Origin of the sequence: Burkholderia sp. Bp9090, from assembly GCF_003857985.1 — a bacterium.
Classification (GTDB): domain Bacteria; phylum Pseudomonadota; class Gammaproteobacteria; order Burkholderiales; family Burkholderiaceae; genus Burkholderia.
In genome coordinates this window covers 1-57,244 of sequence record NZ_QTPV01000040.1, presented here as the reverse complement: position 1 = coordinate 57,244, position 57,244 = coordinate 1, and the positions used below count along the sequence as shown (strand labels likewise).

The window sequence follows — 57,244 nt, the reverse complement described above, 5'->3', positions numbered from 1 at the left end:
ACGACATCGCTGCTTTGCAGCAAGGACGCTTCGGGTAACTCTTCGAGCGTGACACTGTGATCCGCGAGGACATGGATATGGCGCCAGATGATGCGAGCGCGCAGCAAGTCATCCACGATCGCCTTCGCCATCTGCGTGTCGGGTACGAGGAAATAGAGGCGCCTCATGTCGGCCCCCTTTTTTCAGTCAGGAATAGCTTCTATTTTATGTCAGCATCGGCGGCGCGCTACGTGCGCGTATGTGTGTCACAGGCACATGGACGGGGCGGTCTTCGTGCGCCACGTCGAGCTTGAACCTTGCTGTCTGACGCGCGATTGGCGCGGCAGTGCAGTCGTTCAACTTGCGGGTGCGCTTGAAGAAGGGGCGAACGCGGACATCAGAGGAAATCCACGCGAAACCCTTGTTTGTCCGGGCCGCCGCACCGCCGCTCGCCGCTCGCCGCTCGCCGCTCGCCGCCGGCGCCCGGCAGCGAGCGCCGAATATTCGCCGCCGCCGGCAATCAGGCTTGCCTGACGCCGGAGTGGACCGCGGCGTCTTCCGCGTCCTGCATCCCCGGCGCGACTTCCTCCAGCGCCTGCCCCCCGGTTTCGACGCGCAGCAGCCCGATCGCGACACACAGCACGCCGAGCGTCGCGCTGACCATCGCGATCACGCCCGATACGCCGAACGCCTGGTAAAGCGCCAGGGCCAGCGCAGGCGTGCCGATCGACGACATCCGTCCGCACATCCCCGCGACACCGGTGCCGCGCAGCCGCACTTCGGTCGGGAACAGTTCGGGAATGTAGCCGAACAGCCCGAGCGTCGTGATCGTGTAGATCGCGCTGACGAGACAGAAGCCGACCACGACGATCGCGGTGGTATCGCGCAGCGACACATACAGCCAGCCGAGCGCGATGCTGAGAATCGACGCGATCACGATGCCCTTGGCCCGCCCGATCCGATCCGCGATCAGATAGCCGATCAACCCGCCGACCGGCGAGCCGATCGACATCAGGAACACGAACCCGAGCGACTTGACGACGGACAACCCTTCCGTGACGAAGAACGTCGGCAGCCACGCAATGAAGCCGTAGAGCCCGACGTTCACACCGATGGCGGTCAACGCCGCGACGATCGTCCGGCCCCGCATCCCCTTCGAAAACAGCACGCCGAGCGGCACCTTGCCGACATGCAGGTCGACGGTGCGCCGCACGGGCGGCAGCGTGCCGACCTGCCGGCCGACCTCCTGCTCGATCGCGGCAAGCGTCGCCTCGGCCTCGTCGAGCCGCCCGACCGATTCGAGCCAGCGCGGCGACTCCGGCATCCGTTTGCGCATGAACCAGACGACCAGCGCGCCGGCGCCCGCCAGCGCGAACATGTACCGCCAGCCGAGATAAGGAATGATCCAGTACCCCGCGGCGAGCGCCGCGAAGAGCCCGCTGTTGGTGATGATCGCGAGCAGCGACACCCACTTGCCGCGCGTCTCGGGCGGCACGAACTCGGCGAGCGTCCCGGCCGCGACGACCAGTTCCGCGCCCAGCCCGATTCCCATGATGAAACGCAGCACGATCAGCCACGCGATATCGGGCGCGAAACACGCGGCGATCGAAGCCAGCCCGAACACGGCCAGATTGAGCTGATACGAATAGCGCCGCCCGAGCCGATCGCCGACGTAACCCGCGACGAACGCCCCGATCATCATTCCGACGAACGTCGACGACACGAACATCGCGCCATGCCGCAGGTCGGTGAATCCCTCCTTGACCATCGCCGCGACCGAGCCGTTGGCGAGATAGATATCGAACGCGTCGAGGAACGCGCCGCCGGCGATCAGGCCGAGTATCTTCCAGTGAAACCTTGAAATCGGCAGCCGGTCGAGCCGGCCGGCGGCATTGACGGTGTTCGCCATGATGTCTCCAGTCATGTGGCGCTCTCGCGTCCGTGACCGGACGCGGAGACGCTTCGAAACATGGGTGAGGGGCGCGCTTCGATCAGCGCGGCAAGGCCCGGTCAGACGGCACCGGATGCGTGCAACGTGTGAATCTGTTCATCGGCATAGCCGAGCTCGCGCAGCACGGCATCGGTATGCTGGCCGAGCGCCGGCACCGGGTCCATGCGCGGATCGTCGCCCGGCGCGACGCCGGGCGGCAGCAGGGCAGGAATCTCGCCGGCGGGCGTGTCGACCCGCGTCCAGCGATGCCGCGCGGCGAGTTGCGCATGCGTCCAGACGCCGTGCATGTCGTTCATCCGCGCGTTCGCGATGCCGGCCTGCTCGAGCCGGTCGATCACGTCGGCGGACGTCAGCGTCGAGAACGCATCGACGATGATGGCCGCGAGTGCGTCGCGATTCGCGACGCGGCGGCTGTTCGACCCGAAGCGCTCGTCAGCTGCCAGCTCGGGCATGCCGATCACGGTCTCGCAAAAGCGCTTCCATTCGCGCTCGTTCTGCAGGCCCAGCATCACGGTGTTGCCGTCGCCGGCCCTGAACGGGCCGTACGGAAAGATCGTCGCGTGCGACGCGCCGGCCTGCCGCGGCGGCGACTGGCCGTCGATCGCGTAGTAGAGCGGATAGCTCATCCACTCGACCATGCTTTCGAGCATCGACACGTCGATGTGCCGGCCGCGCCCGGTGCGCCCGCGCTCGATCAGCGCGGCGAGGATGTTCGTATACGCATACATGCCGGCGGCGATATCGGCGATCGAGCAGCCGGCCTTGGCCGGCTCGCCGTTCGATCCGGTAATGCTCAGGAATCCGGATTCACTTTGAATCAGCAGGTCGTACGCCTTCTTGTCGCGGAACGGGCCGTCGAGCCCGTAGCCGGAAATGTCGCAGACGATCAGCCGCGGATAGCGCTCGCGCAGCGTGTCGTAATCGAGCCCCAGCCGCTGGGTCGCGCCGGGCGCGAGGTTCTGCACGAACACGTCGGCATCCGCGAGCAGCTTGTGTACGACGTCGAGCGCCGCGGGCTGCTTGACGTCGAGCGTGAGGCTTTCCTTCGAGCGGTTGGTCCACACGAAGTGCGACGCGAGCCCCGCCACGCGTTCGTCGTAGCCGCGCGCGAAATCGCCGACGCCCGGCCGTTCGACCTTGATCACGCGCGCGCCGAGATCGGCGAGCTGGCGCGTGCAGAACGGCGCGGCGATCGCATGCTCGAACGTGACGACCTTGATGCCTTCCAGTGGGCGCATGCTCGTCACTCCCGTCAGAACGAACGCGGCAGGCCGAGGATGTGCTCGGCGACGTACGACAGGATCAGGTTCGTCGAGATCGGCGCGACCTGGTACAGGCGCGTTTCGCGGAACTTGCGTTCGACGTCGTATTCGCACGCGAAGCCGAAGCCGCCATGGAACTGCAGGCACGCGTTCGCGGCTTCCCACGACGCATCGGCCGCGAGCAGCTTCGCCATGTTCGCCTGCGCGCCGCACGGCTCGTGCGCGTCGAACCGGCGCGCGGCCTCGAAGCGCATCAGGCTCGCGGCCTCGACGTTGACGAACGAGCGGGCGATCGGAAACTGCACGCCCTGGTTCTGGCCGATCGGGCGGCCGAACACGACACGATCCTTCACGTACTGCGACACCTTGTCGACGAACCAGTAGCCGTCGCCGATGCATTCGGCCGCGATCAGCGTGCGCTCGGCGTTCAGCCCGTCGAGGATGTACTTGAAGCCGCGACCTTCCTCGCCGATCAGGTTCTCCGCGGGAATCTCGAGGTTGTCGAAGAACAGCTCGTTCGTTTCGTGGTTCACCATGTTCGGGATCGGGCGCACCGTCATCCCGTTGCCGAGCGCGTGATGCAGGTCGACGATGAAGATCGACATCCCTTCGGACTTCTTCTGCACGTCCGACAGCGGCGTGGTGCGCGCGAGCAGGATCATCAGGTCGGAGTGCTGCACGCGCGAGATCCACACCTTCTGGCCGTTGATCACGTAGCGATCGCCCTTGCGTACCGCCGTCGTCTTGATTTTGGTCGTGTCGGTGCCGGTGGTCGGTTCGGTCACGCCCATCGACTGCAGGCGCAACTCGCCGCTCGCGATCTTCGGCAGATAGCGTTGTTTCTGCTCGGCGGAGCCATGGCGCAGCAGCGTGCCCATGTTGTACATCTGGCCGTGACACGCGCCGGAGTTGCCGCCCGCGCGATTGATTTCCTCCATGATCACCGACGCCTCGGTCAGGCCGAGGCCCGAGCCGCCATATTCCTGCGGAATCAGCGCGGCGAGCCAGCCGGCTTTCGTCAGCGCGTCGACGAACGCTTCGGGATAGCCGCGTTCCTCGTCGATCTTGCGGAAATACTCGGCGGAAAATTCGCCGCACAGGTCGCGAACGGCTTCGCGAATGTCTTGGTACGCGTCGGTAGGATTCATGTTTCGTATCGGGGAATGCTCGAAATAGTCAGGCGAGGGTCGCGGTTGCGGACATGGTCAGCCAGCCGTCGTGATCTTTTGCCCAGAGCTCGATGGTCTTGCCGTCGTCGGCGAGGCGGCCGCACACGCTGAAGGTGTTGCCGAGGAAGGTCGGCCGTACCGCGCGATACGCGTATTCGACGATCGTCGCGCCGGGCAGCGAGCGCGTCACGAGGTCGAGCAGCAGCGTCGAGATCAGCGGGCCGTGCACGACGAGGTCCGGATAGCCTTCGACGTCGCGCACGTAGGTGCGGTCGTAGTGAATGCGATGGCCGTTGAAGGTCAGCGCGGAATAGCGGAACAGCATGACTTCGTCCGGCGTGATGTCGCGCTGCCATTGCGCGGCGTCGGGCGCGGCCTTCGGCGGGGGCGTGGCGGCGCCGGGCGCGGCCGCGCCGCGATAGACGATGTCGTGTTCCTCGCGGATCGCGACTTCACCCGCGGATTCGATCACGTGCTCGACGGTCACGAAGCCGAGCGTGCCGGTGCGGCCTTCCTTGCGTTCGACGGACAGCACGCGCGACGTGCGCGTCGCGATCGCGCCGATCGTCAGCGGGCGTTCGAACGTCAGCCGGCCGCCGGCCCACATGCGCCGCGGCAGCCCGAGATCCGGCAGGAAGCCGCCCTTGCGCGGATGGCCGTCCGGGCCGAGTTCGGCCTGCTGCGCGATCGACCAGAAATACAGCCAGTGCCAGGCGGGCAGCAACGCGTCGCCCACGGCGGGAACGACCGGATGGTCGAGCGTGGCCGCGAAGGCGACCGCCCGTTCGGCGCTGATCAGGTCGGTCGCGACCTGTTGGACATCGTCGCTGGCATGCGACCGGGGAGCGTTCACTGTCACCTCCATCGCCGGGCGGGCCGGCTGTTCTGACTTGGCATGAAGTGACTTTAGGTGAAGCGCAGGCGCGGCGGAAATACCGTTTGGATGTGCCGGTCATAGGGGTATCCTATGGCTTTCGCATCGAACGAACCGCCATGGACATCCGCCAGCTCCGTTACTTCGTCAGCATCGTGGAATACGGGAGCCTCGGGAAGGCGGCCGAAAAGCTGTTCGTCGCGCAGCCGTCGCTGAGCCAGCAGATCGCGAAGCTCGAGGGCGACATCGGCGTCACGCTGCTGGTGCGCAGCCCGCAGGGCGTGAAGCCGACCGCGGCCGGGCAGGCGCTGTACCGCCATGCGCGGCTCGTGCTCCGGCAGATGGAGCAGCTGCGCCAGGAAGTGCGGGAAGGCGCGGGCAGCGAGTCGGGCACGGTCGCGGTGGGTTTCCCGACCACGATGACGTCGATCCTCGCGGTGCCGCTGTTCGAGCGCGTGAGGGCGCGTTATCCGGGCATCCGGCTGCAGTACATCGAGAGCATGAGCGGCTTCATCAACGAGCTGCTGGCGAACGGGCGGCTCGACCTCGCGATCCTGTTCCGCGAATCCAACACGACCGGCATCACCGCGATGCCGCTGTTCGACGAGGTGCTGTATCTGCTCGGCGAGCCGGGCGGCGCGGTGGCGTCGCGCGCGCGAACCTGCCCGCTCACGTCGCTCGCCGGCGTGCCGCTCGTCGCGCCGGGCGTGCAGAACGGGCTGCGCCTGCTGCTCGAACGCACGTTCGCGCGCGAGGAGGTGCCGCTCAACATCATCGCGGATATCGACTCGCTGCCGACCATGATCTCGCTCGCGCAGTCGGGCCTCGCGTGCACGATCCTGCCGGCGTCCGCGCTGGCGTCGCGCGAGCCGTCCAGCCGGCCGAAGATGCGCCGGATCGTCGAGCCGGAGATCCGCCGGCCCGCGAGCCTGTGCTGGTCGAACACGTCTCCCGTCAATTCCGCCGCGCTCGCCGTGCGGCAGACGATCGTCGAGCTGATCGGCGAACTGGCCGCAAGCGGCGCGTGGACGGGCATCACGCTGCGCGAGGGCGAATCCGCGCCGTCGTGACGAGCGTGACGAGCGTGACGGGCGTGACGAGCGTGACGAGCGTGACGAGCGGATTGCGCGGGACGAGCGGGATGAGCGGGATGCGCGGGATGCGCGGGATGCGCGGGTGCGCGTGACGCGCGGGGCTCAGCCCGCGAGCCGGTGCGCGGACGGCCCATCGCCGCGCTCGCCCCCCGCGCGCGACCGCCTCGACCGCCGCTCGCGAAGTCCCTGCGCGTGCCGCGTGAACGATACGCATTCTCCAATGCCGCGCCCGGCCATTCGTTCGTGATGCTGATTGCGGACGATTCGATGAACGTGCATGAAATGACACATTCGCCATTGCGCCCGGGCATGCCCGAGTCGATCGATCCGCCCGCGCACCGGCGGCCGGCCGGTTGCGTGCAAACATCGGCCGTCCTCAGGTTGTACGAATCTCCATATTGAAACTACACTGGTTATCGGCCGGCGCCGTGACACGCGGCTCTCCATTCAACACGCATCACAGTACTAATTAAACGCGTGCCAACAATCGCCATCGAGGATGGTTGTCTTGTTCCTCAACATCCAGCGGGGGGGAAGTGGCGATGAACATCGGGGCTGCGCATCATCCGTCAACGGTTCGCTAGCCGGGCGGCGCGCGCATGAGCACGACCGGAGGCATTGGCGCGACGTCACTCGGGCTGCACGGCTCGAGCCCGGCGATGGCCGACCTGCGCCGCTATCTGGCGAAGGTCGCGCGCACCGATACGACGGTGCTCGTGACCGGCGAAACCGGCACCGGCAAGGAGCGCGTCGCCAGCGCCGTCCATCGGCTCAGCACCCGGACCGACAAGCCGTTCATCGCCGTCAACTGCGCCGCGGTGCCCGACAGCCTGTTCGAATCCGAGATGTTCGGCCACGAGCGCGGCGCGTTCACCAGCGCCCAGCACGCGTTTCCCGGCCGCTTCGTCGAGGCCGACGGCGGCACGCTGTTCCTCGACGAAGTCAGCGAGATGCCGCTCGCCGTCCAGGCGAAGCTGCTGCGCCTGCTCGAGGACCGCACGGTGATGCCGGTCGGCTCGCAGCGCCGGCGCCCGGTCGACGTCCGGATCGTGGCGGCGAGCAACGAACGCCTGGAGGACCTGGTCGAGGAACGCCGTTTCCGTGCCGACCTGTTCTATCGCCTGAACGTCGCGCGCATCGAGATACCGCCGCTGCGCGAACGGCCGGAGGACATCGCGCCGATCGTCGATCACTTCGTCGCCGAACACAACCTGCAGCGGGCGATGCGGGTGGGGCGGCCCGATCCCGCCCTGCTCGAGTGCATGCGGCATTACCGGTGGCCGGGCAACGTGCGCGAGTTGCGCAACCTGGTCGAGGCACTGTTCATCGATGCGCCCGAAGGGCGCCCGTTCGGGCTGGGCGACCTGCCGCCGGCATTCCGGCGCCTGTTCCTGCAGGATTTTTCGGCCGGCGAGCATGAGCGCGAGCGGCTGGTCTCGGTACTGCGCCAGACCAACTGGAACAAGATGGAAGCCGCGCGCCAGATGAACTGGTCGCGCATGACGCTGTACCGCAAGCTGGCCAAGTACAACCTGGACGCCGGCAACACTGCATCGGTGTGACAGCCGGGCTGTCACATGGTACAGCCCGGCAGCGTTCCCGAATCCCGCTCCGGCCGGGAAATTCCACGGAAAATCATGCGCTTGCGCCGGCCCGCCCGCATTGGCCCGCTCCTTGCGAAGCAGAACGGACAGACCGCCCGTCGCCATGCAAGGAGGCCGTCGTGCACGTCATCGAGCCAAGCCAGGACGCCCCGCCGGAGCCGGCCCAGCCGGCCGGCCAGCCACGGCCGCTGCTCGCCAGTTATGCGAACTATTTCGAGGTCGGGCACAACGCGTTCGAGTTCCTGATCGATGCCGGGCAGGTCGAGCCGCAATCCGGCAACGTCCAGTTGATGAGCCGCGTCGCGATCAGCCCGGTGCACGCGAAGCTGCTCGCCCAACTGCTGGCGCGCGCGATCGCCCAGTTCGAAGCGACGCACCACGAAATCCCCGACATCGGCGACCCGGAACCGGATCTGGCGATGCTTTCCCCGCAGGAATTCGAACGGCGCGCGATCGATGCGCGCAGCAAGCCGATGCTCGGCGGCCGTCACGACGAGCCCGATCAAAACCAGAGCTGAGGACACGACATGGCAGCGCAACTCCATCCCAACCGCATGGTCCTGACCGACCGTTTCCCGATGCTGGGCTTCACGATTCGCGTCGGCCACGCGCCGTGCGTCGCGGAACTGGTGATCGCCACCGATCCCGCGCTGTTCACGCGCAAGGACGGGCGCACGTCGTCGACGTTCTATACCAGCCGCGAGGACGGCCTGCTGGCGATCCCGCGTGGCGAAGCGGTGTTCATGGTGCCGCCTGCCGTGCTGGCGCGCTTCGCGGGCGCGAGCCGGCTGTGGTTCGGCCTCGCCACCGCGGCGTCGCCCGCTGCCGATGCGTGGACGGTCGACGTCCTGCCGAATGCCGACAGTCCGTACGTGTCGCTGTCGGGGCTCAGCGACCGGGGATTGCGCCGGGTTCGCGTGTTCCCGACGCGCGGCACCGCCGCCGTCAGGAGTCCGCTGCTGAACTGGGCGGGCGACGCCACGCGGCCGGGCGCGACCGCCGTGCCGGCGCCGAGCGCACCGGGCGCCGCTCCCACCGCGGCGCAGCCGGCCGTCGAGCCCGTTGCGCCGCACCACGACGTTCACTACGACGACGGCTTCGGCCCGCTTCCGCCGCTCAATGCCGCAACGCCGGGCGCCGCGACGCCCGCCGCGCCGGCCCCGGCGTCGACCCCGGCCGCGCGCCCGGCACCCGCCGTCGCATCGGCACCCGCCATCGCACCGGCACCCGCCATCGCACCGGCATCCGCCGTCGCATCAGCACCCGCCGTCGCATCAGCACCCGCCATCGCACCGGCACCCGTGTCGCAGGGGATGAGCGACGATGCCGGGTTCCGCCTCGCGGGCGAACGCCGCGGCTTCACCTGGCCGCGGCCGCGCAAGCTCTCGACCGTCGAGCGGGCCGCGCTGCGCGCGATTCTGAGCGCGAATCCGGCCACCGCGTCGCTGATGCTGCTGCTGCCGGTCGCGATGCGCAACGGCCTGTCGGTCTCGATCGGCGCGGGTGCGGGCGCCGGCCTGGAATCCGGGGGCGCGGGCGCGGTCGGCCTCATCTTCGACGCCAATGGCGACGACATCGGCGTCTTCGTGTCGGGCGAACTCGACTTCGGCTACATCGTGTCGGCGAGCCTCACCGGCCAGATCAGCCTGCTGCGCGGCCATATCGACGATTTCGCGGGCACCGGCACGACGGTCGGCGTGATGGTCGGCGAAGCCCCGGCCGGCGGCATCTCGGCGCTGTTCAACGCCCGCGGCGAATTCGTCGGCGTCACGCTGTCGGCCGGCGTCAGCGTCGGCAGCCCGGTGAGCGTCTTCGTCGGCGTCTCGCGCGCCGCGGCGGGCACGATCGCCACCTCGTCGTCGTCGCTCGCGTGGTCGCGCGGCCTGAGCGCCGACCCGGAGGCCTACGGCATCGATACGCCGCCGTACAGCGACGACGATGCGGCCGCCGAGCCGTCCGCGACGGCCAGCGCGCTGGCGCTGGGCGCGCGCGAGAACAGTCTCGTCACGCGTACCGCGGCCAGCCCGAATTTCGACGAGGGGCGCGGCAGCAAGACGATCGACCGCATCATCATCCACATCGCCGACGTCCCCACCGTCCAGCAGGTGGTGAATACCTTCATCAATGCGTCGTCGAAGGTGAGTTCGCATTACCTGGTCGGGCAGGAGGGCGAAGTCGTCCAGTTCGTCTCCGAGGCCGACACGGCGTGGCACTGCAAGGGCTCGAACCAGCGCAGCATCGGCATCGAACACATCGCGGTGAAGCGCGGCGGCGCCGACTACCCGCGTCGCAACGGCACCGTCCAGCATTTCGATGCGCTGGCGCCGACCCAGCTCCAGTACGAAACCTCGGCGGCGCTGGTCGCGTCGCTGTGCGACAAGTATCAGCTGCCGATCAATCGCACGACGATCATGGGCCATCGCGAGGCCGACACCTCGACCGGCCATACCGCGTGCCCCGACGGCAACTGGGACTGGGACTACTTCATGCGGCTGGTCACCAGCCGTACCTGCCAGCCGCAGGCGGCCGGCCAGGCGCTGGGGCTCGCCGCGAGCGGCCTCGGCGACGACATTCCGCTCGATCCCGGCGTCGGCGGCCTGTCGATCGGCACCGACGCGCTGGAGATCGGCGACATCATTCTCAGCACCACCGGCAATCCCGGCTCCGGCGTCATTCGTGCCGGCTCGGGGGCGGAGGTCAGCCACGCGATGCTCTACGTCGGCCAGGGCGGGCAGGTGATCGAGGCGATTCCCGGCGGGGTCCAGTTGCGCCCGCTCGCGGACGCGCTGGCCGACGCGCGCCTCGCGGTCGCGTTCCGGGTGCCGGGCCTGACCGATACGCAGCGGCAGCAGGTTGCCGATGCCGCCGCGCGCTACCTCGATCGCGGTTTCAACTACGTCGGGCTGGTCCGCTGCGGCAGCTACCTGATCGACCGCCACGCGTGCGACCTGCTGTCGGGCGACGCGGCGGAGCGCTGCCGCCGCTTCGTCGGCCGCATCGAGCTCGGCGAAGGCGCCGACACCGACAACTTCTTCTGCTCGCAGCTGGTCGCCCAGTCGTTCCAGGACGCGGGCAGGCCGATCGTCAGCGTGCCGCCGCACTGGGTGCCGCCGGGCGATCTCGCCAGCCTGTCGACCGGCACGATGGCCCCCGGAACGCTCGCGTATGTCGGCCATCTGAAGGCGCCGATCCCGAGCCGCGGCTTCTTCGGCACGAGCCAGGCGCTGTCGGTCGCCGCGGGCGCCGCGCGCGCGCTGGGCGCCGACGACTGGTCGGTGAACTGGGACGAGGTGCAACTGACCCCGCAGCCCACCGACATGGGCTGCTGGGCGACGGCCGCGTCGATGGTGATCGGCTGGCGCGACAACCAGAGCGTCGACCCGACGCTGCTCGCGCGCTGCATCAGCCTCGAGCGCCAGATGCGCGATGGCCTGGCGCCGGCCGAGGTGGCGGGGTTCGCCGGGGTGTCGACGCTCACGGTCGAACCCAATGCGTGCTTCGCGCCCGAAGGCTTTCGGCGGCTGCTGGAAGCGAACGGGCCGATCTGGGTCGCCGAAGTCGTGCGCGCGCCGGTCAACTTCTTCCATGCGGTGGTGGTGACGGGCATGTATCGCAGCGGCGACGCGTATTTCGTGCGGATCACCGATCCGCTGGACCGCGTGGTCGGCACGCCGGGCCATCCCGGCGCACGGACCGTGCCGCCGACCCACTCGACCGGCAGCCGCTACATCATGACCTACGAGGATTTCGTGTCGGAATACGAGGCGGCGGCCGGCATCGGCGTGATCCAGCTGATGCATTCGGGCGGCACGTTCGGCCACACGATCAATCGCGGCAGCGCGGCGGGCGCGGGCTACGCGCTCGGCGTCGAGCCGCCGGCAGCGGGCGGCGAGTTCGGCTTCGGCGTGAGCCTGACCCGGCGCACCGAGAGCCGCGACGGGCGCAGCTACGATCTCGCGCAGCTCGCCGGGCTGGTCCAGCCCGCCAACGCGCTGGCGGGCGGCGCCGGGCAGCCGCGCATGGCCGGCCAACGCATCACCCTCGACGACTGGCCGTATATCGACGGGCCGAGCGGCCGCACGTCGGCGCCGGTGTCGATCGACTGGGCGTGGCAGGGCGGCGCGGTCGGCGACGTGACGATTGCCGCGGACCACGGGCAGATGCTCGACGGCTGGAGCGCGTTCGTGCGCGCGGATATCGGCCGCGGTTCCGGCACCCCCGAACGGGCGAGCGTCAAGCTGCGCATCGCCACCACGTTCCGGCATGCCGGCGAGGAGGACCAGGTTGGCGTGACGGAGGTGACGCTGAACGGCGACGGCCGCTTCCAGATCGTGCACGGCGCCGACGGCGCGCCGCCGCTTCCGGCAAGCGGCACGCAGCCGGCGCCGCGCGAACTGCAACCCGCCTGACCCCGAGGGACACGCGCGATGGCCCGCCACATTCCCCCTCCGCCACCCCGCGGCGCGCTCACGCCCGCGGTGGCTCTTGCTCGCGACGCGTTCGGCCGCGAGATCGTCGACGGGTCCGGATCGGGCGACCCGGGCAGGCAGGACGGCGCATTGCCGCAAGCGATGCCGGCCGACGGCGCGGTGCCCGCGGCCCCGGGCGGGTCGGCGCCTCCGAAGGAGAAGGCGACGGACGCCATCGGCCGGCGTGCGGCGGCGCTGGCCGATGCGATCGACTTTCCGACCTTCGTCGCGAGCCTCGTGCATGGCACCTACGACGCGATCGTCGACAGCTCGATCAAGCAGGTGGAGAGTTTCGCCGACCTGGTCGGCGCGGTGGCCAAGCCGCTGGACCAGTTCACGCAGGAGAACGTGACCGACGGGCAGGCGCGCGCATGGCTGGTCGAGCAGTATCCGCACGACGTGACGCTGACGCAGGACGGCGGCGATTACCGTCTCGCGCCGGTGGCCCGGCCCGGCGACGACGATGCGGCTCCCGCGCCCGCGTGGCTCGCCGATTTCGGCGCGGCCGACAGCGCGTTCGATACCCAGACGCTCGAATCGGTGGTGCTGCCCCGCGCCCGCGAGCGCGTCGCGCAGCACCGGTTGTCGACGCTGTCGACGATGGTGCTGCTGGGCATGCAGCGGGTCGTGGTCAAGGACGGGACGATCGCGGCGAGCCTCAATTTCCAGGCCAAGGCGCGCGACCGCGCCGCCGTGCAGTATGCGACGTCGAACGACCCGTCGTCGGGGCAGACGACCTGGGGCGGACGGGGAACGTCGGGCGATGTCGTCACCACGGTCTCGACCGTTGCGGTCAATGCGCAAACCGACACCGATCTCAAGGCGACGCTGACCGGAAAGGTGAGCATCAATTTCGCATCGGAGACGCTGCCGCTCGACCGTTTCGTCGACGAGGCGTCGCGCAATCTGCTGGAGCGGCACAGCCGGCCGCCGGCGCGGATCGCGCCGCCGGCGGCGACGGCCGCCCAGCCTGCGGCGCCGCTCGCGGCGCCCGTTCCCGCCGCGACGCAGGCGCCCGCCGCCGTGCCGGCGCTGCCGGCCGCGTCCGCCGCCCCGTCGGCCGCGTCGGCCTCATCGGCTTCGTCGGCTTCATCGGCTTCATCGGCGCCGGCGGCACCCGCACCCGCATCCGCACGAGGAGAACCCACATGATCGCGCCGCGGCCGCTGGGCGAGACGCTGGGCGCGTTCGCCGACGTTGCCGGACAGCTGGCCGCGGGCGCGGCGCAAGGGCTGCGGGTGCGCTCGATGGCGATGGAACTGCCGCTCGACCTGCGCATTGCATGGGGCGCCGACGGCATCGAGCTGGTCGGCGACCTGCCGCAGTTCCTGACCCGCACGGCCTTCGATGCGGAGCCGGCGCGGCTCGCGATCGTCCTCGAAGCCGTGCCGATCGACGGAGCGGTGCGATGAACAGCAACGCCAGCCTGCGCCTCGAGGATTTCATCCAGGCCGTGCAGAGCCAGCTCGACAACGCGCAGGCGGCGATGGCGATCAAGGCGCGCAACCTCAACCTGCCGCTGACCTTCGCGATCAAGGATGTCAACCTCGATCTGCGTGCCCATGTCGAATTCGTCGAAAGCGAGGTGTGGATTCGTCCCGCCGGTCCGGGCGACACCGACAGCAGCACCTTCCATCTCGTCTTCACGACCATCACGCGGCCGGCGATCGAGGAGAACGCGATCGCGCTATCCGAGGACAGCAAGGACCAGCCGCTCGACGCGCTGGGCGACGAGCTCTCGGCCGAGGACCGCAAGCGTCTGGAATGGGCCGGCGTGCGCACGGTCCGGCAATTTCGGCAGGCCGAGCAGCGCGACATGGTGCATGCGATCGGCCGCGTCACCAACCTGTCCGTGGACCGGCTGCGCCGGGCGCTCGACCGGGCGTCCGCGCCGAGCGTCGAGCGGATCGAACCGGTGGCGCCCGCCACCGACGCGCAGCCCGATGCGGCGCCGCTGCTGCGCGTGATCGGGCGCAATCTCGTCAACGGCACGCACGCGCCGCTGGTGCGGATCGGCAATCGCCCGGTCGCCGTGCTGCAATCGGCGGACGACGAGCTGCTGCTCGCGCCCGGCCGCGACCAGTGGGCCGGCGAACTCGCCGTCTCGCCGACGAGCCGCCATGCCGCCGCGCTGGCGTTCGACCTGAGCGCATTCGCGCCGCCGCCGGCGCCCGCGGCCAGGCCCATGACCCTGGCCGCCGTGCCCGGCCAGGAGGAGGCGCGGCCATGACGATCCATGCACTCGGCACGCCGTGGGCATCGCCCGGCGAGCGTCAGTTCAGCCTGCCGACCAGCCTGCTCGTCAAGCTGGCGCTCGGCGAAGCGCCCGAGCACGTGCCGTCGATCCGCGACGTGACGCGCGGCGCGCTGGCCGCCGCGCAATGCATCGACGGCGGCCCGGTCGACCGCATCCTGGTTGCGTTCGCCGGCCGCTTTCTCGCCGTGCGCCCGTTCAGCGCGGCGGCCGGGCGCTGGGTGCCCGGGCACGCGCACCTCGGCTACGACGCGATCGAACAGACGACCGGCATGGCCCGCACGCTGCTGCTGCGCGTGCCGGCGGGCACGCCGATCGGCGCGCTGTGCGATTCGCTCGCCCAGCTCGCGACCGTGGAAAGCGTGACGCCCAACTACGTGGCGACGGTCCCGATGGACGCACCCGGCCGCCTCGCACCGGTGCCGCCGGCCGCGCGGGTTACTCAGGATGCGCGCGCGCTGGTGCGCATGGCCGACGCGCACGCGATCGAGCCGGGCGACAGCGGTGTCACGGTCGGTCTGATCGACAGCGGCATCGCGCGCCAGCATCCCGAATTCGCGCATGCCTTCCGCGCGGGCGCCGATACGGTGCGGCTCGAGCCCGGCGACTTGTCGCCCGGCGTGCAGCTGCTGAGCGGTCACGGCCATCGCGGCGATTTTCCCGAGGACCGCTTCGTCGGTCACGGCATGGGCTGCGCGGGCATCATCGCCGCCGAAGGCGTGGCGATGCCGCGCGGGCTCGGCGGCGATTGCCGCATCCTGCCGATGCGCGCGCTGGCGGCCGCCCGCCTGCCGGGCAAGGCGCATGCGATCGGACTCGGCGCGATCGCCGACCTCGATCGCGCGCTCAAGCTCGCGGTCGACCTTGGCGCGAAGGTGATCAACATGAGCTTCGGCACCGACGACGCGACGATCGCCGCCAACCGCCCGAAACCGCACGCCGACACGGTCGCGTACGCCGCCGCGCGCGGCTGCATCCTGGTGGCCGCGAGCGGCAACAACGGCGCCGTGACCCGCTACTGGCCCGCCGCCTATCCGCAGGTGATCGCGGTCGGCGCCGTCGGCGACGACGGCCGGCCGACCCCGTTCTCGACGCGCGGCCCGCACGTCGCGCTGTGCGCCCCGGGCGAACGGGTGCTGACGAGTGCGATCGAGGCCTATCAGCTCGCGACCGGCACCAGTTTCGCCGCGCCGTTCGTCGCGGGCGCCGCGGCGCTGCTCGTCGCGTACGCGCAGCGCCGCGCCTATCCGCTCGACGGCGCGACGGTACGCGAGCTGGTCGTCGCCACCGCGCGCCCGTTCGCGCCCGGCGCGGCCGACGGCTGCGGCGCCGGCATTCTCGACGCGGCGGCGGCGCTGCAGGCGCTGTCCGGCCGCATCGACGCGTACGAAGCGGCGGGCGACGACGGTTGCACGGGCAAGGACGGCCGTGCCGACGACGGCTGACTGGCGCACGGGATCCCGCTCACTCCCCCGAACCGACCGGATTTCAAGGAGAAGTTAAATGTTTCATGTCAACAATCAAGTCCGCTTCCTCGACCTCGTCGACCTCGAGACCCGGGCACGCGACGGGCTGGTCGATATCGTCAACCGGCTCGAGTCGCTGAAGCGGCCGCCGGTCGCCGCCGAGCGGGAGCAGCTCGCGCTGTGCAAGGCCATCCTCGCGGTCGTCTACGACACGAAGCCGTCCGACGGCGTGCCGCAGGTATGCGATCCGCTGTTCGTCGCCACCCGCGAACTGCTCGCCAGCAAGTCGCTGGTGAATCCGCCGTTGCTGTCCGAGGTCAACGGCCAGCTCGTGTTCGACGCGGGCGACGTGAGCGGCGCCAATGGTGCCAATGGCGCCAATGGCGCGAACGGCTCGGACCCGGAGGCCGTGTCGATCACGCTCGTCGCGCTGGTGCTGGGCATCCTCGCGGTGGACGGGGCCACGCCGCCGCCCGTGAAGGTCGACGGCGGCAAGACCGTGCCGGACGGCGACAACGTGCTGATGAACGCCTTTACCCGCCAGTTCTTCGCGGCGGTGGGCGAAGCCAATTCGTACGGTGGGCTCGCGCAGCGGGTGCTGGCGCTGCTGTGCATCGAGGGCGATCCAGACGGCCGCGGCGGCGAGCAGCCGGGCGTGGTCACCACCGAATTCGCGCGCGTGATGCGCGGCCTGCAGGCCCGCAAGATCCAGGCCGACGAGCCGCAATTGCGCCGCCGCATCAACGAGGAGCTGAACACCGTCCAGAACATCGGCGGCGAGGACGCGATCGCCGATCTCGGCATCGACCTGCCGAACCTCGAGGATCTGGAAGACGCGAACATCGTCGCCGACAACGTGCGCGTGATGGGCCCGATGATCGTCGCCGCGATGTTCGACGAACTCAAGGTGTTCCAGGTGGTCGACCGCATCGTCGAGCAGTTCCAGCACGGCACGCTGCCGATCGGCCCGGGCAATGCCGGCAAGCTGCTCTATCGCTACTGGCGCGAAACGCCGAACCGCATCTCCGAGCAGGAGCGCAAGAACTTCGCGGCCATCACGCTCGGCGTGCCGGGCGGCGATCCGAACACGGCCGGCAATCGCGAGTTCAACGACCTGTGGATCCGCTTCGTGTCGTCGGTGTCGTCGTTCGTGCGACAGACCGAGGTCGACTCGCTGCTGCGCGCGAGCGTGCCGAACCCGATCAACCACCAGCAGGTGCGCAAGGCCGCCCGCGATCTCGCCGGCAACCTGTCGCTGCACGGCTACGGCATGGCGCATTACGCCGCGCGCGAGATCCAGTCGCAGGTCAAGTTCATGATCGACCTGCTGCAGGACCCCGAGATCCGCGGCTGCTACGGCGCGAAGGACATGTGGCAGGTGATCGACCAGGTCGCGACCTACGACCTGGGCGGCGCGCGCACCAGCTCGCGCTATCGCACGCTCGCGACCTGCGGCACGATCATCACCGCGTGGCTGGCCAACAACGTCGATCGCGTCAACAAGGCGACCGGCCCGCTGCTCAGCATCGACCAGATCGCCAATCCGGACGTCTCGTCGAACCACAAGTCGACCGTCGACCCGACCGACTACGACCTGGTCAATGCGTGCGAGCTGTGGCTGGCCGATACCGCGACCACCGATACGCAGATCGAGCAGTTCTCGCAGCCGCGCGAGGCGCCGCAGATGACCTCGAAGCCGGTGCCGATCCCGGCGATGGCGCGCGAGATGCTGGACGGCGTCGGCGACATCGGCGCCGGCATCGGCCTCGGCGCGGGCGTGCCGGTGAAGGCGGGCTACGGTGTCGGCACGCACAACGGCGCGAGCTACTACTCGAACCGTCCGCACTGAAGCGGCGTCGCGTGCGCTGCGCCATTTTCGAACCCTGCCGGAGCCGAGCCATGCCCCTGACCTCAATCCGCGAACCGGTCGTCGCCCGGGTCGAACGCCGCCTGAAAAGCGCCGCGCGAAGCCTCGGCACCGCCGATCCATTCGCGCCGTCGCGCGACCTGTTCCTGCGCACCTTCGGCGACGGCGCCGACGATCTGCGGTTCCGCGACAACGCGCTGATGCCGATGGCGGTGCCGTTCGAGCCCAGCTTCTCGGAAAGCCAGCCGGGCAAGCTGCGGTTCACGATCGAGCCGTTGCCGCCGGAGGCGTCGGCGATCGACCGGCGCGACGAGTCGACCCGCGAAATGCGCAAGCTGATCCGCGACTTCATCGGCCGCGAGGCGCTGCACTGGTTCGACCAGGCGAGCGAGCCGTTCCGGGGCTTCGCGCGGCCGGGCGGCAACCTCGACTACGGCGCGTTCTTCGGCTCCAGCTACGACCGCGACGGGCTCTATGCGTCCAAGGTGTACTACGAGCTGCCCGGCGACGCCGGCACGATCGAGAACCTGCCCCGCGACCTGGCCGGCATCGTCCAGGCCGCGCTGCAGATGGTGCCGGGGCTCAAGCCGCTCTTCACCACGATGGCGGCCCAGCGCGATCTCGGCGGCCAGCGGCTCACGTTCGCGTGTACCCGCGCGCTGCGGCTCGCCGATCTGCAGCCGGTCATGGATGCGCTCGGCATCGGCCATCGGCTGCCCGGCATCATGCAGCTCCTGGGGCTGGTGCTCGGCGGGCGCTTCGACCTGCCGCCGCACGGCGCGCTGCTCGCGTTCGGGCTCGGCCCGGACGGGCCGGATTTCGAGCTCTACGTGCTGCTGTCGGCGATCCCCGACGTGCCGCCCGCGTTCCTCAGCCTGCTGACGATGGGGCTCGCCGAGCGTCCGCGCGGATTGCAGGCGCTCGAGCGCTGGATGGGCGCGTTCACGCCGGAGGACGCGCACTGGCCGGGCCGCTTCTCGATCATCAGCCTGCGCACGGACGCGGCCTGCCCGGCACGCGTGAGTCTCTACCTGCGCCCCATCGAGTTCGAACTGCCTGTGGACGCGCCCGCCCAGGCCAACTGAATCCGAATCGCTTCGTCACGCGTTACCCGCGAGGTCGCCATGTTCCCGCAAGCTGCCCGTTCCACGCCGATCGCGCCGCCGCCGCCGCGCGCCACGGCGGCCGCTCCGCGGCACACGCCGCCGGTGCCCGCCGACGAAGTGCGCCACGGCGTCGCGCAGATGTTGACCCGGTCGCAGGCGTTCAACGCGATGCCCGACGCCGATCGCCGCGACATCGCGCGCAACACCGCGTTGATCGCCGATTACCTCGCGCGGCCCGAAGGGTTCGCCGGCCACGAGATTCCGGGCGGGGTGGGCACCGCGCCGGCGCGCGCGCTCGACGACAACACGGATCATTCCGCGCACGAGGCGGATTTCTCGACGCACAACCAGGCCGTCGACAGCATCGGCAAGTCCAAATTCACCGCGGCGGCCGCGCACGAGGGCGCGGCGGTCGCGGGCGAGCTGCTGAACCAGGTCAAGTTCCCGACCTTCGTCGCGAGCCTGATCAGCGGCGTGTTCCAGTCGATCACGCACAGCTCGATCGAGCAGATGAAGGCGTATCAGGAAATGATCGCGCAGGTGGCGAAATCGCTCGGCCAGTTCGCCGACGAACATGTGACGGAGAACCAGGCGCGCGATCATATGGTCGGCCAGTTTCCCGACCTGTTCGAGATCGGCATGGACGACAGCGGCGACACGCCGAGCCCGCGCGTGCAGGTGCGCGACGGGGTCGACCCGGACGAAGCGTCGAAGACCGTGCGCGCCCGCCTGCAGATGGGCGACGGCGATACCTTCGACCTGTCGGACGAGGCCTCCGAGCTGGCGATCGTCAACCGTTTCAAGATGCAGCTCGCCAAGCAGCGCCAGCAGATGCTGGCGTCGATCGTGCTGATGGGCATCAACCGCATCGTCGTCACCGACGGCAAGATCTCCGCGAAGATCATCTACGACGTGCGCGCGCAGGACACGCTTTCAAAGCAACGCAGCGCCACCGCGGTCGACCTCGCCCGCGACAAGGACGGCAACGTCCAGTCGACCTACGCCGGCAAGGGCACCTACGATCGCGGCGGCAAGTACGACTCCAGCAACGACAAGGACAACGGCCGCCAGTACAGCGCCGACTACTACGCGAAGGGCGACTACGAATACGAGAACAAGCCGATCATCACCGCGTCGACGGCCGCGTCGGAAACCAGCAACGCGGCGATGCAGACGAAGATCCAGCTGTCCGGCGCGGTCGACGTCAATTTCAAGAGCGACTACCTGCCGCTCGACAAGATGGCGACGCCGCAGATGATCGCCACCATCACCGGCAACGCGACGCCGGCCGATCCGAACGTGCTGCCGAGTCCGAAAACGCCGCCGGCAGCGTCCGCCCCCGCTGCGGCTTCAGCCCCGGCGGCGGCGCCGGCCGCCGCGCCGGCACCGGCTGCGGCCAGGGGAAACTGAGCCATGCGCCTGCCCGCTCCCCCCGACGCGCTCCACCCGGTGCGGCCGCCCACGAGCGCCGCCGCGTTCGACGCGACGCGGCCCGAGGTGCGCCGCCTGCTGACCGCGATTCCGTCATTCCTCGACCTGCCCGACGACGAGCGCCGCCGCATCGCCGCCGATACGGTGCGGGTGCTCGCCTACCTGGCCGACCCGAACGGCGTGCACGCCGAGATCGCCGAGCGCGAGGCGAACGGCGAACTGCCGCCCACCGGCCTCGCGCACCCGCTCGTGCCGACGCGTCCGGCGCCGGCCGCCGCGGCGCTGGCCGACGATCCCGTCACCGCGACCAAGCGCCAGCTCGCGCAGGATCCCGGCTTCGCCGGCAAGGACTTCCAGGCCGGCGCGGTGAAGCAGGGCGTCGAGCAGTTCGGCCAGATGGTGCAGAAGGTCGATTTTCCGAAATTCGTAGGAGGCCTGATCAAGAACGTGTTCCAGGCGATCGTCGAAAGCTCGATCGAGCAGATGCGCGCGTATGGCGAGCTGATCGCCAATGTCGCCAAGACCACCGCCCAGTTCATGAGCGACAACATCAGCGAGGGCGCCGGCCGCGACTATCTCGCCGATTCGTTTCCCGACGTGCTGTCGGTGCAGGCGCAGGACGGCGCCGACGCGTTCGACGCGGACAGCGCCGGCGCGGCCGCGGCGGCGGCCCCGACGCGGCTGGTGGCGCAGGGCGACAACGCGCAGCAGCGGCTGGCCGAGATCAGCCGGAACTACAACCTCGATCCGCCCGTGACCGACCTGTCCGACGACAAGTCGGAACTGCGCCTCGTCACCGCGGCGCGCCTGCAGATGGCGAAGCAGCGCCAGCAGCTGCTGTCGTCGATGGTCATGCTCGGCATCAACCGCATCGTCGTCACCGACGGGTCGATCAACGCCAAGGTGGTGTTCGACATGCGCGCCAGCGACACGGCGAAACGCACCTACACCGCGTCGATGCACGACCGCGAGAGCCAGAAATACAAGGAATCGCTCAATGCCCATTACGGCAGCTGGTACACGCCGTATTCGGCCGACGCCGCGTTCGAGGGGCAGCAGGAACACGTGGCCACCGTCGGGTCGGCGCTCGACGACACGAGCGAATCGAAGGCCGAGGTGAAGGCGAAGCTGTCGGGCGAGGTCCGCGTCAACTTCAAGAGCGACTACCTGCCGCTCGACAAGATGGCGACGCCCGAGATGATGTCGGTGATCCAGGGCAACTCGACGCCGTACAACCCCAACAAGCCGGCCCCTGCCGCCGGCGTGCCGGCCGGGCAGCACTGAATCATGGCGCGCATGCTCATCGTCCCGCCGGCGGATGCCGGGCTCGCGGCGGCCATCCGGTCGGGGGAGCGGCTCGTCGAGCGCGCGACCGCGCACGGCCTCGCGTTCGCGCTCGACGAGCTCGGCGACATCGCGATTCCCGATCCCGTGGCCGCGCGCGTCGACAAGGCGCAGCTGCGGGCGCTCGCGTCGCTCTATCTGGCGGCCGACCTCGAGCCCGCGGGCGTGATCCCCGCGGTCGAGGCGCTCGCCGGCCTGTCGGCGAGCGGCGCCGTCGGCGTCGATCTCGGCGGCGCGGAGCCGCTGGTCGCCAACTGGTGGCGTCACCGCGCCGAGAAGCTCGCGGCCGGCGAGCGCGCGGCGTTCTATGCACGGTTGTTCGGCACCGCGTACGGCCCGGCCGCCGCGGATGCCGAGCGCAACGTCCAGTTCGAGGAATGCATGCTGGTGCTTTGCGAGGCGCTCTACAAGCTCGACGAGACGCCCGGTGCCGACCCGGGCGGGGATCCCGGGCGCCAGGCGCGGGTCCGCAACGCCGCGCGCGCGCTCGCGCAGAATCTCGGCGCTGCCTGTACCGGCGTGACCGCGTTCATGGCCGGCGAGATCGTCGGCATGCTCAGGGACGCGTTCGCGATCCTCGGCCATGCCGACCTGCGTCACGGCTTCGCCGCGCGCGACATCTGGGGCGTGGTGGCCGGCATCGGCCGGCTTTCGCGGCTGCCGCCGGCCCAGCCTGCCGCCTATGTCCGGCGCGGCAAAGCCGGGATGACCGTGATCGCATGGCTGGCGGACGTCGCGGATGCGCTGGGCGGCGCGTCGCCGCTGCTGCGCACCGACAATCCGGTGATCGCCTCCGCCGCCGACTGGATCGAGGCGACGCTCAGCCTCGGCGAGAAACCCGACGGCCAGGTGTCTTCCGTCCCGGACGACGGCCGCGCCGTGCCGCCGGCCGCGCGCCCGGCCGCGCCGTCGAACCCGTGGGCGGCGCTCGGAAGCTGACATGGAACCGCGTCGCTCAGGCCGTCGCGAGACGGGCGGCAGAACCCGGGTGCCGACGGCGGCGGACGTGCCGTCGCCCGTCCGGCCGCGTGTCACGTGTCGCCGGACGCGGGGCGCGCGATGCGCGGCGGAGCCGCCGAGATGACGGCAACCGCCCATCTTGCGCGTTCGGCGGTGCCGCGGCCCGACGTTCGCCACCGTGTCCGCGAACTGCTGTCCGCGCAGCAGGGCTTTGGCGCACTCGATCCGGCCATGCGCCGCGATCTCGCGTCCGGACTGGCACGGATCGGCTCGCTCGCGGTCGATCATGACGAGCTCGCGGCGCGTCCCGGCACCGCACTGGCCGTCGCGCAGGACGCGGGCTCGGCGTATTCGGGCACCGCCATCGACCGGATGGCCGGCACCACCCGGGCCGTGCTCAACGCGGTGTCGTTCCCGCGCTTCGTGACCGAGCTGATCACGGGCGTCTTCAAGGCGATGAACGATTCGAACCAGCAGCAGCTGACCGCGTTCGTCGACCTGATCCGCAATGTCGCGCAGACCACCGAAGGCTTCGCGGACAGCAACGTCGGCATCGCCGGCGCGCGGCAGTGGCTGGCCGAGCATTTCCCCACCGCCTACGAGGTCACCGGCGACGACGAGGCCGCCGACGACGCCGACGAACTGGCGGGCCTGCCGCCGGACGAGCGCCGCCAGCGCCAGCAGGAACTGCAGGCCGAGCGCGACGCGTCGACCCGGCTGGCGTTGCGCGCGGGCGCGACCCCGCCGGCGGAAGCGGCGCTGCGCACCGCGCTGGGATTGGGGCCGGGCGACGCGGTGACGGCCGCCGATCCCGAGCGCCTGGTGCCGCTCGCCCAGCAGGTGCTGGCCCGCAACCGCCAGCAGTTGCTCGCGACGATGGTGCAGATGGGTTTGCAGCGCATCGTCATCGAGAGTGGGCGGCTCAACGCCGCGATGAATTTCCATATCGACGCGAGCAGCGTCGCCGCCAACGACCGCGGCTCGCAGTTCGACACGCGCAACACGGTGGGCGTGAGCGGGGGCGCGCGCTTCGGGCCCTGGGGTGCGGAGGCCAATGTGCAGAGCACGATCGGCTACGTGTCGACCGACCGGACCCAGACGACCGAAAGCTCGCACGCCGACCTCAACCTGAGCAGCGGCGTCGAACTGGTGTTTCGTACGGATTACGTGCCGTTGAACCGGCTGGCGGGTGTGGGCGACGTCGAACGCATCCGCGTCAACACGATCAATCCGGATTCAGAAGCGGCGCGCCTGTCCGCCGATCGCGCCGCCCAGCGTAGTGCCGAACAGGCCGACATGGCCGCTCGTAGGACCGCGCTGGACGGTGGGCTGCGTGCGCCGCCGGCTGTTGGTCCGGCGGGTTCGGGCGGGGCGGGTTCGGGGGCAGCGGGTTCGGGAGCGGTGGGTTCGGGAGCGGCGGGTTCGGGAGCGGTGGGTTCGGGGGCAGCGGGTTCGGGAGCGGCGGGTTCAGGGGCAGTGGGTTCGGGGTCAGCAGGTTCGGGGTCGGCGGCGTCGGGATCAGCGGGCTCAGGACCAGCAGCTTATGGATCAGCGGCGTCAGGCTCGGCAGGGAGTGCCCGCACGAGCCAACCCGCCTCGTCGCCGCGGAATCCGGCGCCTGCTTCCGCTTCCGCGCCGCAGTCGCCTGCCGGGCCGGGCGCCGCGGCGTCCGCGTCGCCCGCGCACCCCGCGACGGCAGCACCTCGATCGCCTGCCGGCGCAACAGCAGCGGGACATCGCGCCGCATCATGAACGTGCGCACCGGCAGTCGTTCGCAAAACACCGTGCCGCGCCGAATCCCGCCGATGACGACGTTCAGCCACGCGAGCGAAGTGTCGAGCGCCAGGTGGCGCCGGGTTGTCGACGGCCCGCGCCGACCTGGCACGACGGCGTCGTCGGAAACACTTGACGGGTGTGCGAATCAGGCCAGCGGTGCGACCGACGCCCCGACGATGCCATGCCGCCGCAGTGACTCCGCGACGAAGCCCGTCGCCTTCATCGCCTCGACGAATTCGCCGAGCACCGTCGCGGCCGCTTCGCCGCGGCTCCTCGGCACGCCCATCGCCTGGCGGATCACCATGAAACGCTCGCCGAGCAGGCGCAGGCCCGGCGTCTTCGCCGCATCGGCCTCGAGCTGCTGCTTCACGCCGGCCGCGACTTCGAGCTGCTGCTCGACGAAGGTCGGCACGACGGCCTGCGACGTCGGCGCACGCACGATCTGCGCGGCCTTCAGCTCACGCGTGAGGAACAGGTCGTACGCGCTGCCCTTGCCGACCGCCACGCGGTTGTGCGGCTGGTCGACGTCTGCGTTGCCGCGGATCGGCGAAGCGTCGCGCACGAGATAGAAGCCTTCGATCAGCACATAGGGCTCGGTGAACGCGACCGTTTCGCCACGCAGCGGATCGACCGCGAAGAAGCCGAAATCGGCGCGCTCCTCGGTCAGCGCCTGCACCGACTTGGCGGCCGTATCGAACACGACGAGTTCGAGCTCGGCCGACAGCCGCTTGGCGAACGCGCGCGCGAGGTCGATCGACACGCCGAACGGCTCGCCCGTCGCCGGGTCGCGGTTCGCGAGGATCGGGTTGCCGAGATTGATCGACGCGCGCAGCTTGCCGGTCGGCGTGAACGCGGAGAGGACGGAAGGGTCGACGGTCATGAAAGGGCTCGTTGGGAAGGCGGGTGCGCTGGCGCGGCGGACGGTCAGGGCGCCAACGCAGCGTCATCCGCGATGGATCGGTTGGCTCGTTGCGGCGGTTGCTTCACCGCGCTTACTTCACCGCAACTTCCGTATGCACGACCTGCGGCGGGCTCTTGAAGAACGGGCCCGCCAGCTGACGCCACGCCTGGAAGTCGTCCGATTGCCGGAAATGCACCATGTGATCGTCGACGCTGTCCCACTTGACGACGAGCAGGTAGCCGCCGCTGCGCTCGATCACGCGATGCAGCTCGGCGCCGCCGCAACCGCGCGCGCGGGCGAACAGCGGGAGGGCCTGGCGAACCGCCGCCTCGAATGGCTCGGCCTGCGACGGATCGATTTCGAGCGATGCCATTTCCAGAATCATGAATGCTCCTGTGGGGTGAATGAGGCGAACGGATCGCGATGCGACGGGGCGCCGCGATCGACGCGTCCCGCAACGATACCGGAAGTCGGCATCACGCGTTCCGGATGACCGGCTCGCGCGCTGCCGGTCGTGCGTCGCATTCCGCTTCGGTTCATACGAATCAGCGTTTTCCCCAATACGGAATACGCGGCACGCGCCGATGTCACAGAGGTGGTGAAGATAAACAATCCGAGGCCTGCCATGACGACATCCGCGACAAACGGAACGAACGTTACACCACCCGAATCGATCGCCGACGCCGCATCCGACACCCCCGCCGCCGCCCCGTCGATCCTGCTGGTCGATGACGAGCCGAGCGTGCTGTCCGCGCTGCGGCGCGTGCTGCGGCCCGCGCACTACGAGGTCCTGACCGCCGAAAGCGGCGAAGCCGCGCTCGAGATCCTTGCGTCGACCGAAGTCGACCTGATCGTGTCCGACATGCGCATGCCGACCATGAGCGGCGCGGCGTTTCTCGCCCGCGCCCGCGCGCTGTATCCGGACACGATGCGCATCCTGCTGACCGGTTATTCCGACATCGCATCGATCGTGGCGGCCGTCAACGAAGGCGGCGTGTATCGCTACCTGAACAAGCCGTGGGACGATCACGACCTGCTGATGACTCTCGAGCAGGCGCTCGAGCAGCGGCGCCTGCGCGGCGAAGCAGCGCGACTGGCAGCACTGACCGAAGCGCAGAACGAAGTGCTGCGCCGCTTCAATACGGAACTCGAAACGCAGGTGCGCGCGCGCACCGAGGAACTCGGCCAAACGGTGCTGTTTCTCGAAGCCGCACAGCACGACCTGAAAAGCAGTTTCACCGCGATGGTCCAGGTGTGCGCGAGCATGATCGAAATGCGCTGCGGGACCGCGAGCGGCCATGCGATGCGCGTGGGCGAGATCGCGCGCCGTCTCGCGCTGTCGGCCGGGATGAGCAGCCTGCACGCGCAGGACGTGTATTACGCGGGACTGCTGCACGGCATCGGCAAGCTGTCGCTGCCCGACGAACTGCTGCACAAGCCGCTCGTCAAGATGACGACCGACGAACACAGCCTGTTCCAGCAGCATCCGCTGCGCGCGCAGATGGTGCTCACGCCGGTCGCGCAGTTGCACAAGGTCGCATCGATCGTGCTGCACCAGTACGAGCGCTTCAACGGCCGCGGCACGCCCGACGGGCTGGCGGGCGACGCGATCCCGCTCGGCTCGCGGATCGTCGCGATCGCGCGCGATTTCGAGGGGTTGCGAAACGGCGAGATCGGCTCGCCGCATTCGGTCGAACAGGCGATCGACGTGCTGCATTCGCAGGCCGGCGTGCGTTACGACCCGCTGCTCGTCGCGCGCTTCATCGAGCTGGTGCGGGATCCGGCGAGCCTGCGCATCGCCGCGTCCGTCGCGGAGATCCGGTCCGAACAACTGCGCGAAGGGATGCAGCTCGCCGACGATCTGCGCACGCATCGCGGCGTGCTGCTGATGACGAAGGGCAGCGTGATGTCGGCGCACCAGATCGAGCTCGTGCGGCGCTTCGAAGCACGCGAGGGCACGTCGTTCGACATTCTCGTGCAGACCGGCGCGGCCGCGTCGACGCAGGCGAGCGCCGCCGCGCCGCCCGCGTGACGCTGCGCGGGGCCGCACCGCCGCGGCGGGCGCGCGACCGCGCGCCGCAGCACCGCGTTCATTTCGACCGGGACGCCGATCATGCATGGCACCTATAATCTGCTGCTGGTCCTGCTGTCGCTCGTCATCGCGACGCTGGCCTCCTATACGGCGCTCGACCTGGCGGCGTTCATCTCGCTGCTCGACGACCCGCGGCTCAAGCGCGCATGGCTGGCCGGCGGCGCGGCGGCAATGGGCACCGGGATCTGGTCGATGCACTTCGTCGGGATGCTGGCGCTGTCGCTGCCGATTCCGCTCGGTTATGCGCTGCCGGATACCGGCGCGTCGCTCGCGATCGCGGTGCTCGTGTCGTATTTCGCGCTGAACGTCGTCACGCGTGCGCGGCTGAGCCGCCGGCACCTGCTCGCGGGCGGCGCGCTGATGGGCGCCGGGATCGTCGGGATGCATTACACGGGCATGGCCGCGATGCGCATGGCGCCGGGCATTCGCTACGAACCCGCGCTGTTCGCGGCATCGATCGGCGTGGCCGTGATCGCATCGACCGCCGCGCTCTGGATGGCGCAGACGTTGCGCGCGCAACAGGCGCGCCATGCGACCGCGCAACGCATCGGCGCCGCGCTGATCATGGGCATCGCGATCACGGGCATGCACTACACGGCGATGGCGGCCGCGCATTTCGCGCCGGACGCGCGCTGCGGCGCCGCGAACGGCATCGACGGGCCGTGGCTCGCGACGACCATCGCGCTGTTCACGACTGCGACGCTGATCGTCACGCTGCTCGTCTGCCGCTTCGATGCGCGCACAACCTTTCTGCGCGGCATGACGGACACGCTCGAACGGCTGGTGCGATTGCGTACCGCCGAACTCGAAACGGCGTTGCGGCGCTACGAGCAGACGACGGCGATGCTGCAACGCACGCGCGAGAACATGGCGAGCGAGATCGACGAGCGCCGCGCGGCGCAGAGTCGGCTCGAACAGGAGAAGGACGAACAGCGGCGCCTGCTGCGCGCGCTCGAGGAAACCCACGTGCAGTTGCTTCAATCGGAAAAACTCGCATCGATCGGCCAGCTCGCGGCCGGCGTCGCGCACGAAATCAACAATCCGATCGGCTTCATCAGCGCGAACCTCAATACGCTGAGGACGTGGGTGCGCAGTCTGCTGGACGTGATCGCCGCGCACGAAGCCGCGCTGCCGCAGCTCGAACCCGCGGCGCGCGACGCGCTGACGGCGCTGCGCGGCGCGGCCGATCTCGACTACGTGCGCGACGAGATCGTGACGCTGATCGACGAATCGATCGACGGCGCGGTGCGCGTGCGCCGGATCGTGCAGGACTTGCGCGATTTCTCGCGGCCGGGCAGCGGCGAGTGGAGCGTGGCCGATATCCACGCGGGCCTCGAGAGCACGCTCAACGTCGTCCACAACGAACTCAAGTACAAGGCCGACATCGTGCGCGAGTACGGCGACCTGCCGCAGGTCGAATGTCTTCCGTCGCAGCTGAACCAGGTGTTCATGAACCTGCTCGTCAACGCGGCACACGCGATGCCGACGCGCGGCGTGATCACGATCCGCACGTCAAGCGACGGCGAGCAGGTGTCGATCGCGATCAGCGATACCGGAACCGGCATGACGCCCGATATCGTCCGGCGGATCTTCGATCCGTTCTTCACGACGAAGCCGGTCGGGCAGGGAACGGGGCTCGGGTTGTCGGTGTCGCACGGGATCGTCGAGCGTCATCGCGGCACAATCGACGTGACGAGCGAGCCGGGGCGCGGCACGACGTTCCGCGTTCGACTGCCGATCCGGCGCGCGCAGGGCCACGCGGGCGCGGCGGCGGCAGTCGGGCAACGCGTGTGAATGACAGGTGACGCGTCGCTCCGCTACCGCTTGCGCCGCCGCCTTCGAAAGAAATTCCAGAACATCGCGGTCGCGTCCGGCCCGGTCGCGGAGTGGAATGCTTCGCGCGGATCGCCGCCGCTCCACGCGTGCGCCAGGCGGCGCACGATGCAGACCCGCACGATCAGCGTGCCGCCGCGCAGATAGTCGGTGTAATCCGCATCGTCGTGCGCGTACGTATGTTGCTCGCCGACGCGCAGTTCACCCTGTGCGTCGACGAGCCGATTGATCCGCGCGAACGCGACTCCCAGCTGCAGCGCATTCTGCTCGGCGACGACCGTATCGAGTCCGCCGTGCACGACGAGTGCCGGCATGCCCGGATAAGCGCGCCCGTCGACGCAGGCATCGACGACCCGTATCGGATCGTCGCGCAGACCGCGGCGCATCAGGCTCATCGCGGCCATCGTCGACAACGGCGGCGCGATGGCCGGCCCGGAGTGCAGGCCGACGGCCGCGAAGCGATCGGGAAAGTCGAGCGCCAGACGCGCGGCCAGCCCGGCGCCGGCCGAGATGCCGGCCAGATAGACACGGTCGCGATCGAACCCGCGCTCCCGCACGATCGCGTCGACGAGCGATGCGATCGCCGGGGCCTCCGACTGCGACGCATCGCCATGCCAGTTCCAGCAGCGATGGGCGTGGGCGGTCTTCGCCTGTTCGGGAAACAGCACGGCAAATCCGGCGCGCTCGGCGACACGGCAAATACGGGTGCCAGCGGCGAACGACTCGGCGGTCTGCTTGCAGCCGTGCAGCATGACGACGACGGGCAGGCCGTCGGTCGTCGCCGGTGCGGCGGGCAGGTACAGCGCGTACGCAAGATGGTTGACGAGCTGGCCGGCGGCGGGGCGCGCGGAATGAAACGAGCGCAGCCACGTGCCGGGTGCCTGGCGCGGCGATGTGCGGGCGGCGGGCGCCTGTGCGCGGGCGGGACGCGTGGTTCGTGCGGTGGCGGGGCGCTTCGCCGATGGCGCCGGCTTGGCGGTCTTCCTTTTGGGCCGCGCGCGCGTCGCGGCGGTCAACAGGTCGAAAGGCCGTAGCCAGAGGCTGGATTTTTTCCTGGGCATGGACGGATCTCGTGCCGGCGGCGCGCGCGACAGCATGCGGCGAAGCCGGCCGTCGGGTGGAAGGCGAATGATGGCGGCGCACGATGCGTGCCGCGGGAAAGCGTCCGCGTCGACGTGCCGCGGCATGACCGGCACGGAGGCGACGGCGCGACCCGCGCCGCGCGACATGTTGCCGGCAGCCTCGCGATTCGGACAGGCCACGCGCCATGCTAGCAGGCATCGCGCGTCTCGGGGCGATGGTTCCGTGACGGATCGATGAATGCTTCGACCCTACCGCGGGCCGTCCCGAACGCGATGCTCGACATCGTCCATGTGCATTCGGCGACCGGCTTCGCGATGAACCGGGCCTGCTCCCCGACGACGCAATCCGATGCGGATGCGTTCGTCGCGATGCGTGGAATGGCTCGGCGATGCCACGACGGCATGCCGCCAGCCGCGCCAGCGGACCTTGTATCGATTGCTTGTATGCCATCGCCGGAATCGCATGTCGCGATGCCGGCGTGCCAAGGATTCACCGATACGTCCACACCCGGTGCAGCACGAACATCGTCGGCGGGATCAGCAGCGCGATCGCGACGATGGCCCAACCGCGCGGTACGTCGAGCAGTTCGGCGGCGCGCGCGAGCGCCATCGTTTCGGCGAAGCCGGCCAGCGCAACGGTCAGATAGCGCACCAGGTTGCGCGAGTGCACCGTCGACGAGAAGCTCCACAGCGTATTCGCGAGATACGAGAACGCCGTCGCGCCGACGAACGCGACGGCGTTCGCGATCACTTGCGTCGCATCGAACAGCGCGTACAGCGCGGACGCGATCAGCACGTGCAGCGCGGTCGAGCAGAGCCCGGACAGGCCGAAGCGCGCCAGCCGCACGCGCTCGGCGTAGAGCAGTGCGAACATCGCCGGCTGCACCGACTCAGCGGGCGCCGACCCGCATGCGGGCCGGCTGGACGCGGCGGCGTGCGGCCGCGCGGCGCGTATCGCGCGCGACCGGCAGCTCGACCACCTTGCCTTGCGTCTGGTAGCGGCGGCGGATCAGATAGACGGGACGCTGCTTCGATTCGTCGTAGATGCGTCCGATATATTCGCCGACCACGCCGATGCCGATGAGCTCGATGCCGCCGATGAACAGCACGACCGACAGCAGCGACGCGTAGCCGTGCACCGGATTGCCGAACAGCAGCGTGCGCCCCACGATGAACGCGCCGTACAGGAACGCGAGCGCGGCGATGCCGACGCCGATATAGGTCCAGCTGCGCAGCGGCACGGTGCTGAAGCTCGTGATCCCTTCGATCGCGAAATTCCACAGCTTCCATCCGGAGAACTTCGAATGCCCGGCGCTGCGCGCGTCGCGCTGGTACTCGACGATCACGGTCCGGTAGCCGACCCATGCGAACAGCCCCTTCATGAAGCGATGGCGCTCGGGCAGGCTGCGCAGCGCGTTCACGACCTTGCGGTCCATCAGCCGGAAGTCGCCGACGTTCTCCGGCAGCTTCACGTCCGACAGCACGTTGTGCACGCGATAGTAGATCGCGGCGGCGGTGCGCTTCGCGAACGAATCGCACGCGCGGTTGCTGCGCTTCGCGGCGACGACTTCCGCGCCGTCGCGCCAGTGCTCGAGCATCACCGGAATCAGGCTCGGCGGATCCTGCAGGTCGGCGTCGAGCGGGATCACCGCGTCGCCGGCCGCTTCGTCGAGGCCGGCGGTCAGCGCCGCTTCCTTGCCGAAGTTGCGCGTGAGATCGATCACGCGCACGCGGCGGTCGCCCATACTGACCCGGATCAGGCGCTCGAGCGTGTCGTCGCGGCTGCCGTCGTTCACGCAGACGATCTCGAAGCGGATCGCGTCGAGGCTGGCCATCAGCGGGATTACGACGTCGAAGAAGCGTTCGACGGCTTCGCCTTCGTTGTAGAACGGTACGACCAGCGAGACGAGCGGTGTGTAGAGCGGTTCGCGCATGATGGGTCCCCTGTGATGACGTGTCAGCGGCCGACGCCGAAGGTCGGGCGGCCGCTGCGGCGCAGTCCGTGCGCCGGGCGGTGGTGTGAGCGGACCGGATGCGGGAAGCCGGTCTCGGTCGAGTTGTCGCGTGCGTCGGGCATCGACGGCACGTCGTGCCTTTCTTGTGCAATCCGGCTGACGAGCAGTGCCAGCGAAGCCAGCGTGACCAGCGGCATGAACTGGAACGACAGATGCGGCACCAGCACGAGGCCGGCGAGCGGCATCACCCACATCAGCAGCAGCCATTCGCGATCGAAGCGCCGCCAGCCGTGCGTCCACGCATAGCGTGCGTACCATGCGATCACGAGCCCGTACCAGGTCAGGTCGTAGTCGTACAGATAGGGGCTGACGATCAGGCACGCGCAGGCGAGCGTCGCGGCACGCAGCGCGTACGAACACGCGCCGCGCCATGCGTACAGCACGGCGATCGCGGCGGCCGCGGCCGACAGCAGCTGCAGGCCGCGCGCGACGTAGGCGGGCCAGCCGGCGAGGGTGGCGAGCGCGAAGACGGTCGGCATGCGCGCGAGCCGTGCGTGGCCGGCGCCGACGAGCTGCGCCGCGTCGTGAATTCCGTGTGCGAATGCGAACCACGCGCCGAGGCCGAACGCGAGCGTAGACAGCACGAAGCCGCCGGCGATCGTTGCCCCCCACGCTGCCAGCGCGCGCCATTGAGCGGCGCACAGCAGCGCGAGCGGGAACAGGATCGCCATTTGCGGCTTCATCGTCAGCAATCCGAAGCAGATGCCGGCGATGACGGGACGACGATTCAGCATCAGCAGCCCGCAACCGGCGAGCGTCGCGCTCAGGAGGCTCGTCTGCCCGACGATCACCGTGAGAAACGCGCCGGGGAAGGCGAGCGCGCAGAGCAGCGCCGCATCGCGCTGCACGGTCGCGCGGATCGTCACCGCGAACAGCACGTAGGTGACGCCGATCCACAGCACGAGCGCGAACATGTACGGCAGCCAGCCGAGCGGTAGCACGAACAGCAGCATGGTGGGCGGGTAGAGCCACGGCAGCGAGCCGTCCGCGGCATTCATCGTCGGAATCGCGAGTTTCTCGATCGCGAAGAGCGACGGGAAATGCCACGCGTCGATCGCGTGGCCGTGCGCGGCGAGCCGTGCAGCGCTCCAGATCGGCGCGAGATCCTGCGCGAGCGGCCCGGGCACGGACGTATGCGACCCGTGCACGCGTGCGAGGTACACGCAGAGGAACAGCAACTCGGTCAGCAGTACCGCTGCCGCATAGAGGCGTACCCGATCGCGATTGAGCCAGTGCGGGAACCGGCGCGGGCCGGCGATCGGCAGTTCCGGGTGTGCGTCGAGCACCGAATCGCCGTGCAGAAGGGAGCGCGGCGATCTCATCACGCATTCCCCGATGCAAGCGTCGAGCGCCGCACGACGACGAACAGGACGGCGAGCAGCACGACCGGGCCGATCTGCGGCAGCTTCGTGATCCGGTTGAATATCTCGAATATGGGCAGCAGCCACGCGAGCACGATCACGATCTGGTCGCCCGGCAGCCAGCCTTCGTCGAGCCCGTGGGCGATCACGCAGATGAACGCGATGCCGAGCCACGCGAGTTCGTAATGCCAAAGATAGGGGGTCGTCAACAGCGTGGCGATCACCAGCGCCGCGCCGCGCAGCCGAATGTCGGCCGTGCGACGCCACACCTGGACGGCGGCGGCGATTGCGAGCAGCCCGACGGCGGCCTGGGCGGCGAGCGAGACCGGAATCGATGCGCCCGCAAGCCGCAGCGCCGCGAACGTCGTGGGCGAAACGAACCAGTAGGCAGGAAGGGTGAAATGCATGCCGCGCACGATCGACATTGCCTGAGCCAGGCCGTGCAGGGAACTGGTGCCGGTCAGCGCAATGCCGGCCAGGGTGAACAGCACCGTGGTGATCGCTGCCGACGCGAAGGTGCGCCACGAGCGGGTCGCGACCAGCACGAACGGAAACACCACCGCAAGCTGCGGCTTGATGGCGAGCAGCCCGATCAGCACGCCGGCGACGATCGGGCGTCGGCCGAGGAAATGCAGCGCGAATGCGGCGATGCCGGCGGTCAGGATGCTGTTCTGCCCGTACAGGACGGACGCGAACACGCCCGAGTAGGCGAGCACGACGAGCGCGGCGGCGCGCGGAGCGGGCAGGTGCGCACGCAGACCCGACAGTCGCAGGACTGCGTACGCATAGCATAAAAGACTGCCCGCAAAAAAGAGGAAATACGCGGGCAGGAAAGGCACGAGGGCGACCGGCGCGATGAACAGCAGCATCGTCGGCGGATAAAGCCATGGCAGCGACTGGTGGCCAATGTAGGCACCGAATTGCGCGACCTCGGCATGGGAGAAGAGGACCGGATCGTAGATCGCGGCGGCATGGCCTTGCAGCACGAGCTGCGACGCGGTCCAGAAGACGGAGAAGTCGACACCCGGCCGTGCGGTGGTCTGTGACGTGAAGGCATCCGTCACGAAGCCCCAGGTGATCAGGAATCCAACACACAGCATCAGCATGATGCAGCTGTACGGAATGATCCGGTCGGCTGTCAGCCATTGAGCACAGCGTTTGGCGCGATAGCGCACTCCACGATTGGCTGTGTACATGATGCCCCGTTTGCGGTGAAGGCTGCTTCTCTGCCGCAGCCTTTTTGTGTTGCTGTGTATCCGGATCGAATCGCGTTCGATGGCGCTGTCCGGTGAATGCATTGTTGGAGAAAAAATCGCGTGACGCAAACCGCGGGCTGAATCGCGAGATATCGATTCGGCAGCGACAGCGCGGAAAACCGGGTTTTCACGTCTGAGAAAACCGTAGTGGCGCAAATGATGTTTCTCGCTTGAAACATTCCGGGTTTTTCGCCGGTCCGGCGGTGTGCGGAATTCGTGTCCGGCGACGGCCTGCATGGATTCGGGAAAATCCCGAGAAAATTTTTGGGTGCCCTTGCACAGCACGGCGGCGCCCCGCCGGCATCCCGGGCCGGCCTGCATGCGTATATCAAATCTGAAACATTTTGTGCAGCGCGCCGAAACACGACTGACGGGGGGATCGCCGGAACCCTTGCTGCGTCTGGATTTCCTTCTGGCTGGCCTGCTCTTTGCGTCAAGGTCCGCACGAAAGTCGACGACGTGATGAACGACCGGTTGAAGCAACAGGCTGACAAGACCGGACTCAATCACCTGCGGAAAGCAACGGATCGAGGGCGCGTCGGGGAATACGCCGCTCAGGCCGTGAAAACCGCCGGAAACGTCGACCGAGCGAATAGGCGACGGCATCGTCCGCGCAACAAGAATCACATGACAGCATTTGGGGAATAAAAATGAAAGACCAGAGCACGTCGCGGCTCGCATGCCGCGAAGCATATCCGCAGCAGCATCGACGCGCTTGCGTCATCCGTTCAATCCGTATCCATGCACGGGGCGGTCGTTGCGCCGTTCTCGCTCTGCTCGATCGCGCCATTCGCCAGATCGCAGCGCGCATGGATATCGCACGCATCAGCCCACCGACAATCGTTCGCCCGGCCAGGCTCGTACCCTGCCGTGTCCGTCGCTGAGCGCCGCATCCGAATCCATTTGTTGTGCCGTTGTGCCGGTAGTGCCAGCTCCCCGCGTCGATACCCGACAACGGGATTTCAATAGTAGTGCGAAAGGAGATTAGCCATGTCCACGTTCATCCAGAAAGTCCGCGGTTTCGTCCAAGACGAGCAAGGTGTGACGGCCATCGAATACGGCCTGATCGCCGCGCTGATCGCAGTCGGCCTCGTTGCAGCATTGACGCTGGTCGGAAACGATCTCAAGACCGTGTTCAACACGATCGCAGACGACCTCAACGCGGCCATCTGAATGGCGGGGCGGCGAACGGTGAGTCCGGCCCGTTCGTCGTCATCCCGTCGCTCGATCAGGGCCGGACACCCAACCAACGGATGTCGAATGAACCGAACGGCGGATGACTCGGCCGGTGCACTGCTCGAGTCTCCCCCGCTCTCTTGATCAACCGAATCGGAGGTCGTCATGCGGACCAGGGGATGTGCGGTAGCGGTATCGCGATGGATCGCCGACGAGCAGGGGGTGACGTCGATCGAATATGCGCTGATCGCGGCAGTATTCGCCACCATCGTGCTGGGAAGCGTGGTCGTACTGAAGGGTTCGCTTGAAGACATGTACAACGCGATCGCGTCGATCGTGACCGATGCGGTCAATACCGCACTGGGTCAGTGATCCTGATCATTACATCCCGTCGAGGTTCGCCATGTTGCCTGCTGCGCTGCCTTACCCGGTCCCGTTGTGCGTGACGCTGCTCGTCGTCGTCGCGGCCAGCACGGACATCACGAGCCGACGCATCCCGAACCGGCTCGTCGTGATCGGGCTGGCCGGTGCGCTGGTTGCCCAGTGCGCGCTGCACGGCGTCCAGGCGGGTGCGCTCGCATGGCTTGCCGGCGCCGCGACCGGCTTCGGCCTGCTGCTGCCGTTCTATCTGCTGCGCGGGATGGCCGCAGGCGACGTGAAGCTGATGCTCGCGATCGGCGCGTGGGTCGGCGCCCAGATGACGTTCTACATCGTGCTGGCCGCCTTTCTGGCCGGCGGGATCGGCGCGATCGGTTTCGCGCTGCTGCGCGGACGCGTGCGCCAGATGTGGGCGAACGTCGTGGCGCTGATCGCGCGTCGCGCGTCCGGGGCGCGTGCAGGGGCAACCGACGGCCCCGTGGAGTTCGCGTCGGTCGGTGCGTTGCCGTATGGCGTGGCGATTGCCGCCGGCACGCTGGGCATGCTGTTCGTATCGTGCGCGTAGCGCGCCGAACCTGCAACGAGGATGGACCGAACATGAACACGAACCCCACCGAACCGAGACGCGACGCGCAGGTTGCACACCTGCCGCTTCCGTCGCCCATGCGGGAGGCGCACGCGAAGCCGGGCGCGCAACTGCCGGCGGCGCCGCGCTCGCTCGAGGAAACCGGACTGAGCCAGGCGTTCATCGCAGGGCTCGTGCTGAAGTCGACGCTGGTGCTCGGCCGCCCGTCCTACGGCGACCTGATCGAGCGTCACTGTCTCCCGCTCGCCGTGCTCGACGACATCTTCGCGTTCCTGGTGCGCGAGCATCTGGTCGAACTGACCCATCGCGGCAAGACGGACCTCGACGTGACGTTCCGCCTGACCGAGGCAGGCCGCCTGGCCGCGCTCGAAGAGCGCGCGCGCAGCAGCTACAGCGGCCCTGCGCCGGTGACGCTCGACGCGTATCTCGACTGCGTGTCCACCCATTCGGTGCGCAAGCTGCGCGTGGCCCAGAACGACGTGTGGGCCGTCTTCGACGGCGTCGTCATGGATACGGCGATCCTCGATTCGGCGGCCGCCGCGCTGAACTCCGGCCGTCCGCTTCTGATCTACGGCCCGGCCGGCAGCGGCAAGACGTTCCTCGCGGAGCGGCTCGGCGCGCTGATGGGCGGCCACGTGCCGGTGCCGTACGCCATTTGCGCCGCCGGCGAAGTGATCCAGATCTACGACCCGCTCGTGCATGTCGATGCGGCAGCGCAAGCGGACGGCCAATCGGTCGATCGCCGCTGGCGCCTGTGCGAGCGGCCGGTCGTGATGTCCGGCGGCGAGCTGACGCTCGACGAGCTCGACCTGCGCCGCGATGACGCGGCGGGCTTCTACCAGGCGCCGCCGCACATGAAGGCGAACATGGGCATGTACATCGTCGACGATCTCGGCCGCCAGCGTGTCGAGCCGCGCGACCTGCTCAACCGCTGGCTGCGCCCGCTCGATCGCGGCGTCGATTTCCTGACGCTCGAGTCCGGCAACCGCTTCGTGCTGCCGTTCGACGTCTGGCCGGTGTTCTCGAGCAACCTGGCGCCGGAGCAGTTCGCCGACGATGCATTCCTGCGCCGGCTCGGTTCCAAGCTTCACGTCGGCGCGTTGTCGATCGACCACTATCGCGCGGTGTTCGACGCCGCATGTGCGTCGCTCGGCCTGGTATCGACGCAGGACGCATTCGACTATCTGCTGCACCGGCTGCACCTGCCGACCGGCAAGGCCTATCTCGCATGCTTCCCGATGGATCTGCTGCGCCTCGTCGCCGCCGGCGCGCGGTATCGCGGCGATCCGCTCGAAGTGACGCACGACGCGCTGCACGACGCATGGGCCAGCTATTTCGGCACGGCGCCCGAGCGCGACGGCGTGTATCTGCCGCCTGCCGACCACGGCGGTCGCACGCACGTAACCGGTTGAGCCGTTTCTTTCACGATTCGTTGAGGAGCATTGCCATGAAAAACAGTCGAGCGCTCATGATGCTGATCGTCGCGATGGTCGCGGGGCTTGCCGCGGTCGTGTTCGCGTCCCGCTGGTTGATGAATACCTCCAGCAGCTCGATCACGTCGGTCGCGGTGGCGACCACCGACCTGAACCTGGGCGAGCCGCTCGGGCCGAACCAGATCCACATGGTGAGCTGGCCGTCGGGCAGCGTGCCGACCGGCGCGTTCACCGACACGAAGGAACTCGAAGGGCGCGTCGTGCGCACGAGCCTCGCCCGCGGCGAGCCGGTGATCGAGTCGAAGCTCGCGCCGGTCGGCACGAAGGGCGGGCTGTCCGCGGTGATCGCCGACGGCAGCCGCGCGATTACCGTGCGGGTGAACGACGTGGTCGGCGTCGCGGGCTTCGCGCTGCCGGGCAACTACGTCGACGTGATCGTCAACACGCAGGAACAGCAAGGCAAGACCGACGGGCAGAGCATCTCCAAGATCGTGCTCGAGCACATCCTCGTGCTGGCCGTCGCGCAGCAGGTCAGCCGCGACGACACCGCACCGAAGGTCGTCAACGCGGTGACGCTCGAAGTCACGCCCGACCAGGCCGAGCGCCTCGACCTCGCGCGTAGCGTCGGCACGCTGTCGCTCGTGCTGCGCAACCAGGTCGACCAGAAGACGCTGACCACCGACGGCGCGACCAAGCTCACGCTGCTCGGCAAGGCACCGGTACCCGAAGCGCCCGCACCCGCGCCGGTGAAGACCGTGCGCGTGCGTGTCGCATCCCATGCGGCACCGGGAGCACGCCGCGATTGCGTCGGCGTGCTGACCGGGGTACACGGCAGCGTCGAATGTTTCTGAATTCGTAGAACACATCCAGATAACCACATTAACCAGATCGGCCGCCGTCAGGGCACGGCGGCCTTGAAAGTCGACAACCGGCGCCTCGCCGGTCACTCGGGGGATCAGACGAAATGAAGATCAATCCGCAACATTCAGGTACCGGCCCGGTGCGCACGCGTATCGCACGGGGCGCGATGATGGCCGCGATCCTCTGTGCCGGAACGCTGACCGTATACAGCGCACTGGCCCAGGAAGCCGCCGAATCGGCCGCGCTGATGAAGGGCGGTGCAGCCGCGCCGGCGGCGGCCGCCAAGGGGCCGATGCAGATGACGATCAGCATGACGCCGACTCCGGCCGCCGCGCCCGCCGCGGCGCCGGGGCCGCTGCGCGGGCCGAACTGCGTGGGCGCGGTACGCGAGTCGACCAGCGTCAGCGTGCCGCTCGGCAAGTCGCTGCTGGTGCCGATGCCGGAGCCGGTCCGCAACCGGACCATCGGCAACCCGGCCGTCGCGCAGGCGACGATGGTGTCGCCGCAGACGCTGTACATCCTCGGGCTGTCGGTCGGCACGACCAACATGATCGTGCAGGGGCGCAGCGGTGCGTGCCGCGTGATCGACGTGGCGGTCGGCGCGGACGCCGGCGGCCTGCAGGCGTCGCTGATGCAGCTGATGCCGAACGAACACGACATTCACGTATCGACCGCCGCCGGCACGATCGTGCTGGCAGGCAACGTATCGAACTCGCAGGCCGCGCAGCAGGCGGTGCAGATCGCCCGTGCGTACAGCGACAGCGCCGGCGACGGCGGCGGCAAGGGCGCCGGCGTGCTGAACATGCTGGCCGTCACGTCGCCGCAGCAGGTGATGCTCGAGGTGAAGGTCGCCGAAGTGTCGAAGACGCTGATCAACCAGATGGGCAGCGCGTTCAACATCCAGGGCGGCTTCGGCTCGTGGAGCGGCGCGCTCGTCAGCAACCTGCTCGCGGGCGTCGCAAGCGGCGCGGTGTTCAACAAGGCGAACAACAGGCCGTTCAGCATCGCGGCCGATGTGCAGAATACCGACAACCTCGTCAAGATCCTCGCGGAGCCGAATCTCGTGACGATCAGCGGCCAGGAGGCGACGTTCCTCGCCGGCGGCAGGATCTTCATCCCGGTGCCGCAAAGCAGCGGCAATGGCACGTCGTCGATCACGCTGCAGGAGGAGGAATTCGGCGTCGCGCTGAAGTTCACGCCGACGGTGCTCGGGAACGGCCGGATCAGCCTGAAGGTCGCACCGGAAGTGTCCGAACTGTCGCAGACGGGCGTGACGCTGAGCGCGTCCAACATCGGCGGCACGTCGATCCTGCCGCTGATCACGACGCGGCGCGCGTCGACGACGGTCCAGATGGGCGACGGCGAGTCGTTCGCGATCGGCGGGCTGATCAAGGACAACGGGACCGGTGCGCTGAAGGCGATCCCGGGTGTCGGTGAAGTACCGGTGCTCGGCGCGTTGTTCCGCAGCACGTCGTTCCAGCAGGATCGCACCGAGCTGATCTTCGTGATCACGCCGCACCTGGTGAGGCCGCTGCAGACCGCCGACGTGCCGCTGCCGACCGACAGCTTCTCGAAGCCGAACGAGGCCGACGTGTATGCGACCGGCAACATGGAAGGCCGCAAGGGTGTCCGCCGGGCGGGCGCACAACCGGCGAGCGGCGCGATGGATGCACCGCAGACGCCGGCTCCCGCACCTGCTCCGGCGCCGCAATCGGCTGAGCCGGCCGCACCGGCCGCCGCACTGCCCGCACCGCGTGCGCCGCAGCCCGCCGATGCACCGGCGCCGGTGCCGGCGGAGCCGCAGAAGGCCGCGGCTGCCGACGCGGCTGGGACGGTGAGCGCCGAACCGGCGCCGGCCGCGCAGCCGCAAGAGCAACCGCAGTCGCAGCCGCAACAGCAGTCGCAGCCGCAGGCCGAAGCGGCCACCGCGGCTACCGCGGCGCGGATCGCGCGCATCGAAGCGGCTGCCGCGCGTCTCGCGGCCGCCGGCTCCGCCGCGCCGGCAAAACCCGCGCCGCGTTCGAAGCACGGCTTGCCGGCCGCCGCGCACGCGCAGATCGCGCGGGCGGGCACGGAACCCCAGTCCACCGATCGTTGAAGCCATTCAAGGGGAAGCTCATGAAATCCGCCTACCTCGTATTCGTGCGCCGCGCGGCGCTCGCCATCCCGCTCGCGTTCGCGCTCGCCGGCTGCATGTCGTCGACGCCGGTGTGGGACACCCGCTTCGGCGATTCGGTCCGCGCCGTCACGCAAGCCCAGATCATCGATCCGCATGCCGCCGAACACGCGGCATCGAACCCGGGGGTCAACGGCAGCGCCGCCGCGTCCGCACTCGACAACTACGACAAGTCGTTCAAGCAGCCCGAGCCGAAAGCCAATGCCTTCGTAATCGGGATCGGCAAGTCGGCGCAGTAACACACAGGCAAGCTCAGGGAGAACGCCATGTCCAGCGCAGCTCGTCATCCGAAACTCACGCGTCGCGGTATGCATCGCCAGCAAGGCGCCGTCGCGATCATCGTCGGTCTCGCACTGGCGGTGATGATCGGGTTCGTCGGTCTCGCGCTGGACCTCGGCAAGCTGTACGTCACGCGCAGCGAACTGCAGAACAGCGCCGACGCATGCGCGCTGTCCGCTGCGCGCGACCTTACATCGGCCATCAGCCTGCAGGTCTCGGAAGCGGACGGCATCGCAGCCGGCCACTCGAATTTCGCGTTCTTTCAGCAGAACGCGGTACAGATGCAGACGGATTCGAACGTCACGTTCAGCGATTCGCTGACCAATCCGTTCCTGACCAAGACGGCGGTTACGACGCCGGCGAACATCAAGTACGTGAAGTGCACCGCGCAGTTGAGCAATATCGCGCACTGGTTCATCGAGGTGCTCAACACGATTCCCGGCGTGCGGGTCGCGAACGCGGCCCAGGTCGCGGCGAGCGCGATCGCGACGGTCGGCGCCGGGCAGACGGCCTGCGCGATTCCGGTGTTCGTGTGCCGTGCGGCTGCCGCCGCGCCCTACAAGGTCGGCGACTGGATCTCGTCGCCGTCCGGCTCGTCGTCGACTTACGGGCCCGGCAACTTCGGCTGGGCGGCGCTCGACGGTTCGACGAACGAGACGACCATCGCCAGCGAACTGTCCGGCAATAGCTGCAACATCACGTCGCCGCCCGACCTCGGGTCGACGGGCCTGAAGTCCGCGTCGCTGCGTGCCTGGAACACCCGCTTCGGGATCTACACGAACGGCGCCAACGGCTCGAGCGGCCAGCCGGACTTCACCGGCTACGCGTACGTCGGCCCCAACTACGGGCCGCCGGGAACCGCGGGCATCGTCGGCGACGCATACACGCAGTTCGTGCTCGACCGCGCCAGCTTCAAGTCCTACCAGGGCGACGGCGCACCGCCCACCGGCAGCGGCATCTCGACCAACGGGACGGCGACGGCGAGCAATTACCAGACGTTCGGCGGCGACCGCCGGCTCGCGCTCGCACCGGAAGGCGACTGCTCGACGTTGTCGGGCAGCAGCAGCAAGCTTCACGTCACGCAGTGGGACTGCGTGCTGATGCTCGATCCGCTGCCGTTCAGCCCGGGCGCCGGCGGGGTGACGGCGCACCTCGAATACCTCGGCACGACGGCATCCGGCACGACGCCCTGCGCGACGCACGGCTTGCCGGGTACCGGAAGTTCGGCCGGCATCAAGGTGCCGATGCTCGTTCAATAGTGGAGACGCGATCATGAAAAGGCTCCCGATTCGCCGGTCACGCATGCGCGGTGTCGCCGCGGTCGAATTCGCGCTCGTGCTGATGCCGATGATCGTGCTCGCGACCGGCGTGGCCGAGTTCGGCCGCGCGATCTACCAGTACGAGACCCTCACCAAGGCGACGCGCAACGCGGCGCGCTACCTGTCGGTCTTTCTGCCGACCGACAGCGCGTATCCGCTCGCGGAGGCGCAGTGCCTGGTCGTGTACGGCAGCACCACGTGCGGCTCCGCCGGCACCGAGCTGGTGCCGGGGCTCACGACGTCGATGGTGATCGTCTGCGACGCCGCGCATTCGACCGATTGCGCCGATGCGTCCGACCCGCCGCAGTTCGCGAACCTGCCGACGTACGACTCGACCAACAACGCGGCAAGCGGCACGGCCACCGGCAGCATCAACGTCGTCGAGGTGAAGGTGAAGGGCTACCAGTACCAGCCGATTCCGGCCTACCCGGGGCTGTCCTCGATCACCTTCGGCAACATCGTCACCGTGATGAGGCAGGTGTCATGAACGCACGCCCCTTTCCGCTGTTGCGCCGGCGCACTCAACGCGGCGCGACGATCGTCGAGTTCGCGCTGATCGCATCGATCCTGATCATGCTGCTGATCGGCGTGTTCGAATTCGGGCGCGTGCTGTTCTACTGGAACACCGCGACCGAGGCGATCCGGCTCGGCGCACGCACGGCGATCGTCTGCGACGTGAACGCCGCCGGCGTCGTGAAGCGCGTGAAGTCGCTGATGCCGATGCTGTCGAACGCGAACGTGTCGGTGAGCTACACGCCGTCGGGCTGCGACGTGAGCTCCTGCTCGTTCGTGACGGTCAGCATCACCAACGTGACGGTCAGGACGATGATTCCGATCGCGAACGTCTCGATCACGATGCCGTCGTTCACCACGACGCTGTCGCGGGAAAGCCTGAATTCGTCGACGGGCGGCACGGCCTGTCAATAATCGAACCGACGAGGCACAGTCATGATCAATATCCTCGTAGCTGCCGACGATACCGCCAGGCTCACGCAGATCGCGCGCCTGGTCACCGAGAGCGGACACTATCGCGTGACGCGCGCGCACGGACGGCCGTCCCAGATCGAGCATCGAACCGACGGGCTCGATTCGTTCGACATCCTGCTGATCGACGGCGCGACGACCGACGCGGCCGAGCTGTCGGCGCTCGAGCGAATCTGCCGGCTGCACCCGGGCCTGACCGGTATCCTGGTGACCGCGGATGCGGCGCCGCACGTGCTGCTGGACGCGATGCGCGCCGGCGCGCGCGACGTGCTGCAGTGGCCGATCGACCCCGCGGCGCTCGCCCGCGCGCTCGAACGCGCGGCCGCGCAAAGCACGCGGCGCGACAGCGACGATACGCGCTTCGTGTCGTTCATGTCGTGCAAGGGCGGCGCGGGTACGAGCTTCGCCGCGAGCAACGTCGCGTACGAGATCGCCGAAGGCCACAAGCGCCGCGTGCTGCTGGTCGATCTGAACCAGCAGTTCGCGGATGCCGCGTTCCTCGTCAGCGACGAGACGCCGCCGTCGACGCTGCCGCAGCTGTGCGCGCAGATCGAACGGCTCGACGGCGCGTTTCTCGACGCGAGCGTCGCGCACGTGACGTCGACGTTTCACGTGCTCGCCGGCGCGGGCGACCCGGTCAAGGCCGCGGAGATGCGCGAGGACGCGCTCGAATGGATCCTCGGCGTCGCGGCGCCGCGTTACGACTTCGTGATCTTCGACATCGGGGTCAGCATCAATCCGCTGTCGATGATCGCGCTGGATCGCAGCGACCAGATCCAGCTCGTGCTGCAGCCCACGATGCCGCACGTGCGCGCGGGCCGCCGGTTGCTGGAGATTCTCGTGTCGCTCGGCTACCCGACCGACCAGTTGCGGCTGGTGGTGAACCGGATGACGCGAGCGAGCGAGCGGTCTCGTGCCGCGCTCGAGGAAGTGCTCGGGCTGCACGCCAGCAGCACGATACCCGACGACGCCGACACCGTGCGCGAAGCGCTCGACCAGGGGCATCCGGCCTCGCGCGTCGCGCGCGGCGCGGCGGTCACGCGTGCGTTGCAGGCCTGTGCGAAGCAGATCGTCGAAGGGGACGTGCGGACCAGGCACGGCACGTCCAGCAGCGAACCGTTGATGTCCCGGCTGTTCGGCCGCAAGGCCACGCCGAAGCTCAAGTCCATGTGAATCTTGCGGGGAAACCATCATGTCATTGCGCGAACAGATGTCCTTGTACCGGACGCAGCCGCAGGCGGCGGGCACCGAACCGGCAGGTGCGACGCATTCGTCGGTACGCAACGCCTACCAGAAGCTGCGCCGCGAAATTCACCTGGCGGTGCTCGAACGCGTCGAGCTGGAGCGTCTGTCGCGCCTGCCGCAGGAACAGGTCCGGCAGGAAATCTCGGCGCTGATCTCGCGCATCCTTGACGAGGAGCGCCTGCCCGCGAACGACATCGAGCGGCGCCAGCTCGCGATCGACGTGTACGACGAGATGTTCGGTTTCGGCCCGCTCGAGGCGCTGCTGCGCGACCCCGGCATCTCCGACATCCTCGTGAACACGTACCGGCAGGTCTACGTCGAGCGTGCCGGCCAGCTCGAGCTGACCGACGTGACGTTCTACGACGACGCGCACCTGATGAAGGTGATCGAGAAGATCGTGTCGCGGGTCGGGCGCCGCATCGACGAATCGACTCCGATGGTCGATGCGCGTCTGCCGGACGGCTCGCGCGTGAACGCGATCATTCCGCCGTCGGCGATCGACGGGCCGCTGATGTCGATCCGGCGCTTCGCGGTCAACCCGCTGAAGATGGACGACCTCGTGAGTTACCAGAGCCTCACGCCGCCGATGGCGGAACTGCTCGATGCGCTGGCCCAGGCGAAAGTGAACGTGCTCGTGTCGGGCGGCACCGGCAGCGGCAAGACGACGCTGCTCAACATCCTGTCGGGCTTCATTCCGCGTTCGGAACGGATCGTGACGATCGAGGATGCGGCCGAGCTGCAACTGCAGCAGCCGCACGTGCTGCGGCTCGAAACGCGGCCGCCGAACATCGAGGGCAAGGGCGAGATCACGCAACGCACGCTCGTGCGCAATGCGCTGCGGATGCGGCCGGACCGGATCATTCTCGGCGAAGTGCGCGGCGCGGAAGCGCTCGACATGCTCAATGCGATGAACACCGGCCACGAAGGCTCGCTCGCGACGATCCACGCGAACACGCCGCGCGATGCGCTCACGCGGCTCGAGAACATGATCAGCGTCGGCGGCCTGACGCTGCCGCCGAAGACGATGCGCCAGCAGATCGCGTCGGCGATCTCGGTGGTGGTTCAGGCCACCCGGCTCACCGACGGCAAGCGCAAGATCGTCAGCATCCAGGAGCTGACCGGGATGGAGGGCGACATCATCAACATGCAGGAGATCTTCACGTTCAAGCGCACCGGCATGGATCGCGACGGCACGGTGCGCGGACACTTCTGCGCGACCGGCGTGCGGCCGAAGTTCGCCGAGCGGCTGCAGGCGTTCGGCATCAACCTGCCGGATTCGCTGTACGACCCGGCGCAGCGTTACGAGACGAAGTGACGACGCGCGGTCGTCTGATTCCGGGGAGGCCTCATGGACTCGATCTTTTACGGTTTTGTGATTCTCACCTTCGTCGCGGTCGTGCTCGCGATCGAGGGCGTCTATCAATGGTGGAACACGCGCCACGGTGCCGCGGCGCGCCGGATAGAATCGCGCCTGCGCGCGATGTCGGCCGGCGGCAGCGTGCAGCAGGAGCGGCTGTCGATTCTCAAGAAGCGGATGCTCGACGAGTCGAAGCCGTTCGACCGGCTGTTGTTGCGCATGCCGCGCGTGCAGTCGCTGGACCTCCTGCTGCAGCAGTCCGGGCTCGACTGGACGGTCGCGAAACTGGTCACGCTCTGCGCCGCGTTCCCGGTGGCGACGATGCTGGCCCTGACCCTGACCGTGTTGCCGCTGATCGTCGTGGTGCCGATTGCGCTGCTGACCGCATGCATCCCGGCAATGTACGTGATGCGGCACCGCAACCGGCGGATGCTCAAGCTCGAGCGCCAGCTGCCGGATGTCTGCGACATGATCGCGCGCGCGCTACGCTCCGGCCACTCGTTTACGAGCGCGCTCGGGATGGTCGGCGAGGAGTTTCCCGATCCGATGGGCAGTGAATTCAGGATCACGTTCGACGAGATCAATTACGGCGTATCGCTGCACGATGCGCTGGTGAACCTCGCCACGCGCGTGCCGGCCCATGACCTGCGCTACTTCGTGATCGCGGTGCTGATCCAGCGCGAGACCGGCGGCAACCTGGCCGAACTGCTCGACAGCATCGCGTCGCTGGTGCGCGAACGCTTCAAGCTGTTCGACAAGGTCCGCGTGCTGTCCGCGGAAGGGCGGTTGTCGGCCTGGATCCTCGGCCTGCTGCCGTTCGGTACCGCGGGCATGATGGCGGTGTTGAACCGCGAGTTCCTGTCGGTGCTCTGGGAGGATCCGGCCGGCATCAAGATGGTTGGCGTGATGCTCGGGTCGATGGCATTCGGCCTGCTGTGGATTCGCCGCATCATCCGCATTCGCGTCTGACGCGTGTCCCGGGCTTCACGAACCGAATCGAGGCTGTCATGCAAAACCTGAGCGTAGTACATACCGTGATGCTGGCCGGCTTGTTCCTTTTCGTCGCCGGCGGCGTGCTGGTCGCGATGCTGCTGTTCGCGCCGCGCAACATGGAGCGCCGGATCCAGCAGGCGAGCGGAGCGAGCGTGGGCATCGGCACCGGTGCGAACGACGGCGGCGGGCAAACATCGCACTGGGTCGCGAAACTCGTCGAACTGTCGAAACCGATTTCCCGGCTGTCGCTGCCGCAGGAGGGCTGGGAGAACTCGCCGCTGCGGATCCGGCTGATGAATGCCGGCTGGCGCGATGCGAACGCGGGCGCGCTTTACTTCGCGGCGAAGACGGTACTCGCGCTGGCGCTGCCGGGCGCTGCGCTGCTGGCGCTCGCCACGACCCGCCTCGCGGGTCAACGCATGCTGCTGTCGTTCCTCCTCGTGGCGCTCGCCGGGATCGGCTACTACGTGCCGAACGTGATCCTCCGGCGCCGGATCGCGAAGCGTCAGCAGGTGATCTTCGAGGACTTCCCGGATGCGCTCGACTTGCTGACCGTATGCGTCGAAGCAGGGCTCGGGCTCGATGCAGCGCTGATGAGGGTGAGCGAGGAGCTGCGCTTTCGCAGCGAAGTGGTCGCGGGCGAACTCGACTTGCTGCTGCTCGAGATGCGTTCCGGGTTCACGAAGGATACCGCGCTGCGCAACCTGGCGCTGCGGACCGGCGTCGAGGACATCGAATCGTTCTGCGCGATGCTGATCCAGGCCGATCGCTTCGGCACGAGCATCGCGGAATCGCTGCGCGTGCTTTCGGACATGCTGCGCACGCGGCGGCGGATGCGCGCGGAGGAGCGGGCCGCGAAGATCGCGCTGAAGCTACTGTTCCCGCTGATCTTCTGCATCTTCCCGGCGCTGATGTGCGTGTTGCTCGGGCCGGCAATGATTCACGTGTATCGCGTGCTGCTGCCGACCTTCACCAGCATCGGGCAGTAAGCGGCGGCGGGGGCCGCGCGAACCGGATGTGCGTGCCGGCCCGGCATCGTCGGCCGGCACGGTCACCGTCTTCATGGGAGGCTCCTTCTCCCCCCGGGCGGCGCCGCGAGACAGGTCGATCATAGCGGCGTCAACGCAACCCGGACCCATGGTCGGCCATGGACGCAGCCGTAGTCCACTGCCCGCGCGGGTGGCCCCCTACGGCTTCCCCTCAAGGCCGCCCCTCGCTCGGCACATCGGCCGCCTTGCTGAGCTCGCCCATGATGATCCGTGCGATCTCGTTGGCCGGTGCGCGTCCGTCCGGGCCGGACGCCGTGTTCGCCCACGTGACGATCGTCGTCTTCGTTGCCGGATCGTAGCCCGCGAACGTATTGAAACCCGGTATTTCCCCGGTGTGCCCGTAGAACGTGCCGAACTTCGCGAGCCCCATGCAGTAGCTCGCCGACGCCGGATTCGACGGATCGATCGGCGTGCAGCTCGCGAGGCGTTGCGCCTGCAGGTCCGCATTCAGGTAGCCGCCGCCGACCATCCGCTGCACGTACGCACCCAGTTCGGCCGCGGTCGAGATGCCGGAGCCGGCCGTCCATGCCCACGACGTATTGACCGTCGTCACGTCGGCCGGCTGCAGCGTGCCGTTCTTCGCGGCGGCCTGGCGCGCGGGAGACAGCGCGTCGCCGTCGATCGTCTCCACGTTGGTGCCCCATTGATAACCGCGCGGCGCCGGCGCGGGCAGCGCCGTGTTGTCCTGCGGCGGCAGCGATGTCTCGGTCAGCCCGAGCGGCGCGAACAGCCGCGTCCGGATCGCATCGGCGGCGCTCATGCCGGTGCGCTGCTCGATGATCAGGCCGAGCAGCACCGTATTCGTGTTCGAGTAGCGAAAATCCGCGCCCGGCGCGAAATAGACGGGCTGGTTCTCCGCGATACCCAGCAGTTCGTCGACGGTCCACACCTTGTCCGGCTGCGTGTCGAGCGACTGGTTGAACGCAAGGCTGGTCGAGTAGTTGTAGAGACCGCTGCGCATCGTCAGCAACTGCTCGATCGTGATCGTGTCGCCGTTCGGCACGTTCGCGACGTACTGGCTGACATGATCGGTCAGGCGCAGCCTGCCTTCCTGCACGAGTTGCAGGATCACGGTGCCCGTCCACGTCTTCGTCACGCTGCCGATGCGAAAGTGCGCGTTCGTCGGGATCGGCGAGTTCGTGCCGCGCACGGCCGTGCCGAACGACGCGAGCCAGTTGCCTTGCGGCGACTGCACGTAGACGACCGCGCCGGGCGTCATCGTGCTCGCGAGCAGCGCATTGATCTGCGGGCGTGCCTGGGTGGCGTAGGCAGGCTCGTCGCTGTTCAGCGAGCTGTCGCCGCCGCAGGCGGAAACGGCGATGCCGACGGCCAGCGCCGGTGCAACCGTCGCCAGGTGATGCACCAGCCGCTGCGCGGCGCGCGGGTAAAGCCGGGGAGGAGCAGAGGTCGCCATCGCGTATTCCCTTCCTTGTTGTGTTTCAGTGGTCTCCTTGCCATCCCCGAAACTATAGGACACGCAACCGGGCTCCGAAGGTGCGCGATGCATTCGTCATACGATATCGGCCGGCAAGGCCGGCCTGGTTTGCGCGTCACTGAAAATGATGCACGTACCGCAATACCATCCGCGAACCTTGCGGCCGATTGCGCGCAAGGACCTCGAAGTACGCGTTGAACATCAGGTGATCCTGCGGCGAGAAACTGACCATCGCGCCGGGCCCGATCGCGAGCACGGCTTCCCGTGTGCCGGACACGTCCTGCCCGTTCACTTTCATGTCGGTGGTCTGGCGCAGCCAGTAGCCGTTGAGCCCCAAACGTAGTCCGGGCCGCACTTCGTACTCGGTCGCGAAGTTCGCATGAACGGCCTGGCCGGCCTGCGTCGACGTCACGTCGGGGCCGAGCGCGGTCGCCGGCTCGTGATTGGTCGCATTCCACAGATAGTGCAGGCGCCACGACACGGTCCACTTCGGCGTGACCCAGAACGTCGCGGCCCAGTACGGATCGAACGACCAGAAATGGCTGCCCGGATTGATCGCCCGCGCCGGGTCGTATGCGCCGGTCGGCGCGATGAACTGGAATTCCACCCGCTGCGCGAAGCGCGGCCCCTGCGGGCCCATCACCGGATCGAACTGGATGAACGGGCCGATCAGCAGGTCGCCGAACCCGGCCCGCGAATTCAGCGCGACGTTGCCGATTCCGTCGTTCGTGTGCACGGACGCCACCCACGGCAGGATCACGTCGAGCCCCGGATGCATGCCGCCGAACGCCAGCGGCGACTGGTAGACGAGCTGGCTCAGCCCCGCGAACAGGTCGATGTCCTGCTTCGGCAGCCCGACCTTGTTGCCGGCATTGTCGTTGACGCGTTCGGCCGTGTAGTACTCGAGATACTGCGTGCCGTACCAGCCGGCGCCGGCCGGCGGCATCCCGTCGAGGAAGCTGGTCATCCCCAGGTTGACCGATGGCAGGTCGGTCGCATGCGCCGGCACGTGCCCGGTCAGGCCGAAGCACACGAGGCCTGCGATCGCAAGCAGGCGAGAGCCGCATTTCATCATCACCACCTCCTGAATATTTTTTTGTATAACTAATCAATCGGCACGAGAAAGATCGGGGTGTGCCGAGATCGCGCGATACTGGCCCGCATGGAACACGAGCGGTGCATGGCCGAACGCATCGAATGCCTCGATCTGGCCGATGAACAGCAGGTGGTCGCCGCCTTCGTAATGGCCGACATGGCGGCACACGAAACGCGCGCTTGCGCCGTCGAGACAGGGCACGCCGCCCGCATCGGCATCCACGTGCGGCACGCCGTCGAACTTGTCGGCGCTCGGCGTCGCGAAACGGCGCGACAGTTCGATCTGGTCGTGCGCGAGGATATTGATCGCGAAGTGCGTGGCCGCGACGAAATCCGGACGGCTCGGCGCGACCTTGCGCAGGCTCCACAGCACGAGCGGCGGATCGAGCGACAGCGACGAGAACGAATTGGCGGTGAGGCCGACCTTGCGCCCGTCCGGCGCGCGCGTGGTGATCACGGTGACGCCGGTCGGAAACTGCCCGAACGCGGCGCGCAATTGCTGCGGGTCGAGGCCCGGATTGCCGGAAGCGGTGGCGTTCATGTCGCTTACTCCGAACGGGCGGCGTGTTCGCGGATCAGCGCGGCGCAGGCCGCCGGCTCGAACCACCACGGCGCGAACCGGCGCGGATCGTCGAAGCCGTCGACGATCGTCGCGGCGAGCGACGGCAGCTGGCCGGCGGCGCCGAGCAGCTCGAGGATGTGCGGCGGCGGCGGCGTGAGCAGCGAGTTGGTCCAGCGCACGACGTGCTGTGCGTAGGCCCAGTAGCGTTCGAACGTGTCGTGCATCCAGGCTTCGTCGAACGGCTCGGCTTCGCGTGCGAGGATCGCGTCGCCGTACACCTTCGCGCATTTCGCCGCATTGTTCGAACCCTGACCGGTGATCGGATCGTTGACGACCACCGCGTCGGCCATGCCGAACACGGTGCGGCCCGACGGCAGGCGGAAGAACGGCTTGCGCACGGTCGGCGTGAAGCGCCCGGACAGCGTGCCGTTCGGATCGGTCAGCGCAACGTCGCGGCAGCGCTCGAATTCCCACGGCACGTACTGCTGCAGGAACGACAGGCTGCGGTCGAGATGCTGCTCGGGCGTCTTCACGTCGGCCCAGCAGTCGAGCGGGCCGCCGGGGATCCCTTCGAACACCATGATTTCGCACGGGCCCGTCGTGGTCAGCGCCGGAAACACGAAGTATTCGCCGATCCCGGGCAGCAGGTTGAAGCGCACGCGCGAATACGGCTCGCTAGGCGTCATGCCCGTCACGTAGGTGAGGGCCAGCGCGCGTTGCGGGCGCTCGAACGCGCTGCGTGCGTCGTCGCGGCCGAGCAGGTTCACGATTTCGCCCTTGCCGGCCGCGAGCAGCACGAGATCGTGGCTGCGTGCGAGCGCCTCGAGCTCCGGCACGCCGACGTCGCAGATGCGCACATCGGCACCGCGGCGCCGGATCGCGTCGAGCCAGTCGGCCATCTTCACGCGCTGGTCGACCGATTGCGCGTAGCGGGTCAGCCGCGACGACCAGTCGATCGCCTTGCGGCCGTTGCCTTGCGGATGCGGCACCGCGATGCCGATGCCGTCGATGGACGGGCACGCTTCTTCCCAGGCGTTCAGGCCGAGATCGCGTTCGATCTGAAGTGCGGTATGGAACATGCACTGGCTCGACATGACCTTGCCGGCGCGAATCTGTTGCGCGTCGCGATTGGTCGCGAGCGTGACGTGATAACCCTGGTCGAGCAGCGTGAAGGCGAGTTGCAGGCCGGACTGGCCGGCGCCGACGATAGCGATGCGTTTCATGATGCAATCCTTTGCATGACGAATTAAATGGAATGAAATCTGGGCGGGAAGGAACGGCCGGCGGTTATTCGGCCAGCCGCGGAATCGCCGGTACCGCCTGCTCGGGGCCCATCGCGGAGTAGCCGCCGTCCACCGCGTAGTCGGCGCCCGTCACGAAGCTTGCCGCATCGCTGCACAGGAACGTGACGACCTGCGCGACTTCCGACGGATCGCCCACGCGCCCGAGCAGATGAAATGGCGCGGCCACGCGATCGGTCTTCGCGCGGTCGCCGTGCGTGAGCTCGTCCATCACGCGCGACCACGTCCAGCCCGGCGACACCGAGTTGACGCGAATCCGGTCGGCGGCGAGATCCATCGCCATGCTGCGCGTGAGCTGGCGCATCGCGGCCTTGGATGTGGGATAGAGCCAGCGGCCGGTCTGCGCGCATTGCGCGGAAATCGAGCTGAAGTTCACGATCGCGCCGCCGCCGCGCCGGGTCAGGTAGGGATGAACGACCTTCACGAGCATCGCGGCCGAGACGACGTTGACGTCCATCGCCGCGAGCCAGTCGTTGCGCGTGGCCTGGATGCCGTTGTCGACGTAGCTGCACGCGAGGTTGATCAGCAGGTCGATCGAGCCGAAGCGTTCGGCGACGGCCGATACCGCGCGCTCGATCGCGCGGTCGTCGGTGATGTCGGTCGCGATGAACGTGCCGCGTTCGCCGAGCGTAGCGGCGACGCGCGCGCCGTTCTCCGCGTCGAGATCGAGGATCGCGACGCACGCGCCGGCGCGGCTCAGGTCCTGTGCGACGGCGGCGCCGATCAGCGTGGCGCCGCCGGTGACGATCGCGACTTTGCCAGCAAGGGCAGTCATGGGGAGTCTCCTGGAATGATTGAGCGCAGGCGGCGCGCGTTCGACGTGCCGCCCGGGTATCCGTCGATTACGCGCTGTCGCGCCAGCGCTGCATCAGGCCGTTGGACGGCACGGTTTCGTCGAGCAGCTTGCGCGCCGTTTCGACACCGGCGACGGGCAGCCCGGCCGCGTCGAGCAGGCCGACCTGCACGAGCACGCTCGCCTGGTCCCAATAGATGTGCTCGTGATACAGCTTGTCGCCGCGGAACTTGACGATCGCGACGAGCGGGATCTCGACGCGCTTGCCGGTCGGCGCGACGCCGGGCAGCATCCAGTCGATCTCGGTCGTGTGCGTGAAGCAGAACAGCAGTTCGTCGACGATCTGGCTCGCGCCGATCGTGCGCGAGATCGGCGTGATCGTGGTGTCTGGCGGGTTCGCATGCACGAAGTGATGCGTGTAGAAGCGCTTGAGTTCGTCGTAGCCGACGCCGCCCGTCAGTGTCGGAATATGGTTCACGTAAGGTTGCGCGACCATCGTGTCCATCGTCGCGTCGACGTTGCGCGTGTCGAATTCGTGCCGGAGATGTTCTTCCCACAGCGCGGACAGGTCGTAGCGCGGGCCGAGCGCCGCGCGGAACGCGGCGATCGCGCGCTGATGCGCCATCACCGCGGCCGCCTTGTCGAAATGATCGCCGCCGACGCGTGCGAACGCATGATCGACGCCAGGGTAGACGTACACTTCCACGCCGTCGCGCCCCGCGAGCGCCGCGGCGATGCGTTGCTGCGCGTCGGGCGGACAGAAGCGGTCCTGCGCGGGGATCTGCAGCACGAGCCGGCCGCGCAGATGAGCGGCCTCGTCGAGCGCATGCTCGATGCCCACGCCGTAATAGCTGACCGCGGCGGCCACGTCCGACAAGCGGCACGCGGCGAGATACGCGAGCTTGCCGCCGAGGCAGTAGCCGAGCACGCCGGCCTGGCCCGTGCATTCCGGCCGTTGCGTGAGCACGGCCAGCGCGGCGGCGATGTCCTCGACGCCCTTGTTTTCGTCGTATTCGCGGTACAGCGCCATCGCGCGCTCGAAGTCGGCGGCGGTGTAACCGAGTTCGATGCCGGGCGCCTGGCGCCAGAACAGGTCCGGCACGAGCACCGTGTAGCCTTCTTCGGCGTAGTAATCGGCCACGTCGCGCATCGTCGCGTTCGCGCCGAAGATTTCGTGGCACAGCACGATGCCGGGCCCCGTGCCGCCGGCCGGCGTGCTCAGGTACGCGCGAAACGCGCCGCCGTCCGGCGACGGGATCTCGATGTGTCGTCCTTGCATGTGTCTCTCCATTCTGTTCGTGACTGGCATGGGCCCAGTATTGGCGGACGAAACGCGCGCTTCTATCCGCTTTCTTCGGCCGGTATCCGCGAATTCCGGAAACCTGCGGACCGGCCCGCCGCAGCGGGGCCGGGCACGGCGCTCTGCGGGTTTGTGCGGATGCGGAAGCGCCGCACAGTTTTCTACGATGCGCGAACGGTCCGCTTCTTGCATCGGGTGCGCAGGGCTTGCGTAGTGTAGCGAGGCGGACTGTCCGGATACTCCGGCCGCTATCCGGATCGTGCGACGGGATTCCCCGGAATCGGGAACGCGTGCACAGCGCAAGTGCGATCGAGCACGACGGGAGAACTTCGATGGGGCAATTTTCCGGAGCGGGCTGGCTGGGTGACGCCGCCTGTTTCAATCACGACACGCTGCTGCTGCAGTCGGATGACGTCGACGAGGTGCGCGCGCGGGTAGCGGACGTGTTCAAGCCGCACCGGCTCACACCGACCGGCGATTCGCGCGCGCTGCACAGCCGCATGCACCATGCTCGCTGGGGCAACCTGTCGCTGAATCTGCTCGACTACGGTGGCGAGGTGTCCATCGAACCGGGGCCGCTCGAGCACTTCTATCTGTTGCAGATGCCGCTGCGCGGCGACGCCGAGATCGAGTGCGGCGCGACGCGCTTCGTGTCGTCGCCCGACACCGCGTCGCTGCTGTCGCCGACGCTGTCGCTCAGGATGCGGTGGGGCGAGGCGTGCCCGCAAGTGATCCTGCGGATCGAGCGCGAGGTGATGGAGCGGCATGCGCAGCGGCATTTCGGCGACGAGCGGCGCGCGCCGGTGGAGTTCGAGCCGGAATTCAGCCTGTCGTCGCAGCAGGGCGCGTGCCTCGCACAGATGCTGCCGATGCTGGCCGACGCGATCGCGACGGACGGGCATCCGCTGCGCCATCCGCTCGCGTTCGAGCAACTCGAATCGACGCTGCTCAACCTGTTGCTGTACGGCCACCCGAACACCGCGCGCAACGGCACGCGCCACGCGCCGGCGCCGCTCGCGCCGTTCTACGTGCGGCGCGTCGAGGAATACATCCGCGCGCATCTCGACGAGCCGCTGACGATCGAACGGCTCGCCGAACTCGCGGGCGTCAGCCCGAGCACGCTGTTCGCCGGGTTCCGCAATCGCCACGGCATCACGCCGATGGCATTCGTGCGCCAGTTGCGGATGCAACGTGTGCGCGACGAACTGCTCGACGATGCGACACCGGGGCTCGCGTCGGTGACGGACATCGCGCTGAAATGGGGCTTCGCGCACCTCGGACGGTTCGCGATCGACTACAAGCGCGCGTTCGGGGAATCGCCGTCGGCCACGCTCCGGATGCGGCGCGTGCGGTGCTGACGGGGCAGCCGCGACACAGGCTCGCGGTCGAAAGCCGAGTCGCGCGCCGGTGTGGGCTCTCAGAAAAGATGTCATTGGCACCCTATATAAATCAATGGCTTGGACATCTTTTTTGAGACGATCACATGCTCACCGTCTCAGAAAGGGTGTCCTTGGGCACGGAAATTCTCAGAAAAGTTGTCCTTGGAAGCATCGGTTGCCTGCGTTCGCGCATTCCGTTGGAACCGAGCGGTGAATGCCGTCGATCAAATCTGCACCAAATCCCGACCGAAACCTGTCCACCTCATCAGTCCCAGCTAAGGCCTGCGCCCCAGATCCTTGGATATGGGGCGCGACCGATAAGGTGGAGGTCGAGCGTACCTTCCCCAGGATCGTGCATGTGGAGGCGGTTCGTCCGCGCGGCGTGGCGCAGGACTTG

The 57,244-nt window shown here is 68.4% G+C and carries 51 protein-coding genes (1 of these 51 cut by a window edge); 32 read left to right on the top strand and 19 right to left on the bottom strand.

The window, feature by feature from the left end; translation table 11 throughout:
- The 5 genes from DIE16_RS28160 to DIE16_RS28140 all read right to left on the bottom strand — a co-directional run.
- On the bottom strand, positions 1–167 hold the 5' portion of the coding sequence (locus tag DIE16_RS28160) for a hypothetical protein (RefSeq protein WP_044846925.1). The gene continues 343 nt to the left of window position 1, outside the view; 167 of the gene's 510 nt are visible here — the first part of the coding sequence; the start codon lies at positions 165–167; its stop codon lies beyond the left edge, outside the window.
- 332 nt (positions 168–499) lie between these two features.
- Positions 500–1,888, bottom strand: coding sequence for an MFS transporter (locus DIE16_RS28155; protein ID WP_124893859.1), 1,389 nt, complete (start codon positions 1,886–1,888; stop codon positions 500–502).
- Positions 1,889–1,989: 101 nt separating this feature from the next.
- Complete coding sequence (locus DIE16_RS28150; RefSeq protein ID WP_124893846.1) at positions 1,990–3,168, bottom strand: CaiB/BaiF CoA-transferase family protein; 1,179 nt, start codon at positions 3,166–3,168, stop codon at positions 1,990–1,992.
- A 14-nt stretch (positions 3,169–3,182) separates the two neighbouring features.
- Entirely contained in the window at positions 3,183–4,340 is a 1,158-nt protein-coding gene (locus DIE16_RS28145; RefSeq protein WP_124893845.1) for an acyl-CoA dehydrogenase family protein, read from the bottom strand.
- 28 nt (positions 4,341–4,368) lie between these two features.
- Positions 4,369–5,226 (bottom strand): MaoC family dehydratase N-terminal domain-containing protein, encoded by an 858-nt coding sequence (locus DIE16_RS28140; protein ID WP_185735527.1) that lies wholly within the window; start codon positions 5,224–5,226, stop codon positions 4,369–4,371.
- 128 nt (positions 5,227–5,354) lie between these two features.
- On the opposite strand from DIE16_RS28140, the gene DIE16_RS28135 reads away from it, so the two are divergent.
- From DIE16_RS28135 to DIE16_RS36765, 14 genes are all read left to right on the top strand, one after another.
- Positions 5,355–6,305, top strand: coding sequence for a LysR substrate-binding domain-containing protein (locus DIE16_RS28135; protein ID WP_124893843.1), 951 nt, complete (start codon positions 5,355–5,357; stop codon positions 6,303–6,305).
- Positions 6,306–6,928: 623 nt separating this feature from the next.
- Positions 6,929–7,891, top strand: a complete 963-nt coding sequence (locus DIE16_RS28125; RefSeq protein WP_124893841.1) for a sigma-54-dependent Fis family transcriptional regulator — start codon at positions 6,929–6,931, stop codon at positions 7,889–7,891.
- A 161-nt stretch (positions 7,892–8,052) separates the two neighbouring features.
- On the top strand, positions 8,053–8,451 hold the full coding sequence (locus tag DIE16_RS28120) for a DUF3467 domain-containing protein (protein ID WP_124487349.1): 399 nt from the start codon (positions 8,053–8,055) through the stop codon (positions 8,449–8,451).
- 9 nt (positions 8,452–8,460) lie between these two features.
- Complete coding sequence (locus tag DIE16_RS28110) at positions 8,461–12,342, top strand: N-acetylmuramoyl-L-alanine amidase (RefSeq protein ID WP_260434457.1); 3,882 nt, start codon at positions 8,461–8,463, stop codon at positions 12,340–12,342.
- A 69-nt stretch (positions 12,343–12,411) separates the two neighbouring features.
- Positions 12,412–13,554 carry a hypothetical protein gene (locus tag DIE16_RS36770; protein WP_185735526.1) on the top strand — a complete coding sequence of 381 codons (1,143 nt, stop codon included), beginning with the start codon at positions 12,412–12,414 and terminating at the stop codon, positions 13,552–13,554.
- Positions 13,551–13,814, top strand: a complete 264-nt coding sequence (locus DIE16_RS28100; protein WP_124646133.1) for a hypothetical protein — start codon at positions 13,551–13,553, stop codon at positions 13,812–13,814. The genes DIE16_RS36770 and DIE16_RS28100 overlap by 4 nt, the downstream gene beginning before the upstream one ends.
- A gap of 41 nt (positions 13,815–13,855) precedes the next feature.
- Positions 13,856–14,632 carry a hypothetical protein gene (locus DIE16_RS28095; RefSeq protein WP_260434456.1) on the top strand — a complete coding sequence of 259 codons (777 nt, stop codon included), beginning with the start codon at positions 13,856–13,858 and terminating at the stop codon, positions 14,630–14,632.
- On the top strand, positions 14,629–16,101 hold the full coding sequence (locus DIE16_RS28090) for a S8 family serine peptidase (RefSeq protein WP_124893839.1): 1,473 nt from the start codon (positions 14,629–14,631) through the stop codon (positions 16,099–16,101). The genes DIE16_RS28095 and DIE16_RS28090 overlap by 4 nt, the downstream gene beginning before the upstream one ends.
- A 58-nt stretch (positions 16,102–16,159) precedes the next feature.
- The gene (locus tag DIE16_RS28085; protein ID WP_124519907.1) at positions 16,160–17,971 is read left to right on the top strand and encodes a hypothetical protein; all 1,812 of its coding nucleotides are present in this window, start codon (positions 16,160–16,162) and stop codon (positions 17,969–17,971) included.
- 50 nt (positions 17,972–18,021) lie between these two features.
- Complete coding sequence (locus DIE16_RS28080; protein ID WP_124487344.1) at positions 18,022–19,074, top strand: hypothetical protein; 1,053 nt, start codon at positions 18,022–18,024, stop codon at positions 19,072–19,074.
- 39 nt (positions 19,075–19,113) lie between these two features.
- Positions 19,114–20,505 carry a hypothetical protein gene (locus DIE16_RS28075; protein WP_260434455.1) on the top strand — a complete coding sequence of 464 codons (1,392 nt, stop codon included), beginning with the start codon at positions 19,114–19,116 and terminating at the stop codon, positions 20,503–20,505.
- Between the two features lie 3 nt (positions 20,506–20,508).
- A complete protein-coding gene (locus tag DIE16_RS28070; RefSeq protein WP_124570979.1) occupies positions 20,509–21,810 on the top strand; it encodes a hypothetical protein in 1,302 nt (433 codons plus the stop codon).
- 3 nt (positions 21,811–21,813) lie between these two features.
- Complete coding sequence (locus DIE16_RS28065; RefSeq protein WP_124893838.1) at positions 21,814–22,809, top strand: hypothetical protein; 996 nt, start codon at positions 21,814–21,816, stop codon at positions 22,807–22,809.
- A 141-nt stretch (positions 22,810–22,950) separates the two neighbouring features.
- The gene (locus tag DIE16_RS36765; RefSeq protein ID WP_185735525.1) at positions 22,951–24,582 is read left to right on the top strand and encodes a hypothetical protein; all 1,632 of its coding nucleotides are present in this window, start codon (positions 22,951–22,953) and stop codon (positions 24,580–24,582) included.
- A gap of 169 nt (positions 24,583–24,751) precedes the next feature.
- Here the strand turns inward: DIE16_RS36765 and DIE16_RS28055 are convergent, their stop codons facing one another.
- The 3 genes from DIE16_RS28055 to DIE16_RS28045 form a co-directional block, all read right to left on the bottom strand.
- The gene (locus DIE16_RS28055; RefSeq protein WP_124893837.1) at positions 24,752–25,486 is read right to left on the bottom strand and encodes an ABC transporter substrate-binding protein; all 735 of its coding nucleotides are present in this window, start codon (positions 25,484–25,486) and stop codon (positions 24,752–24,754) included.
- Between the two features lie 112 nt (positions 25,487–25,598).
- Positions 25,599–25,892: an antibiotic biosynthesis monooxygenase gene (locus DIE16_RS28050; RefSeq protein WP_044844322.1), complete on the bottom strand. Its 294-nt coding sequence runs from the start codon at positions 25,890–25,892 to the stop codon at positions 25,599–25,601.
- Positions 25,889–26,134: a hypothetical protein gene (locus tag DIE16_RS28045; protein WP_124487338.1), complete on the bottom strand. Its 246-nt coding sequence runs from the start codon at positions 26,132–26,134 to the stop codon at positions 25,889–25,891. Before DIE16_RS28045 ends, DIE16_RS28050 begins: the two co-directional genes overlap by 4 nt.
- Between DIE16_RS28045 and DIE16_RS28040 the strand changes: the two genes are divergently transcribed.
- Positions 26,133–27,539: an HD domain-containing phosphohydrolase gene (locus DIE16_RS28040; protein ID WP_124893836.1), complete on the top strand. Its 1,407-nt coding sequence runs from the start codon at positions 26,133–26,135 to the stop codon at positions 27,537–27,539. The genes DIE16_RS28045 and DIE16_RS28040 overlap by 2 nt on opposite strands.
- An 81-nt stretch (positions 27,540–27,620) precedes the next feature.
- The gene (locus tag DIE16_RS28035) at positions 27,621–29,393 is read left to right on the top strand and encodes a histidine kinase (RefSeq protein ID WP_124893835.1); all 1,773 of its coding nucleotides are present in this window, start codon (positions 27,621–27,623) and stop codon (positions 29,391–29,393) included.
- A 23-nt stretch (positions 29,394–29,416) separates the two neighbouring features.
- On the opposite strand, the gene DIE16_RS28030 is transcribed toward DIE16_RS28035, so the two are convergent.
- The 5 genes from DIE16_RS28030 to DIE16_RS28010 form a co-directional block, all read right to left on the bottom strand.
- Positions 29,417–30,493, bottom strand: a complete 1,077-nt coding sequence (locus tag DIE16_RS28030) for an alpha/beta fold hydrolase (protein ID WP_124893855.1) — start codon at positions 30,491–30,493, stop codon at positions 29,417–29,419.
- 511 nt (positions 30,494–31,004) lie between these two features.
- A complete protein-coding gene (locus DIE16_RS28025; RefSeq protein WP_124519900.1) occupies positions 31,005–31,388 on the bottom strand; it encodes a GtrA family protein in 384 nt (127 codons plus the stop codon).
- A 16-nt stretch (positions 31,389–31,404) separates the two neighbouring features.
- Positions 31,405–32,448 (bottom strand): glycosyltransferase family 2 protein, encoded by a 1,044-nt coding sequence (locus DIE16_RS28020; RefSeq protein WP_124487334.1) that lies wholly within the window; start codon positions 32,446–32,448, stop codon positions 31,405–31,407.
- Positions 32,449–32,471: 23 nt separating this feature from the next.
- Positions 32,472–33,851: a glycosyltransferase family 87 protein gene (locus DIE16_RS28015; RefSeq protein WP_124893834.1), complete on the bottom strand. Its 1,380-nt coding sequence runs from the start codon at positions 33,849–33,851 to the stop codon at positions 32,472–32,474.
- On the bottom strand, positions 33,851–35,086 hold the full coding sequence (locus tag DIE16_RS28010) for a glycosyltransferase family 87 protein (RefSeq protein WP_124522767.1): 1,236 nt from the start codon (positions 35,084–35,086) through the stop codon (positions 33,851–33,853). Before DIE16_RS28010 ends, DIE16_RS28015 begins: the two co-directional genes overlap by 1 nt.
- A gap of 1,050 nt (positions 35,087–36,136) precedes the next feature.
- On the opposite strand from DIE16_RS28010, the gene DIE16_RS28005 reads away from it, so the two are divergent.
- From DIE16_RS28005 to DIE16_RS27940, 14 genes are all read left to right on the top strand, one after another.
- Positions 36,137–36,319 (top strand): Flp family type IVb pilin, encoded by a 183-nt coding sequence (locus tag DIE16_RS28005; RefSeq protein WP_011880534.1) that lies wholly within the window; start codon positions 36,137–36,139, stop codon positions 36,317–36,319.
- Between the two features lie 168 nt (positions 36,320–36,487).
- The gene (locus DIE16_RS28000; protein WP_124893833.1) at positions 36,488–36,694 is read left to right on the top strand and encodes a Flp family type IVb pilin; all 207 of its coding nucleotides are present in this window, start codon (positions 36,488–36,490) and stop codon (positions 36,692–36,694) included.
- Positions 36,695–36,725: 31 nt separating this feature from the next.
- Positions 36,726–37,265 (top strand): prepilin peptidase, encoded by a 540-nt coding sequence (locus tag DIE16_RS27995; RefSeq protein WP_124893832.1) that lies wholly within the window; start codon positions 36,726–36,728, stop codon positions 37,263–37,265.
- A gap of 32 nt (positions 37,266–37,297) precedes the next feature.
- Positions 37,298–38,698: an ATP-binding protein gene (locus tag DIE16_RS27990; RefSeq protein ID WP_124487331.1), complete on the top strand. Its 1,401-nt coding sequence runs from the start codon at positions 37,298–37,300 to the stop codon at positions 38,696–38,698.
- 35 nt (positions 38,699–38,733) lie between these two features.
- A complete protein-coding gene (cpaB, locus tag DIE16_RS27985; protein ID WP_044844306.1) occupies positions 38,734–39,570 on the top strand; it encodes a Flp pilus assembly protein CpaB in 837 nt (278 codons plus the stop codon).
- 113 nt (positions 39,571–39,683) lie between these two features.
- The gene (locus tag DIE16_RS27980; RefSeq protein WP_124487330.1) at positions 39,684–41,678 is read left to right on the top strand and encodes a type II and III secretion system protein family protein; all 1,995 of its coding nucleotides are present in this window, start codon (positions 39,684–39,686) and stop codon (positions 41,676–41,678) included.
- 20 nt (positions 41,679–41,698) lie between these two features.
- Entirely contained in the window at positions 41,699–41,995 is a 297-nt protein-coding gene (locus DIE16_RS27975; RefSeq protein ID WP_124646144.1) for a hypothetical protein, read from the top strand.
- A 27-nt stretch (positions 41,996–42,022) separates the two neighbouring features.
- Complete coding sequence (locus DIE16_RS27970; protein WP_124893831.1) at positions 42,023–43,294, top strand: pilus assembly protein TadG-related protein; 1,272 nt, start codon at positions 42,023–42,025, stop codon at positions 43,292–43,294.
- A gap of 13 nt (positions 43,295–43,307) precedes the next feature.
- Positions 43,308–43,841 carry a TadE/TadG family type IV pilus assembly protein gene (locus tag DIE16_RS27965; protein ID WP_124487327.1) on the top strand — a complete coding sequence of 178 codons (534 nt, stop codon included), beginning with the start codon at positions 43,308–43,310 and terminating at the stop codon, positions 43,839–43,841.
- The gene (locus tag DIE16_RS27960; RefSeq protein WP_124487326.1) at positions 43,838–44,281 is read left to right on the top strand and encodes a TadE/TadG family type IV pilus assembly protein; all 444 of its coding nucleotides are present in this window, start codon (positions 43,838–43,840) and stop codon (positions 44,279–44,281) included. The genes DIE16_RS27965 and DIE16_RS27960 overlap by 4 nt, the downstream gene beginning before the upstream one ends.
- Before the next feature lie 21 nt (positions 44,282–44,302).
- A complete protein-coding gene (locus DIE16_RS27955; protein ID WP_124487325.1) occupies positions 44,303–45,511 on the top strand; it encodes an AAA family ATPase in 1,209 nt (402 codons plus the stop codon).
- A 19-nt stretch (positions 45,512–45,530) separates the two neighbouring features.
- On the top strand, positions 45,531–46,898 hold the full coding sequence (locus DIE16_RS27950; RefSeq protein ID WP_124893830.1) for a CpaF family protein: 1,368 nt from the start codon (positions 45,531–45,533) through the stop codon (positions 46,896–46,898).
- A gap of 33 nt (positions 46,899–46,931) precedes the next feature.
- A complete protein-coding gene (locus DIE16_RS27945; protein ID WP_124893829.1) occupies positions 46,932–47,909 on the top strand; it encodes a type II secretion system F family protein in 978 nt (325 codons plus the stop codon).
- Between the two features lie 38 nt (positions 47,910–47,947).
- Positions 47,948–48,922 carry a type II secretion system F family protein gene (locus tag DIE16_RS27940; protein ID WP_124646148.1) on the top strand — a complete coding sequence of 325 codons (975 nt, stop codon included), beginning with the start codon at positions 47,948–47,950 and terminating at the stop codon, positions 48,920–48,922.
- A gap of 211 nt (positions 48,923–49,133) precedes the next feature.
- Here DIE16_RS27940 and DIE16_RS27935 read toward each other — a convergent pair whose 3' ends face one another.
- From DIE16_RS27935 to DIE16_RS27910, 6 genes are all read right to left on the bottom strand, one after another.
- Positions 49,134–50,396 (bottom strand): serine hydrolase, encoded by a 1,263-nt coding sequence (locus DIE16_RS27935; protein WP_124893828.1) that lies wholly within the window; start codon positions 50,394–50,396, stop codon positions 49,134–49,136.
- Positions 50,397–50,532: 136 nt separating this feature from the next.
- Positions 50,533–51,492, bottom strand: a complete 960-nt coding sequence (locus DIE16_RS27930) for a transporter (RefSeq protein WP_124893827.1) — start codon at positions 51,490–51,492, stop codon at positions 50,533–50,535.
- A 33-nt stretch (positions 51,493–51,525) separates the two neighbouring features.
- The gene (locus DIE16_RS27925; protein ID WP_124893826.1) at positions 51,526–52,053 is read right to left on the bottom strand and encodes a flavin reductase family protein; all 528 of its coding nucleotides are present in this window, start codon (positions 52,051–52,053) and stop codon (positions 51,526–51,528) included.
- A gap of 5 nt (positions 52,054–52,058) precedes the next feature.
- Positions 52,059–53,297 carry a styrene monooxygenase/indole monooxygenase family protein gene (locus DIE16_RS27920; protein WP_124893825.1) on the bottom strand — a complete coding sequence of 413 codons (1,239 nt, stop codon included), beginning with the start codon at positions 53,295–53,297 and terminating at the stop codon, positions 52,059–52,061.
- 64 nt (positions 53,298–53,361) lie between these two features.
- The gene (locus tag DIE16_RS27915) at positions 53,362–54,150 is read right to left on the bottom strand and encodes an SDR family oxidoreductase (RefSeq protein ID WP_124893824.1); all 789 of its coding nucleotides are present in this window, start codon (positions 54,148–54,150) and stop codon (positions 53,362–53,364) included.
- Positions 54,151–54,217: 67 nt separating this feature from the next.
- Positions 54,218–55,447, bottom strand: coding sequence for a dienelactone hydrolase family protein (locus tag DIE16_RS27910; RefSeq protein WP_124893823.1), 1,230 nt, complete (start codon positions 55,445–55,447; stop codon positions 54,218–54,220).
- Between the two features lie 353 nt (positions 55,448–55,800).
- On the opposite strand from DIE16_RS27910, the gene DIE16_RS27905 reads away from it, so the two are divergent.
- Together DIE16_RS27905 and DIE16_RS36940 are read left to right on the top strand one after the other, a co-directional pair.
- Positions 55,801–56,826, top strand: coding sequence for an AraC family transcriptional regulator (locus DIE16_RS27905; protein WP_124893822.1), 1,026 nt, complete (start codon positions 55,801–55,803; stop codon positions 56,824–56,826).
- Positions 56,827–57,061: 235 nt separating this feature from the next.
- On the top strand, positions 57,062–57,244 hold a 183-nt coding region (locus DIE16_RS36940), incomplete at its 3' end, for a hypothetical protein (RefSeq protein WP_221625284.1).

What these genes read in the sequence shown, in the direction of transcription:
- cpaB (WP_044844306.1), top strand. Translation starts at nt 38,734, where the DNA reads ATGAAAAACAGTCGAGCGCTCATGATGCTGATCGTCGCGATGGTCGCG.
- DIE16_RS28145 (WP_124893845.1), bottom strand. Translation starts at nt 4,340, where the DNA reads ATGAATCCTACCGACGCGTACCAAGACATTCGCGAAGCCGTTCGCGAC.
- DIE16_RS28085 (WP_124519907.1), top strand. Translation starts at nt 16,160, where the DNA reads ATGTTTCATGTCAACAATCAAGTCCGCTTCCTCGACCTCGTCGACCTC.
- DIE16_RS28080 (WP_124487344.1), top strand. Translation starts at nt 18,022, where the DNA reads ATGCCCCTGACCTCAATCCGCGAACCGGTCGTCGCCCGGGTCGAACGC.
- DIE16_RS27995 (WP_124893832.1), top strand. Translation starts at nt 36,726, where the DNA reads ATGTTGCCTGCTGCGCTGCCTTACCCGGTCCCGTTGTGCGTGACGCTG.
- DIE16_RS28075 (WP_260434455.1), top strand. Translation starts at nt 19,114, where the DNA reads ATGTTCCCGCAAGCTGCCCGTTCCACGCCGATCGCGCCGCCGCCGCCG.
- DIE16_RS27930 (WP_124893827.1), bottom strand. Translation starts at nt 51,492, where the DNA reads ATGATGAAATGCGGCTCTCGCCTGCTTGCGATCGCAGGCCTCGTGTGC.
- DIE16_RS28000 (WP_124893833.1), top strand. Translation starts at nt 36,488, where the DNA reads ATGCGGACCAGGGGATGTGCGGTAGCGGTATCGCGATGGATCGCCGAC.
- DIE16_RS28150 (WP_124893846.1), bottom strand. Translation starts at nt 3,168, where the DNA reads ATGCGCCCACTGGAAGGCATCAAGGTCGTCACGTTCGAGCATGCGATC.
- DIE16_RS27980 (WP_124487330.1), top strand. Translation starts at nt 39,684, where the DNA reads ATGAAGATCAATCCGCAACATTCAGGTACCGGCCCGGTGCGCACGCGT.
- DIE16_RS28030 (WP_124893855.1), bottom strand. Translation starts at nt 30,493, where the DNA reads ATGCCCAGGAAAAAATCCAGCCTCTGGCTACGGCCTTTCGACCTGTTG.
- DIE16_RS27905 (WP_124893822.1), top strand. Translation starts at nt 55,801, where the DNA reads ATGGGGCAATTTTCCGGAGCGGGCTGGCTGGGTGACGCCGCCTGTTTC.
- DIE16_RS27965 (WP_124487327.1), top strand. Translation starts at nt 43,308, where the DNA reads ATGAAAAGGCTCCCGATTCGCCGGTCACGCATGCGCGGTGTCGCCGCG.
- DIE16_RS27935 (WP_124893828.1), bottom strand. Translation starts at nt 50,396, where the DNA reads ATGGCGACCTCTGCTCCTCCCCGGCTTTACCCGCGCGCCGCGCAGCGG.
- DIE16_RS28155 (WP_124893859.1), bottom strand. Translation starts at nt 1,888, where the DNA reads ATGGCGAACACCGTCAATGCCGCCGGCCGGCTCGACCGGCTGCCGATT.
- DIE16_RS28140 (WP_185735527.1), bottom strand. Translation starts at nt 5,226, where the DNA reads ATGGAGGTGACAGTGAACGCTCCCCGGTCGCATGCCAGCGACGATGTC.
- DIE16_RS28065 (WP_124893838.1), top strand. Translation starts at nt 21,814, where the DNA reads ATGGCGCGCATGCTCATCGTCCCGCCGGCGGATGCCGGGCTCGCGGCG.
- DIE16_RS28015 (WP_124893834.1), bottom strand. Translation starts at nt 33,851, where the DNA reads ATGAGATCGCCGCGCTCCCTTCTGCACGGCGATTCGGTGCTCGACGCA.
- DIE16_RS27960 (WP_124487326.1), top strand. Translation starts at nt 43,838, where the DNA reads ATGAACGCACGCCCCTTTCCGCTGTTGCGCCGGCGCACTCAACGCGGC.
- DIE16_RS28045 (WP_124487338.1), bottom strand. Translation starts at nt 26,134, where the DNA reads ATGGCAGGCCTCGGATTGTTTATCTTCACCACCTCTGTGACATCGGCG.
- DIE16_RS36765 (WP_185735525.1), top strand. Translation starts at nt 22,951, where the DNA reads ATGACGGCAACCGCCCATCTTGCGCGTTCGGCGGTGCCGCGGCCCGAC.
- DIE16_RS27955 (WP_124487325.1), top strand. Translation starts at nt 44,303, where the DNA reads ATGATCAATATCCTCGTAGCTGCCGACGATACCGCCAGGCTCACGCAG.
- DIE16_RS28055 (WP_124893837.1), bottom strand. Translation starts at nt 25,486, where the DNA reads ATGACCGTCGACCCTTCCGTCCTCTCCGCGTTCACGCCGACCGGCAAG.
- DIE16_RS28100 (WP_124646133.1), top strand. Translation starts at nt 13,551, where the DNA reads ATGATCGCGCCGCGGCCGCTGGGCGAGACGCTGGGCGCGTTCGCCGAC.
- DIE16_RS28090 (WP_124893839.1), top strand. Translation starts at nt 14,629, where the DNA reads ATGACGATCCATGCACTCGGCACGCCGTGGGCATCGCCCGGCGAGCGT.
- DIE16_RS28070 (WP_124570979.1), top strand. Translation starts at nt 20,509, where the DNA reads ATGCGCCTGCCCGCTCCCCCCGACGCGCTCCACCCGGTGCGGCCGCCC.
- DIE16_RS28135 (WP_124893843.1), top strand. Translation starts at nt 5,355, where the DNA reads ATGGACATCCGCCAGCTCCGTTACTTCGTCAGCATCGTGGAATACGGG.
- DIE16_RS28110 (WP_260434457.1), top strand. Translation starts at nt 8,461, where the DNA reads ATGGCAGCGCAACTCCATCCCAACCGCATGGTCCTGACCGACCGTTTC.
- DIE16_RS28125 (WP_124893841.1), top strand. Translation starts at nt 6,929, where the DNA reads ATGAGCACGACCGGAGGCATTGGCGCGACGTCACTCGGGCTGCACGGC.
- DIE16_RS28035 (WP_124893835.1), top strand. Translation starts at nt 27,621, where the DNA reads ATGCATGGCACCTATAATCTGCTGCTGGTCCTGCTGTCGCTCGTCATC.
- DIE16_RS28050 (WP_044844322.1), bottom strand. Translation starts at nt 25,892, where the DNA reads ATGATTCTGGAAATGGCATCGCTCGAAATCGATCCGTCGCAGGCCGAG.
- DIE16_RS27920 (WP_124893825.1), bottom strand. Translation starts at nt 53,297, where the DNA reads ATGAAACGCATCGCTATCGTCGGCGCCGGCCAGTCCGGCCTGCAACTC.
- DIE16_RS27910 (WP_124893823.1), bottom strand. Translation starts at nt 55,447, where the DNA reads ATGCAAGGACGACACATCGAGATCCCGTCGCCGGACGGCGGCGCGTTT.
- DIE16_RS27990 (WP_124487331.1), top strand. Translation starts at nt 37,298, where the DNA reads ATGAACACGAACCCCACCGAACCGAGACGCGACGCGCAGGTTGCACAC.
- DIE16_RS28005 (WP_011880534.1), top strand. Translation starts at nt 36,137, where the DNA reads ATGTCCACGTTCATCCAGAAAGTCCGCGGTTTCGTCCAAGACGAGCAA.
- DIE16_RS27970 (WP_124893831.1), top strand. Translation starts at nt 42,023, where the DNA reads ATGTCCAGCGCAGCTCGTCATCCGAAACTCACGCGTCGCGGTATGCAT.
- DIE16_RS27975 (WP_124646144.1), top strand. Translation starts at nt 41,699, where the DNA reads ATGAAATCCGCCTACCTCGTATTCGTGCGCCGCGCGGCGCTCGCCATC.
- DIE16_RS28010 (WP_124522767.1), bottom strand. Translation starts at nt 35,086, where the DNA reads ATGTACACAGCCAATCGTGGAGTGCGCTATCGCGCCAAACGCTGTGCT.
- DIE16_RS28025 (WP_124519900.1), bottom strand. Translation starts at nt 31,388, where the DNA reads ATGTTCGCACTGCTCTACGCCGAGCGCGTGCGGCTGGCGCGCTTCGGC.
- DIE16_RS28020 (WP_124487334.1), bottom strand. Translation starts at nt 32,448, where the DNA reads ATGCGCGAACCGCTCTACACACCGCTCGTCTCGCTGGTCGTACCGTTC.
- DIE16_RS28040 (WP_124893836.1), top strand. Translation starts at nt 26,133, where the DNA reads ATGACGACATCCGCGACAAACGGAACGAACGTTACACCACCCGAATCG.
- DIE16_RS27925 (WP_124893826.1), bottom strand. Translation starts at nt 52,053, where the DNA reads ATGAACGCCACCGCTTCCGGCAATCCGGGCCTCGACCCGCAGCAATTG.
- DIE16_RS27945 (WP_124893829.1), top strand. Translation starts at nt 46,932, where the DNA reads ATGGACTCGATCTTTTACGGTTTTGTGATTCTCACCTTCGTCGCGGTC.
- DIE16_RS27950 (WP_124893830.1), top strand. Translation starts at nt 45,531, where the DNA reads ATGTCATTGCGCGAACAGATGTCCTTGTACCGGACGCAGCCGCAGGCG.
- DIE16_RS27915 (WP_124893824.1), bottom strand. Translation starts at nt 54,150, where the DNA reads ATGACTGCCCTTGCTGGCAAAGTCGCGATCGTCACCGGCGGCGCCACG.
- DIE16_RS27940 (WP_124646148.1), top strand. Translation starts at nt 47,948, where the DNA reads ATGCAAAACCTGAGCGTAGTACATACCGTGATGCTGGCCGGCTTGTTC.